The sequence below is a fragment of the Edaphosphingomonas laterariae genome (assembly GCF_900188165.1).
In the GTDB taxonomy this organism is placed as follows: domain Bacteria; phylum Pseudomonadota; class Alphaproteobacteria; order Sphingomonadales; family Sphingomonadaceae; genus Sphingomonas_E; species Sphingomonas_E laterariae.
Genome location: NZ_FZOS01000010.1, coordinates 53371 through 108552 on the forward strand (window position 1 = coordinate 53371; position 55182 = coordinate 108552).

Annotated in this window: 57 protein-coding genes and 1 tRNA gene (2 of these 58 cut by a window edge); 29 read left to right on the forward strand and 29 right to left on the reverse strand. The window is 66.9% G+C overall.

All coding sequences use genetic code 11. The features are described from left to right. Nucleotides 1-338, forward strand: partial view of a 2-hydroxyacid dehydrogenase gene (locus tag CHB74_RS10870; protein WP_245842831.1) — the 3' portion only. The gene continues 577 nt to the left of window position 1, outside the view; only the last 338 of its 915 coding nucleotides appear in the window; the start codon falls outside the window, past its left edge; its stop codon occupies nucleotides 336-338. Nucleotides 339-381: 43 nt separating this feature from the next. On the opposite strand, the gene CHB74_RS10875 is transcribed toward CHB74_RS10870, so the two are convergent. Beyond that, nucleotides 382-1050, reverse strand: coding sequence for a TetR/AcrR family transcriptional regulator (locus CHB74_RS10875; protein WP_089219667.1), 669 nt, complete (start codon nucleotides 1048-1050; stop codon nucleotides 382-384). A gap of 117 nt (nucleotides 1051-1167) precedes the next feature. Between CHB74_RS10875 and CHB74_RS10880 the strand changes: the two genes are divergently transcribed. Genes CHB74_RS10880 through CHB74_RS10895 form a run of 4 tightly spaced genes read left to right on the forward strand, consistent with a single transcriptional unit; the run spans nucleotide 1168 to nucleotide 4472 of the window. After that, the gene (locus tag CHB74_RS10880) at nucleotides 1168-2634 is read left to right on the forward strand and encodes an FAD-binding protein (RefSeq protein WP_089219668.1); all 1467 of its coding nucleotides are present in this window, start codon (nucleotides 1168-1170) and stop codon (nucleotides 2632-2634) included. An 11-nt stretch (nucleotides 2635-2645) separates the two neighbouring features. Beyond that, nucleotides 2646-3173: a VOC family protein gene (locus tag CHB74_RS10885; RefSeq protein ID WP_089219669.1), complete on the forward strand. Its 528-nt coding sequence runs from the start codon at nucleotides 2646-2648 to the stop codon at nucleotides 3171-3173. Nucleotides 3174-3183: 10 nt separating this feature from the next. Continuing rightward, on the forward strand, nucleotides 3184-4005 hold the full coding sequence (locus CHB74_RS10890) for an SDR family NAD(P)-dependent oxidoreductase (RefSeq protein WP_245842832.1): 822 nt from the start codon (nucleotides 3184-3186) through the stop codon (nucleotides 4003-4005). A 41-nt stretch (nucleotides 4006-4046) separates the two neighbouring features. Further along, nucleotides 4047-4472: a hypothetical protein gene (locus tag CHB74_RS10895; protein ID WP_089219670.1), complete on the forward strand. Its 426-nt coding sequence runs from the start codon at nucleotides 4047-4049 to the stop codon at nucleotides 4470-4472. Between the two features lie 46 nt (nucleotides 4473-4518). Here CHB74_RS10895 and CHB74_RS10900 read toward each other — a convergent pair whose 3' ends face one another. From CHB74_RS10900 to CHB74_RS10910, 3 genes are all read right to left on the reverse strand, one after another. Beyond that, nucleotides 4519-5223: a hypothetical protein gene (locus tag CHB74_RS10900; protein WP_089219671.1), complete on the reverse strand. Its 705-nt coding sequence runs from the start codon at nucleotides 5221-5223 to the stop codon at nucleotides 4519-4521. Continuing rightward, a complete protein-coding gene (locus tag CHB74_RS10905; RefSeq protein WP_179220804.1) occupies nucleotides 5220-6017 on the reverse strand; it encodes a DUF2092 domain-containing protein in 798 nt (265 codons plus the stop codon). Before CHB74_RS10905 ends, CHB74_RS10900 begins: the two co-directional genes overlap by 4 nt. Before the next feature lie 419 nt (nucleotides 6018-6436). Next, nucleotides 6437-7489, reverse strand: a complete 1053-nt coding sequence (locus tag CHB74_RS10910) for a methyl-accepting chemotaxis protein (RefSeq protein WP_089219673.1) — start codon at nucleotides 7487-7489, stop codon at nucleotides 6437-6439. 150 nt (nucleotides 7490-7639) lie between these two features. On the opposite strand from CHB74_RS10910, the gene CHB74_RS10915 reads away from it, so the two are divergent. Both CHB74_RS10915 and guaA read left to right on the forward strand, forming a co-directional pair. Then, nucleotides 7640-8203, forward strand: coding sequence for a hypothetical protein (locus CHB74_RS10915; protein WP_144033770.1), 564 nt, complete (start codon nucleotides 7640-7642; stop codon nucleotides 8201-8203). 124 nt (nucleotides 8204-8327) lie between these two features. Continuing rightward, nucleotides 8328-9890, forward strand: coding sequence for a glutamine-hydrolyzing GMP synthase (gene guaA, locus CHB74_RS10920; protein WP_089219675.1), 1563 nt, complete (start codon nucleotides 8328-8330; stop codon nucleotides 9888-9890). A 123-nt stretch (nucleotides 9891-10013) separates the two neighbouring features. Here the strand turns inward: guaA and ruvA are convergent, their stop codons facing one another. The 9 genes from ruvA to CHB74_RS10965 all read right to left on the reverse strand — a co-directional run bounded on the left by ruvA (nucleotide 10014) and on the right by CHB74_RS10965 (nucleotide 16121). Then, complete coding sequence (ruvA, locus tag CHB74_RS10925; protein ID WP_089219676.1) at nucleotides 10014-10613, reverse strand: Holliday junction branch migration protein RuvA; 600 nt, start codon at nucleotides 10611-10613, stop codon at nucleotides 10014-10016. Then, nucleotides 10610-11107, reverse strand: a complete 498-nt coding sequence (ruvC, locus tag CHB74_RS10930) for a crossover junction endodeoxyribonuclease RuvC (protein WP_089219748.1) — start codon at nucleotides 11105-11107, stop codon at nucleotides 10610-10612. The genes ruvA and ruvC overlap by 4 nt, the downstream gene beginning before the upstream one ends. Continuing rightward, nucleotides 11104-11847, reverse strand: a complete 744-nt coding sequence (locus CHB74_RS10935; RefSeq protein ID WP_089219677.1) for a YebC/PmpR family DNA-binding transcriptional regulator — start codon at nucleotides 11845-11847, stop codon at nucleotides 11104-11106. Before CHB74_RS10935 ends, ruvC begins: the two co-directional genes overlap by 4 nt. A gap of 45 nt (nucleotides 11848-11892) precedes the next feature. Further along, nucleotides 11893-12639 carry a hypothetical protein gene (locus CHB74_RS10940; RefSeq protein WP_089219678.1) on the reverse strand — a complete coding sequence of 249 codons (747 nt, stop codon included), beginning with the start codon at nucleotides 12637-12639 and terminating at the stop codon, nucleotides 11893-11895. Continuing rightward, nucleotides 12636-12953: a heavy metal-binding domain-containing protein gene (locus tag CHB74_RS10945; RefSeq protein ID WP_089219679.1), complete on the reverse strand. Its 318-nt coding sequence runs from the start codon at nucleotides 12951-12953 to the stop codon at nucleotides 12636-12638. Before CHB74_RS10945 ends, CHB74_RS10940 begins: the two co-directional genes overlap by 4 nt. A gap of 161 nt (nucleotides 12954-13114) precedes the next feature. Next, complete coding sequence (locus CHB74_RS10950; protein ID WP_089219680.1) at nucleotides 13115-13357, reverse strand: DUF2312 domain-containing protein; 243 nt, start codon at nucleotides 13355-13357, stop codon at nucleotides 13115-13117. 161 nt (nucleotides 13358-13518) lie between these two features. Further along, on the reverse strand, nucleotides 13519-14118 hold the full coding sequence (locus tag CHB74_RS10955) for a PEPxxWA-CTERM sorting domain-containing protein (protein WP_245842834.1): 600 nt from the start codon (nucleotides 14116-14118) through the stop codon (nucleotides 13519-13521). 176 nt (nucleotides 14119-14294) lie between these two features. Then, a complete protein-coding gene (locus CHB74_RS10960; RefSeq protein ID WP_089219681.1) occupies nucleotides 14295-15626 on the reverse strand; it encodes a metal-dependent hydrolase family protein in 1332 nt (443 codons plus the stop codon). 81 nt (nucleotides 15627-15707) lie between these two features. Next, nucleotides 15708-16121 carry a DUF1244 domain-containing protein gene (locus tag CHB74_RS10965; protein WP_089219682.1) on the reverse strand — a complete coding sequence of 138 codons (414 nt, stop codon included), beginning with the start codon at nucleotides 16119-16121 and terminating at the stop codon, nucleotides 15708-15710. Between the two features lie 78 nt (nucleotides 16122-16199). Here CHB74_RS10965 and pyk point away from each other — a divergent pair, with 78 nt between their 5' ends. After that, complete coding sequence (gene pyk / locus CHB74_RS10970; RefSeq protein ID WP_089219683.1) at nucleotides 16200-17663, forward strand: pyruvate kinase; 1464 nt, start codon at nucleotides 16200-16202, stop codon at nucleotides 17661-17663. A gap of 3 nt (nucleotides 17664-17666) precedes the next feature. Here the strand turns inward: pyk and msrA are convergent, their stop codons facing one another. From msrA to pabB, 3 genes are all read right to left on the reverse strand, one after another. Continuing rightward, complete coding sequence (msrA, locus tag CHB74_RS10975; RefSeq protein WP_089219750.1) at nucleotides 17667-18398, reverse strand: peptide-methionine (S)-S-oxide reductase MsrA; 732 nt, start codon at nucleotides 18396-18398, stop codon at nucleotides 17667-17669. Between the two features lie 57 nt (nucleotides 18399-18455). Beyond that, on the reverse strand, nucleotides 18456-19658 hold the full coding sequence (locus CHB74_RS10980) for a pyridoxal phosphate-dependent aminotransferase (RefSeq protein WP_089219684.1): 1203 nt from the start codon (nucleotides 19656-19658) through the stop codon (nucleotides 18456-18458). 170 nt (nucleotides 19659-19828) lie between these two features. After that, nucleotides 19829-21598, reverse strand: coding sequence for an aminodeoxychorismate synthase component I (pabB, locus tag CHB74_RS10985; protein WP_089219685.1), 1770 nt, complete (start codon nucleotides 21596-21598; stop codon nucleotides 19829-19831). 44 nt (nucleotides 21599-21642) lie between these two features. Between pabB and CHB74_RS10990 the strand changes: the two genes are divergently transcribed. Continuing rightward, on the forward strand, nucleotides 21643-22311 hold the full coding sequence (locus CHB74_RS10990; RefSeq protein ID WP_089219686.1) for an MBL fold metallo-hydrolase: 669 nt from the start codon (nucleotides 21643-21645) through the stop codon (nucleotides 22309-22311). 21 nt (nucleotides 22312-22332) lie between these two features. On the opposite strand, the gene CHB74_RS10995 is transcribed toward CHB74_RS10990, so the two are convergent. Further along, nucleotides 22333-22761, reverse strand: coding sequence for an MAPEG family protein (locus CHB74_RS10995; protein WP_089219687.1), 429 nt, complete (start codon nucleotides 22759-22761; stop codon nucleotides 22333-22335). A gap of 197 nt (nucleotides 22762-22958) precedes the next feature. On the opposite strand from CHB74_RS10995, the gene rpmF reads away from it, so the two are divergent. The 6 genes from rpmF to CHB74_RS11025 all read left to right on the forward strand — a co-directional run bounded on the left by rpmF (nucleotide 22959) and on the right by CHB74_RS11025 (nucleotide 26440). Continuing rightward, a complete protein-coding gene (gene rpmF, locus CHB74_RS11000; protein WP_089219688.1) occupies nucleotides 22959-23138 on the forward strand; it encodes a 50S ribosomal protein L32 in 180 nt (59 codons plus the stop codon). 26 nt (nucleotides 23139-23164) lie between these two features. Next, the gene (gene plsX / locus CHB74_RS11005) at nucleotides 23165-24202 is read left to right on the forward strand and encodes a phosphate acyltransferase PlsX (protein WP_089219689.1); all 1038 of its coding nucleotides are present in this window, start codon (nucleotides 23165-23167) and stop codon (nucleotides 24200-24202) included. Next, a complete protein-coding gene (locus tag CHB74_RS11010) occupies nucleotides 24199-25161 on the forward strand; it encodes a beta-ketoacyl-ACP synthase III (RefSeq protein ID WP_089219690.1) in 963 nt (320 codons plus the stop codon). Before plsX ends, CHB74_RS11010 begins: the two co-directional genes overlap by 4 nt. A gap of 87 nt (nucleotides 25162-25248) precedes the next feature. Then, the gene (locus tag CHB74_RS11015) at nucleotides 25249-25548 is read left to right on the forward strand and encodes an integration host factor subunit alpha (RefSeq protein WP_089219691.1); all 300 of its coding nucleotides are present in this window, start codon (nucleotides 25249-25251) and stop codon (nucleotides 25546-25548) included. 25 nt (nucleotides 25549-25573) lie between these two features. Further along, nucleotides 25574-25924 carry a MerR family transcriptional regulator gene (locus CHB74_RS11020; protein ID WP_089219692.1) on the forward strand — a complete coding sequence of 117 codons (351 nt, stop codon included), beginning with the start codon at nucleotides 25574-25576 and terminating at the stop codon, nucleotides 25922-25924. Nucleotides 25925-26020: 96 nt separating this feature from the next. Beyond that, nucleotides 26021-26440 (forward strand): VOC family protein, encoded by a 420-nt coding sequence (locus CHB74_RS11025; RefSeq protein WP_089219693.1) that lies wholly within the window; start codon nucleotides 26021-26023, stop codon nucleotides 26438-26440. Between the two features lie 180 nt (nucleotides 26441-26620). Here the strand turns inward: CHB74_RS11025 and CHB74_RS11030 are convergent, their stop codons facing one another. Next, the gene (locus CHB74_RS11030) at nucleotides 26621-28993 is read right to left on the reverse strand and encodes an arylsulfatase (protein WP_089219751.1); all 2373 of its coding nucleotides are present in this window, start codon (nucleotides 28991-28993) and stop codon (nucleotides 26621-26623) included. A gap of 228 nt (nucleotides 28994-29221) precedes the next feature. Here CHB74_RS11030 and fdhD point away from each other — a divergent pair, with 228 nt between their 5' ends. The 4 genes from fdhD to CHB74_RS11050 are packed head-to-tail and all read left to right on the forward strand — an operon-like array spanning nucleotide 29222 to nucleotide 32123. Next, the gene (gene fdhD, locus CHB74_RS11035) at nucleotides 29222-30010 is read left to right on the forward strand and encodes a formate dehydrogenase accessory sulfurtransferase FdhD (RefSeq protein ID WP_089219694.1); all 789 of its coding nucleotides are present in this window, start codon (nucleotides 29222-29224) and stop codon (nucleotides 30008-30010) included. A gap of 10 nt (nucleotides 30011-30020) precedes the next feature. Then, a complete protein-coding gene (hemB, locus tag CHB74_RS11040) occupies nucleotides 30021-31016 on the forward strand; it encodes a porphobilinogen synthase (protein WP_089219695.1) in 996 nt (331 codons plus the stop codon). A gap of 31 nt (nucleotides 31017-31047) precedes the next feature. Then, nucleotides 31048-31602 carry a GNAT family N-acetyltransferase gene (locus CHB74_RS11045; RefSeq protein ID WP_089219696.1) on the forward strand — a complete coding sequence of 185 codons (555 nt, stop codon included), beginning with the start codon at nucleotides 31048-31050 and terminating at the stop codon, nucleotides 31600-31602. Then, the gene (locus CHB74_RS11050) at nucleotides 31590-32123 is read left to right on the forward strand and encodes a gamma carbonic anhydrase family protein (RefSeq protein ID WP_089219697.1); all 534 of its coding nucleotides are present in this window, start codon (nucleotides 31590-31592) and stop codon (nucleotides 32121-32123) included. Before CHB74_RS11045 ends, CHB74_RS11050 begins: the two co-directional genes overlap by 13 nt. 15 nt (nucleotides 32124-32138) lie before the next feature. Here the strand turns inward: CHB74_RS11050 and CHB74_RS11055 are convergent, their stop codons facing one another. After that, nucleotides 32139-32651 (reverse strand): hypothetical protein, encoded by a 513-nt coding sequence (locus tag CHB74_RS11055; RefSeq protein WP_089219698.1) that lies wholly within the window; start codon nucleotides 32649-32651, stop codon nucleotides 32139-32141. Nucleotides 32652-32732: 81 nt separating this feature from the next. Here CHB74_RS11055 and CHB74_RS11060 point away from each other — a divergent pair. Then, nucleotides 32733-32809: transfer RNA gene (locus tag CHB74_RS11060), tRNA-Arg, on the forward strand. 264 nt (nucleotides 32810-33073) lie between these two features. Here CHB74_RS11060 and CHB74_RS11065 read toward each other — a convergent pair. From CHB74_RS11065 to CHB74_RS11080, 5 genes are all read right to left on the reverse strand, one after another. Beyond that, nucleotides 33074-33757: a tyrosine-protein phosphatase gene (locus CHB74_RS11065; protein ID WP_245842836.1), complete on the reverse strand. Its 684-nt coding sequence runs from the start codon at nucleotides 33755-33757 to the stop codon at nucleotides 33074-33076. After that, entirely contained in the window at nucleotides 33712-34134 is a 423-nt protein-coding gene (locus tag CHB74_RS22445; RefSeq protein WP_245842838.1) for a hypothetical protein, read from the reverse strand. Before CHB74_RS22445 ends, CHB74_RS11065 begins: the two co-directional genes overlap by 46 nt. Nucleotides 34135-34209: 75 nt before the next feature. Next, a complete protein-coding gene (locus CHB74_RS11070; protein WP_179220805.1) occupies nucleotides 34210-36747 on the reverse strand; it encodes a TonB-dependent receptor in 2538 nt (845 codons plus the stop codon). A gap of 55 nt (nucleotides 36748-36802) precedes the next feature. Beyond that, nucleotides 36803-37792 carry a FecR family protein gene (locus CHB74_RS11075; RefSeq protein ID WP_179220806.1) on the reverse strand — a complete coding sequence of 330 codons (990 nt, stop codon included), beginning with the start codon at nucleotides 37790-37792 and terminating at the stop codon, nucleotides 36803-36805. A 15-nt stretch (nucleotides 37793-37807) separates the two neighbouring features. Next, nucleotides 37808-38323 carry an RNA polymerase sigma factor gene (locus CHB74_RS11080; protein WP_218821419.1) on the reverse strand — a complete coding sequence of 172 codons (516 nt, stop codon included), beginning with the start codon at nucleotides 38321-38323 and terminating at the stop codon, nucleotides 37808-37810. 361 nt (nucleotides 38324-38684) lie between these two features. Here CHB74_RS11080 and CHB74_RS11085 point away from each other — a divergent pair, with 361 nt between their 5' ends. Genes CHB74_RS11085 through CHB74_RS11095 form a run of 3 tightly spaced genes read left to right on the forward strand, consistent with a single transcriptional unit; the run spans nucleotide 38685 to nucleotide 39960 of the window. Next, nucleotides 38685-38960 carry a hypothetical protein gene (locus CHB74_RS11085; protein WP_089219701.1) on the forward strand — a complete coding sequence of 92 codons (276 nt, stop codon included), beginning with the start codon at nucleotides 38685-38687 and terminating at the stop codon, nucleotides 38958-38960. Continuing rightward, nucleotides 38957-39400, forward strand: a complete 444-nt coding sequence (locus CHB74_RS11090; RefSeq protein ID WP_089219702.1) for a periplasmic heavy metal sensor — start codon at nucleotides 38957-38959, stop codon at nucleotides 39398-39400. The genes CHB74_RS11085 and CHB74_RS11090 overlap by 4 nt, the downstream gene beginning before the upstream one ends. Further along, nucleotides 39397-39960 (forward strand): RNA polymerase sigma factor, encoded by a 564-nt coding sequence (locus CHB74_RS11095; RefSeq protein ID WP_089219703.1) that lies wholly within the window; start codon nucleotides 39397-39399, stop codon nucleotides 39958-39960. Before CHB74_RS11090 ends, CHB74_RS11095 begins: the two co-directional genes overlap by 4 nt. A 34-nt stretch (nucleotides 39961-39994) precedes the next feature. On the opposite strand, the gene CHB74_RS11100 is transcribed toward CHB74_RS11095, so the two are convergent. From CHB74_RS11100 to CHB74_RS11110, 3 genes are read right to left on the reverse strand one after another with little or no spacing between them, the layout of a single operon-like run. Then, a complete protein-coding gene (locus tag CHB74_RS11100) occupies nucleotides 39995-43066 on the reverse strand; it encodes an efflux RND transporter permease subunit (RefSeq protein ID WP_089219704.1) in 3072 nt (1023 codons plus the stop codon). Further along, the gene (locus CHB74_RS11105) at nucleotides 43063-44151 is read right to left on the reverse strand and encodes an efflux RND transporter periplasmic adaptor subunit (protein WP_089219753.1); all 1089 of its coding nucleotides are present in this window, start codon (nucleotides 44149-44151) and stop codon (nucleotides 43063-43065) included. Before CHB74_RS11105 ends, CHB74_RS11100 begins: the two co-directional genes overlap by 4 nt. An 8-nt stretch (nucleotides 44152-44159) precedes the next feature. Further along, nucleotides 44160-45614: an efflux transporter outer membrane subunit gene (locus tag CHB74_RS11110; RefSeq protein ID WP_089219705.1), complete on the reverse strand. Its 1455-nt coding sequence runs from the start codon at nucleotides 45612-45614 to the stop codon at nucleotides 44160-44162. A 126-nt stretch (nucleotides 45615-45740) separates the two neighbouring features. Here CHB74_RS11110 and CHB74_RS11115 point away from each other — a divergent pair, with 126 nt between their 5' ends. Continuing rightward, nucleotides 45741-46385: a TetR/AcrR family transcriptional regulator gene (locus tag CHB74_RS11115; RefSeq protein WP_179220808.1), complete on the forward strand. Its 645-nt coding sequence runs from the start codon at nucleotides 45741-45743 to the stop codon at nucleotides 46383-46385. A gap of 21 nt (nucleotides 46386-46406) precedes the next feature. Here the strand turns inward: CHB74_RS11115 and CHB74_RS11120 are convergent, their stop codons facing one another. Next, nucleotides 46407-46577: a hypothetical protein gene (locus CHB74_RS11120; protein ID WP_179220809.1), complete on the reverse strand. Its 171-nt coding sequence runs from the start codon at nucleotides 46575-46577 to the stop codon at nucleotides 46407-46409. Here CHB74_RS11120 and CHB74_RS11125 point away from each other — a divergent pair. The 5 genes from CHB74_RS11125 to CHB74_RS11145 all read left to right on the forward strand — a co-directional run bounded on the left by CHB74_RS11125 (nucleotide 46568) and on the right by CHB74_RS11145 (nucleotide 53130). Then, nucleotides 46568-47002 (forward strand): TonB-dependent receptor, encoded by a 435-nt coding sequence (locus tag CHB74_RS11125; protein WP_245842840.1) that lies wholly within the window; start codon nucleotides 46568-46570, stop codon nucleotides 47000-47002. The two genes, CHB74_RS11120 and CHB74_RS11125, sit on opposite strands and share 10 nt — an antisense overlap. A gap of 89 nt (nucleotides 47003-47091) precedes the next feature. Beyond that, nucleotides 47092-47409, forward strand: a complete 318-nt coding sequence (locus CHB74_RS11130; RefSeq protein ID WP_144033772.1) for a hypothetical protein — start codon at nucleotides 47092-47094, stop codon at nucleotides 47407-47409. A gap of 68 nt (nucleotides 47410-47477) precedes the next feature. Beyond that, nucleotides 47478-48716 (forward strand): TolC family protein, encoded by a 1239-nt coding sequence (locus CHB74_RS11135; RefSeq protein WP_089219709.1) that lies wholly within the window; start codon nucleotides 47478-47480, stop codon nucleotides 48714-48716. Next, a complete protein-coding gene (locus tag CHB74_RS11140; protein WP_089219710.1) occupies nucleotides 48713-49966 on the forward strand; it encodes an efflux RND transporter periplasmic adaptor subunit in 1254 nt (417 codons plus the stop codon). The genes CHB74_RS11135 and CHB74_RS11140 overlap by 4 nt, the downstream gene beginning before the upstream one ends. A gap of 17 nt (nucleotides 49967-49983) precedes the next feature. Next, a complete protein-coding gene (locus CHB74_RS11145) occupies nucleotides 49984-53130 on the forward strand; it encodes an efflux RND transporter permease subunit (protein ID WP_089219711.1) in 3147 nt (1048 codons plus the stop codon). Between the two features lie 75 nt (nucleotides 53131-53205). Here CHB74_RS11145 and CHB74_RS11150 read toward each other — a convergent pair whose 3' ends face one another. After that, a protein-coding gene (locus CHB74_RS11150; protein WP_089219712.1) for a RelA/SpoT family protein crosses the window boundary here: on the reverse strand, nucleotides 53206-55182 show its 3' portion. Its footprint extends 120 nt past the window's final position; 1977 of the gene's 2097 nt are visible here — the last part of the coding sequence; the start codon falls outside the window, past its right edge; its stop codon occupies nucleotides 53206-53208.

Sequence of the window (55182 nt, forward strand, 5' to 3'; positions counted from 1 at the left end):
CCACCACGGGCGGGGCGGCGACCGCCGGGCTGGTCGACCGCGCCGTGCTCGATGCACTCGGCGCGCGCGGCACGCTGATCAACATCGCGCGCGGATCGGTGGTGGACGAGGGCGCACTGGTCGCCGCGCTGGCCGAGGGACGGCTGGGCGCCGCCGGACTCGACGTTTTTGCGAACGAACCGCATGTGCCCACAGCGCTTCTGGATATGGAGAATGTCGTGCTGCTGCCGCATCAGGGCAGCGCGACCGTGGAGACGCGCCGGGCGATGGCCGATCTCGCAATCGCCAATATCGAGGCGTTTTTCGCCAAGAAACCGTTGCTGTCGCCCGTGGCGTGAGGGGAAGCCCCCTGCCCCGACTTTCCCGTCTTTCGCCGGCGGTTCAGGCCCTGCCGGTAATGAAGCCGGCCATCTCCTTCACCAGCAGGTCGACATAGATCGCCGCCTCGGCGGTGGAGAGGGCGCCGTTCACCGATACATCGCCGCAGACCTGATCGATGCGGCGGAGCAGCAGGTGGGCACGGGCGCGCTCGATCTGCTGTGCCGGTGTTTCGCCGCGCGCCATGGCGAAGCCGCCGACGCCGGCCGCGCTCAACCGATCGATCAGCGCATCGCGATCATCGTGCAGGCGCTGGCGGAAGCTGGGCTCGAAGATTTCGAGCTGGCCGACCAGCGAGGTGACATAGCCATGATCGACATAGAGCGCGGCGAGAGTGCCGACCCACGCCTTGAGGCCGGACGCATCGCGGCCGTCGCCCGTGGCGAGTCGATCGAACAGGCCCTGCCAGTCGGCAGCGATCCCGTCATAGATGGCGAGCGCCAGCGCCAGCTTGGATTCGAAGTGCATGTAGAATGTGGCGCGGCTGATGCCGGCGGCGCGGATGATGTCGTCGATCGTGGCATAGACATAGGGCGTCGCCGAAAACACGTCGCCCGCCGCCGCCAGGATCGCCGCGCGCGTCTGCCGGCGCTTTTCTTCCTGAAAGGCGGTGCGCCCGCCGGGACGGCCCCGGCCGGGCAGCCGCTTGGCGGTGGGGGCGGGTGCGTTCATCTGCGATCCTTTTCCGATCGGCCGCTGTTGCCCGCTGCGGCCATGCTTTGCAATAGAACGTTTGACTGAACTATCAGTATGCCATAGCCCATCGGCCAAGACAAAAGAGGATGCGGCATGAGCGGTGATGCGGGTGAAGGCCTGCTGCTGGACGCAGCGGCGGTGGACGGCTGGGCGGCGGCGGCCGATGTGGTGATCGTCGGGTTCGGCATGGCGGGCGCCTGCGCCGCGATCGAGGCACGGGCAGCAGGCGCATCGGTGATCGTGATCGAACGGACAAGCGGCTGCACCGGCAGCACATCGGCCGCCGCGGGCCATTTCTATCTGGGTGGCGGCACCGCCGTGCAGCAGGCCTGCGGGTTCGAGGATAGCGCCGACGAGATGGCGCGCTATCTGGAGGCGGTGGCGCTCGACCCGGATCATGAGAAGATCCGCCTTTATGCCGATGGCAGCGTCGCCCATTTCGACTGGCTCGAAGCACAGGGCGTTCCGTTCGACCGCAGCTATTATCCGCAGAAGAATGTCGTCCAGCCGGGCCGTGAATGCCTGATCTGGACGGGCAATGAGCAGGTGTGGCCCTATCGCGAACAGGCGAAGCCGGCACCGCGCGGGCACAAGGTGGCGTTCGATGGCGAGGAAGGCGGCGGCGCGCTGGCGCTGCGGCTGCTTTCCGAACGCGCCGAAGCCGCCGGCGCCACGATCATGGCCGACACCAAGGTGGAAGCGCTGGTGCGCGACGGCGGCAGGATCGTCGGCGTGAAGGTGCGCCGTTTCGGCGAGACGAGCTTCGTGCGGGCGGGCAAGGCGGTGGTGCTGGCGGCCGGCGGCTTCGGCCAGAATGCCGAGATGGTGGCCGAACATGTGCCGATCCTGGCATCGGCCTATGTGCAGGGCAGCCCCCATGACGACGGGCTGGGCATCCGGCTGGGCGAGGCGGCGGGCGGCGTGGCGATCCACATGGACGAACCGTTCCTGACATCGCCTTTCTATCCGCCCGAAGATCTGCTGAAGGGCGTGCTGGTCAATCGCGATGGCGCGCGTTTCGTGGCGGAGGATTCCTATCACAGCCGTTCGGGCATCTTTTCGGCCCGCCAGCCCGATGGGATCGTCTATCTGATCGTCGATGCGGCGATTTTCGCTTATCCGCACTTCGCGTCACTGACCAACCAGAGCCTGATCGACGGGTTCGAGACGATCGCCGAGATGGAGACCGGGCTGGGGCTGCCCGCCGGATCGCTGCAGCGGACGATGGCGGATTACAACGCCCATGCCGCGAAGGGCGAGGATCCCGCCTTCCACAAATATCCCAAATGGCTGAAGCCGCTGGAGGAAGGGCCGTTCGCGGCGTTCGACCTGTCCTTCGGCCGCGCGGTCTATACCGGCTTCACGCTGGGCGGGTTGAAGGTCTCCGCCGATGGCGTGGTGCTGGATGCGGCGGGCGCGGCCGTGCCCGGCCTTTATGCCGCCGGCGCCTGCGCGTCGAACATCGCGCAGGACAGCAATGGCTATGCGTCGGGCACCTGCCTTGGCGAAGCATCCTTCTTCGGCCGGCGCGCCGGGCGCCACGCCGCCACCCTCGTTTGAAAGGACCGCCGATGACACAGGCAAAATACGGCCCGATCGATCAGATCGGCTATCTGGTGGACGATCTGGACGCGAGCATCGCGCGCTGGATCGATCTGATGGGCGTCGGCCCGTGGACGGTGTTCCGCAATGTCAGCCTGAACGGCAGCTATCGCGGGCAAGCGGGCACGGTGACGATGGATGTGGGCCTTGCCTATCAGGGCGACGTTCAGATCGAGCTGATCAAGATCACCAACGAAACGCCGTCGCCCTATCGCGACGCGGCGGGCCAGCCGATCCTGGGCGTCCACCATGTCGCCTGGGTGGTCGACGATCTGGAGGCGGTGGTGGCGCGCGCCAAGGCCGATGGGCTGAAGGTGGCGTTCGAGGCGACCAACCCCGGCACCCGCGTCGTTTATATGGAGGCGGATGGCGAACCCGGCGTCCTGTTCGAGTTCATCGAAAGCCCGGCGACACGCGACATGATCAATTCCGGCATCGTCGCCACCCGCAACTGGGACGGCAGCAACCCCGTCCACGTCATCGACTTCGCGGCATAGGGAGCGGACGATGGCGGAGCGGACGATGGCGGAGCGGACGATGGGCGAACGGCTGAAGGGGCGCAAGGCGCTGGTGCTGGGCGTGGCGCCCGGCAATGTCGGCGAAGCGATCGCGCGGCGCTATCTGGATGAAGGCGCTTCGGTGATGATCGCCGGCCGCCGCGCCGACGCGCTGGAGCAGGTGGCGGGCGCGATCGGCGCCGAATGGCAGGCGTGCGACATCACCGTGGAGGCGGACGCCACGCGGCTGGTGGCGGACGCGGCGACGCGGCTGGGCGGGCTGGATATCGGCGTCAACGCGACCGGATGGGGCTTGCTGAAGCCATTTCTGGAACATGATCGTGCCGATCTCGACCAGATGACGGCGGTTCAGTTCACGGGGCCGTTCCAGTTCTTCCAGGCGCTGCTGAAGGCGATGCCGAACGGCGGCGCGATCATCCAGATTTCATCGGTGACGGCGACGATCATGTTCGATCATCACGCCGCCTATATGGGCACCAAGGCGGGGCTGGACCATGTGATCCGCTGCATCGCCCATGAATTCGGCCATCAGGGCATTCGCGCCAATTCGATCGCGCCCGGCGGCATCGCCGATGCGCCGATGTCGGGCGGCGGGCTGGCCGTGCCGGCAATGGCCGCGCTCTACGCGCGCGAAATCCCGCTCGGCCGCAGCGGCGTGGCGGCGGACGTGGCCGACGCGGCGGTGTGGCTGGCCAGCGACGAGGCGAGCTTCGTCACCGGGCAGACCATCCATGTCAGCGGCGGGCAGACCCTGCGGCGCAACCCTTCGATCAACGAGGTGTTCGGCGTCTTTGCCCAGAGCGGTGCCTGACCAGGCCGGCACCTGACACGCCCGCTTATCCGGAGGTGACCATGACCCGATCGATCACCGCGCTGATCGTTGCCGCGCACAACCATGCCAGCGCCGAGGCGCTGGGCGATATCGACGCGATCCTCGCCACGATGGAGGGCGAGCCGGTCTATGATTTCTATCCCGTCGGCCGCCGGTTCAGCGGGATGGATCGCACGCGGCGCTATTATCGCCATTTCGTCGACAATGTGATGCCGCGGATCGCGGGCTATCAACTGCATCAGGAATGGCTGGGCGAAGGCGGCGTCGTTCAGGAATATTCGGTCGACGTGCGCGACGAGAGCGGCGACGGGCTGACCCGGCACCGCATCCTGGGCATCCTGACCTTTGGCGAGGCGCTGTTGTCCGGCGAACGGCTTTACGCCGACGAGGCGTTTTTCCGCATCCTGATCGGCCCGATCTGGGACGAGCTTGAACCGATCGCATGAAGGGGTGCGGACGGCGACGGCGTAGCCATCCGCACCCCAGCCCCCATTAACGCGGCGGGTTGACGACGACGTACTGGACGGTCGATCCCGAATATTGCGGCTGATACCAGACCGATCCGCATTGCTGGTAGGTGTAGTTGTTGACGACGGTTGCCGAACAGCCGCTCGGCAGAGCGGTGACGACCGATCCGGTGGTGACGACGGTGGTCGTGTTGTTCGACGACGAGGATGCGGCGGCGCCGACAATGGCGCCCGTCACCGCGCCGACCGCCAGCCCCACCCCGAAATTATCGTCATCATCATCCCAGTCGCCGCCATAATAGCAGCATCCGCCGCCATGATAGCCACCGCCGCCCTGAACGTTGACGTTGCGGTTCACATTGACGTTGTTGATGTTCGTGTTGTTGCGATTGGGCGGCCGGTGGTTAACGTTCTGGGGCGAGCTATGCCGCACCTGCATGTTGCCGGCATGGCCGCTGGCGGGGCGTGTCTGGTGCGGGCGCGAAGCATGGCCACCACCGCCACCGGGGCGGGATGCGTGGCCCCCGCTGGGACGGGATGGCGGCCGCGATGCACCGCTGGGCCGTTTGCCACGGGGCGGAGCGAGCATCGCCAGTTCGACCAGGGCTTCGTCCGAATGGGCGTATTCCGGCTGCGCACCGGCGGCGAGCGCCGTTCCGCCGGCCGGCACGATGGTGCCGCCGATCAGCGTGGCGATGGCGAATTTCGTGAAGATTGTGGTGCGGGTCATTTCGGCGCTCCCGTTGCGGCCGTGGCCACCTGGCCCACCTCGATGCGGCGGGCATCGGCGGGCGGCGTGAAGGTGAACTGGGAATCGGAAACCTGAACGTTGGGCGTCCATTGCAGCACGGCGATCGTCTGCGGCAGCGCCGGATCGACCGTATCGGTGATCACCAGCTTGCACGGCAGCGCCGACGCCTTGTCGATCCATAGCTGCCAGTCCGCCTCGTCCTGATGGAAGGCATAATGTTCGCAGGTCAGCCCGCCGATCAGATCGGATCCGGCATAAAGCGCACCCTTGATGCGTTCCACCGGGAAGGCGGTGGTGCCCCATTCAAAAAGGTCGGCGAGCGGCGTTTCCAGCCCGAAACGATCATTGGCGACCTTGATCATCCCTGCGATCGTCGGCGGCGCGGCGATGCTGCCATAATAGCCGTTCTTGGGGCCGAAGACGGTCAACTGCCTGCCATCATAGAAGATGCGCCGTTGCTTGTGCGGCGTATCGATGGTGATCGCCAGCCGATCGGGCCGGCGGACGAGGAAGCTCATCGGCGCCGAACTTTGCAGCTTCTGGCCGTTTTCCAGCACGTCCTCGGTCGTGACTTCGGCCTTGACCTGGAAGGAGGTGAGCGCGCGCAATGCCGTGCCCATGCGATCGAGCGCCTGGCGGATTTCGGCGGGGATGGGCTGGGCCGCGGTGGTGCTTGCGGCGGGCGCGGCCTGGGTTTGGGCCATTGCATAACCCTGGGGCGCGGCCACGGCCGCACAAAGGGCCAGGGTGAGCAGGCCGGTTCTGTGGCGCATCATCTTCCTCCTTCGCCGGGTGGCTGGGGCCGCCCACGCCCGCTTATTCAATGCCTGTCCGCCCGCCGGGGCCATCAGGGGGAATGCTTATGTCGCATGGGGAATTACCCCGAGAGCCGGCCGGCATAAGCGAGGCACGGCGCAATGCGACGCCGGCGGCGGAGCAGCCAAGCGCGGTGGCGGGCGCCGTCAGGTCGGATTGACCAAGGGGTTTCGCGACGGGCTGATCTTTGGAACGCGCGGCAGCTTTATGCCCAAAGCCCCGGCCCGCCGGGACAATCCCGGACGCCCCCCTGGGTTCATCCTGACCGGCAAGGCTTCGAATAACGGGGTGTTGGCGCGCGCGGCGCCGCCACTAACAGAGCGGCGTCCGTTTCCCGCGGCGGAACTACCGGACGTCGGCGATTAGCGGCCGCCGATCAGGCGGCGAAGCGATCGGGGGTGGCGATGGCGGCCTGGACTTCGGCCTCGGTCATCAATTTCTGTTCGATCACGCAGCTGAGGCCCAGGGCGTCGAAGCCGGCGAAGGGTTCGGCCTTGGCGTGCGCAAAGATCGCGTCCTCGCCGGGCGACAAGCCGATCGGCGTGCTGGTGTCGATCGCCATGGTTTCGCCGAAGCGCGCCCCCCAGGATGAGGCGACGATGCGGCCCTGGCCATCGACCAGGCTGACCCGGCGACGCCCGCGATCGGCATTGTCCATCGCCGCGATATGTTCGCCGATCTTCCGTTCCCAATCATATTCCAGATAGAGCACGCCGATCGCCGGGCCGTCGCGTTCGGGATCGGCGCGGATGCCGGCGGCGAAGATCAATACCGCATGATGATCCGACCACGGATTCTGCCAGACTTCATCGGTGAACCATTCATCCGAGCGGCGGCTGGCCATCGCCCGGTTATATTGCGGCGCATCGCGCACATCGGCGGCGAGCACACGGGCATTTTCGTCCGCCGACAGGAAGATGCGGCCATCGCCATTGGCGACGAAGGCGTTGAGATAATCGCGCGAGTGGCGGAGCATGGTGCGCAGGCGGGCCTGGGCCGCGGCGATGTTCTGGGCGCTCGGATCGGTCGCGGCGGCGATGATCGCGGGATCGGTGGCGAGCATGCGCAGTTCGACGCTGCGCGCGAACACCGCGCGGGTGACGTTGTAGACAATCGCTTCGGCGAGATCGACCAGGCGGGCGCCTTCGATTTCGGCGACCATCTCGTCGGCGATGCCGGCGGCCTTGGCCAGCCGATCGAGCACTTCCGCGCGGAAGGCGAGCGAACTGGCGCGGGCCTGATTGGCCAATGCCTTCACTTCCTGCGCGACCACCGAGAAGCCACGCCCCGCCTCGCCCGAGCGCGCCGCCTCGATCGTGGCGTTGAGCGCAAGCAGGTTGGTGCGGCCGGCAAGCCGGGCATTTTCCGTCGCGTAAAGCTGCACCTCATCGCGGAGCGAGGCGAGGAGCGAGCGGATCCTTCTGGGCATAAGCGCGATTCCGATATGTTATCGGCCATGGCTAGCGCGCGAGTGGTTAACAAAGCGTCGTGCAATGCGACGAACCGAGGCGATGCGGTTCATCGCGCCGACAGCGCGGCGGGTGTAGAAAGGCCGCCTGATCGGACGGGGATGACGGCGATGGGCGTGGCACTTGTGAAATGGATCGGGCTGGGCACGGCGGCGGCGCTGCTGGCGACATCGATGCCGGCCATGGCCCGCCCGCTTCATGGCTATCCGGGCTATGGCCAACCCGGCTACGGCCCTGGCTATCCCGGCTATGGTTATCGCCGCCATCGCGGCGATGGCTTTGATTTCGGGGATTTCCTGCTGGGCGCGGTGATCGCGGGCGGGATCGCCGCGGTGGCGACCGGGGCGATGAAGAATGCCACGCGGCCCGGCCGCGATGAGCGGACGGGCACCGGCAATGATCCGCGCCGCGACGGACGTGGCGCCACCGGCGAGCAGGACGAGGCGGCCGATGCCTGCGCGGCGGCGGCCGAACGGCAGGCGAGTCGCTATGCCAGCGATGCCCGCGTCACCGACATCAGCCGGGTCAGCCGCGACGGCGATGGCTGGCGCGTCGAGGGCGTGGTTTCGACCGGCGATGAGCGCAGCTATCGCGACCAGCGCAATTTCCAGTACGGCGTCCGCTACGGCGCGGTGGATTTCGTGCAGCTGGGCGACGAGCTGGCGATCCGCTGAGCGGTTGATTCGCAACGCGCTTCCGCGTGGGCCGCCGGGCCGTGGTTCGCCCAGCGGATGATTCCGGGACAGCCCTTGGCCGCAACGGCTGGACAGCAAGCGGCCCTTTCTTTATCGGGCCGCCATGACAGCCCATCCCAATGATTGCATCCTGATTGTCGATTTCGGCAGCCAGGTCACGCAGCTCATCGCCCGCCGCGTCCGCGAGGCCGGCGTCTATTCCGAGATCGCGCCGTTCAATGCGGCGGCCGAGGCCTTTGAACGGCTGAAGCCCCGGGGCATCATCCTGTCGGGTGGGCCGGCATCGGTGACGGACGCAGGCAGCCCCCGCGCACCCCAGCATTTCTTCGAGGCGGGGATTCCGATCCTCGGCATCTGTTACGGCCAGCAGACGATGTGCGCGCAGCTCGGCGGATCGGTGACGCCGTCGACCGACAATCGCGAATTCGGCCGCGCCTTCATCGAAGTGACGCGCGAATGCAGCCTGTTCCACGGGCTGTGGAAGGAAGGCGAACGCCACCAGGTGTGGATGAGCCATGGCGACAAGGTGGACGCGCTGCCCGCCGGCTTCCATCCGGTGGCGGCGTCGGAAGGCGCCCCCTTCGCGGTGACCGCCGATGAGAGCCGCCGCTTCTATGGCGTGCAGTTCCACCCGGAAGTCGTCCACACGCCCGACGGCGCCAAGCTGATCGCCAATTTCGCCCGCCATGTCTGCGGCCTTGCCGGCGACTGGTCGATGGCCGAATTCCGCGCCGCCAAGATCGCCGAGATCCGCGAGCAGGTGGGCGACGGCAAGGTGATCTGCGGGCTTTCCGGCGGCGTCGATTCGGCGGTGGCGGCGGTGCTGATCCACGAGGCGATCGGCGACCAGCTGACCTGCGTGTTCGTCGATCATGGCCTGATGCGGATGGGCGAGGCGGACCAGGTGGTCGGCCTGTTCCGTGAACATTATGGCATCCCGCTTGTCCATGTGAACGCCGAGACGCTGTTCCTGTCGGGCCTGAAGGGCGAGACCGACCCGGAAAAGAAGCGCAAGTTCATCGGCAAGACCTTCATCGACGTGTTCGAGGAAGAAGCCCGCAAGATCGGCGGCGCCGAATTCCTGGCGCAGGGCACGCTTTACCCCGACGTGATCGAAAGCGTGTCGTTCACCGGCGGGCCGAGCGTGACGATCAAGAGCCACCACAATGTCGGCGGCCTGCCCGAACGCATGAACATGAAGCTGGTCGAGCCGCTGCGGGAATTGTTCAAGGACGAGGTCCGCGCGCTGGGCCGCGAGCTTGGCCTGCCCGAGATCTTCGTCGGCCGGCACCCCTTCCCGGGGCCGGGCCTGGCGATCCGCATCCCCGGCGAAGTGACCAAGGAACGGTGCGACATCCTGCGCAAGGCCGACGCCATCTATCTCGAGGAAATCCGCAATGCGGGCCTCTATGATGCTATCTGGCAGGCCTTTGCCGTGCTGCTGCCGGTGAAGACCGTCGGCGTGATGGGCGACGGCCGCACCTATGATTCGGTCTGCGCGCTCCGCGCCGTCACCTCGACCGACGGCATGACCGCCGACATCTACCCCTTCGACGCGGCCTTCCTGAGCCGCGTGGCGACCCGCATCGTCAACGAGGTGCAGGGCATCAACCGCGTGACCTACGACTACACGTCCAAGCCGCCGGGCACGATCGAGTGGGAATGATTTGGCGTCCGATATAGGCTCGCACAAAGCACGAAAAAGCCCGCAGAAATGCGGGCTTTTTTTGTTATTCGGCCGGGTACTGGCTGGAAGTGCGCGGGAGAAATGGGGCGAAGGTTTGCCCGCCTATTTCGCGGCCTTCCTGAGCGCCAGCCGCACGAGTGCGTCGAGCGTTGCGCCCGGGCCGAGTTCATCTTCGGCGGCGGCGACGGCGGCGTTGGCGTCGGCGGGGCGGAAGCCGAGATTGGCGAGCGCCGAGAGTGCGTCGGCGGTGGCGCTGCCGGCCGCAGCGGCGGGCGTAGCGCCGCCGGCACCGAGTGCGATGCCGCCGGTCTTGTCCTTCAGTTCATTGGCGATGCGCATCGCCAGTTTCGGGCCGACACCATTGGCGCGCGCGATCATCGCCTTGTCGCCGCTGGCGATGGCGCGGCTGATCTCGTCCGGAGCGAGCACCGAGAGAATGGCGAGCGCGACGCGGCCGCCCACCCCCTGCACGCTGGTCAGCAGGCGAAACCAGTCCCGCTCGGCACCCGAGCCGAAGGCGTAGAGCGTGATCGCGTCCTCGCGCACCTGCATCTCGGTGAACAGCATCACCTGCCCGCCGACCGCGCCGATCGCGGCCAGCGTGCGGGCCGACGCCTGGACGAGATAGCCGACGCCGTTGACGTCGAGCACCGCATGATCGGCCGCCGTTTCGGCAAGCGTGCCGGTCAACCGTGCGATCATGCGATAATCCTTTTCAGGGCCTTGGCGCTGGCGAGATGGTGGGCATGGGTGATGGCGACGGCGAGCGCGTCGGCTGCGTCCGCCCCGGCGATCTTCACCCCCGGCAACAGGCGCGAGACCATGGCGTGGACCTGCGCCTTTTCCGCCGCGCCGGTGCCGACCACCGCCTTCTTGATCAGCCGCGCGGCATATTCGCCAACCGCCATCCCCTGCCGCGCGACGGTGAGCATCACGACGCCGCGCGCCTGCCCCAGCTTGAGCGTCGATTGCGGATTGGCGTTGACGAACACCTCCTCCACCGCCGCGCCATCGGGGCGGTGGCGAAGGAGGACGTCGGTCAACTGATCGTGCAGCGCCACCAGCCGTTCGGCGAGGGGCGCGTGCGTCTCGGTCTTCACCTGGCCGTTGGCGATGTGGGAGAGGCGATTGCCGTCCGCCGCGATCACGCCCCAGCCCGTGGTGCCAAGCCCCGGATCAAGCCCGATGAGGATCAGCCGAGCTTCTCCATCACCTCGTCGGAGATGTCGTAATTGCCCCACACGGTCTGCACGTCGTCATCATCGTCGAGCGTGTCGATCAGCTTGAGCAGGGTCGCCGCGTCCGCCTCGTTCACCGAAACCTGCGTCTGCGGGCGCCAGGCGAGCTTCACGCCTTCGGCATCGCCCAGCACGCCTTCCAGCGCCTTGGCGACTTCGTGGAGATTTTCCGTCGCGGTCCAGATTTCGTGGCCGTCCTCGCTCGACGTCACGTCTTCGGCACCGGCTTCCAGCGCGGCTTCGAACACCTTGTCGGCATCGCCCGCGGCGGCGGCATAGTTGATCAGGCCCATCCGGTCGAAACCATGGCTCACCGATCCACCGGCGCCCAGATTGCCGCCATTCTTGGAAACGGCGGTGCGGACGTTGGTGGCGGTGCGGTTGCGATTGTCGGTCAGCGTTTCGATGATGAGGGAGACGCCACCGGGGCCGAAGCCCTCATAGCGGACTTCCTCGTAATTCTCGCCGTCGCTGCCCGCGGCCTTGTTGATCGCGCGCTCGATATTGTCCTTGGGCATGCCGCCCGCGCGCGCGGCGAGCACGGCGGCGCGGAGCCGCGCGTTCATCGCCGGATCGGGAAGGCCCATTTTGGCCGCGACGGTGATTTCGCGGCTGAGCTTGGAAAAGAGCGCCGAACGCTTCTTATCCTGCGCACCCTTGCGGTGCATGATGTTCTTGAATTTGGAATGGCCGGCCATTGCCGTCGCGGTCCTGTGCTGATCTTTGAAAAAGGTGGCTGCTCTTTAGCGGGCAGCGCCCCCTTCGCGCAACGGCGACGCGATTTTCCACGCGACGACCACCAGCGCGCAGGTGGCGACCATTTCGATCGCCGAAACCGCGCCATCGACAAAGGCCAGCGCGGCAAGCGCCTTGGCCGGCAATGTCAGCTTCACCGCGATCAGCGTCAGCGCGAAATGGATGGCCGCGAACGGCAGCACCAGCGCGGCGAAGGCTAGCCATAACGGCGCCAGCCGCCCCTGCTGCCGGGCCAGCAACCCCTTGAACGAAAACGACCGGTCATCGATCGCCAGCGCCGCCTCCCACGCCAGCAGGCCGATGGTGAAGGCAGCCCAGATCGCTGTGGCGATGATGTGGGCGATCCAGGTATCGGCCAGTTCCGCCTCGCCCCCGGCGGCGACATCGGCAAGCCGCGAAAACAGCCCGAAGCCGGCCGCCAGCACCAGCATCAACCCGGCAAAGCGCAGCAGCGGCCAGCCGGGTGCGAACGGGCGCGGCACGCCGGCGATCCGCCGGATCAGCGCATAAGCCAGCCACAACACCGCAACGACGCGGACGACCGCCATCACGATGAAGCCGGCCGTCGGGCGCTCGCCCGCAGCAGGCACGGTCGCGAAAGTCAGCAAATTGGTGCCCGTCGTCACCGCCAGCGCGATCAGCCACATCTCGACCGGCACATAAGCCTGCCGGAGATGATCGATCACCGCACGGCGAACGCCGGCGACGCTGGGCTCGATCGCCGGGGCGGTCAAAGCTTCACTGCCGTGCCGCTGACCGACACCATCAGCATCGACCCATTCTGGCCGAGCACCTCATAATCGATGTCGATGCCGATCACGGCATCCGCGCCCAGATCGCGCGCCTCCGACGTCAGCTCCTCGAACGCCTGGGTGCGCGCGTCGCGCAGCGCGCCTTCATAGGCGCCGGAACGGCCGCCGACGATATCGCGCACCGACGCGAACAGATCCTTGAACAGGTTGGCGCCGACGATCACCTCGCCGGTAACGACGCCCAGATAATCGCGGACAGGCCGCCCTTCGATCGCCGTGGTTGTGGTGATGATCATGCAGGCTCCCTTTCGCGGCCGGGATCATTGCCCGATTCGAAACGGCAACGCCAGTATGCGGGGCACCGACGGCGAATGTGGCGACGGGAGCATAAGGGCCGGCGGACACGGCCAAGCCGGCGGGGCGGGCGGGTGGCGCATGGCCGACCCGCCCGGGACGATCAGCCGAGGCCGAGCGCCGCCTTGTAGGTTTCGAGAAGCGCTTCGGCTTCATCGCGGGCATGCTTTTCCATCTTCCGCAGCCGGACGATGGTGCGCATCGTCTTGGCGTCATAGCCCTGGCTCTTGGCTTCCAGATAGACGTCCTTGATGTCGTCCGAAATGCCCTTCTTCTCTTCTTCCAGCCGCTCGATGCGCTCGATGAACAGCCTCAGCTGATCGGCCGCGACATTGGGTTCGCTCATCCGGTCGTTCACTCCTGATTCGATGGAAGCGGAGGCTCTAAAGCGAATCGCGGCCGGATGGAATTATCGAGCGCATCGAAATCGCCTCGGCCCGCCGCAGCCGGACATGCAAACGCCGCCGGCCGCTAGGCCGACGGCGTCGCTCCCCCCAGAAAGAGAGATCAGGCGGCGAGCGCCGGGCGCCGCGCATTCATGCGCATCGCGCCGCCGACCATGCCGAAGCCGGCGATCAGCATCGCCCAGGTCGCCGGTTCCGGCACCGCGCCACCGACGCCGTCTTCGAGCAGCGTGACGGTCGCCGTGACCGTCGGGTTGTGGATCGAGAGACCGGCGAGATCGCTGAAATCGATCTTGTAGGTCACACCACCGACAGTGATCGGCGCGATGTCGTCCCACACCAGCGCACCGCCCGTCAGGACGACACCCTTGGCATACCAGCCGGCACCTTCACTGCTGCCCGCGCCGCCCGGATTCAGGAAAGCGAGCGAAGCTTCCAGCGTCGCGGTGCCGCCGCCGAAAACGCCACCGATGTTGAGGTTGGCGAAGTCGAAGGTGAAGCTGTCACCCTCTTCGAGCGAGAAGGCGCCGGGAAGTCCGGCGAGGCTCGCCGAAAAGGTGGTCCAGCCGAGCTGATCGAAATCGGTGACGACGACCGCGGTGTTGGCGGTGTCGATGTCGAAGGTGACGGCGGCTTCGGCCGGAACGGCGGCGGCCAGGCCGATGCTGACGACGGCGGCGGCTTTGAGGAACATGGACTTCATCTGGAACACTCCCACTGGACAGGTACGCGACCCGATTTTTTCATCGGCGAAGTATCCAGCAAGGACCGTGCCAAGCACGGTATATCTAGCGCTGCGCGTGTGTTAGTTAAGAGACTGTAAACGATTCCGACAGGGGAAGCGGGGCGGCCCCGGCCATCGGGCCGCCCCACCACCGATCATTCCGCCGGGAAGGCCTGGCGCTTACCGCCCAACTTGTGGACGACGCCGTGACGCATCACGAAGTCCACATTTTCCAGCTGCCGGACATCGTCCAGCGGGCTGCCGGCAACGGCGATGATATCGGCATCCTTGCCCGCTTCGATCGTGCCCAGCCGGTCCGACCGGCCGAGCAGATCGGCCGCATCGACGGTGGCGGCGCGGATCGCGGCGTCAGCCGTCATCCCGGCCTGCACCATCAGCGCGAATTCCTGCGCGTTGGTGCCGTGCTTGGACACGCCGGTATCGGTGCCGAAGGCGATCTTCACGCCCGAACGGATGGCGAGCGCATGGCTCTTGGCGGCGGCGGCGGCGGCCGATTCGGCCTTGGAGATCGACGCCGCCGGCAGCGCGCCCGCACGCGCGTTGCGCAGCGCGGTGACGGGGGCGATCATCGTTGGCACCAGATAGGCGCCCTTCGCCTTGAACAGCTTGATCGTATTGTCGTCGAGGAAGCTGCCATGCTCGATCGAATCGACGCCCGCCTCCAGCGCGGTTTCGATCCCTTCTTTGGCATGGGCGTGCGCGGTCGCCTTGCGGCCGAAGCTGTGCGCGGTCTCGACGATCGCCTTCATTTCGTCCGGCGTCATCTGCCGGCCAAGCCCGCCCGCGACGTTGGACAGCACGCCGCCGGTGGCCGCGAACTTGATCGTTTCCGCCCCATCGCGGATTTGCGCGCGCACCGCGCGGCGGCATTCGTCCGCGCCGTCGCAGACATTGGTCTGATGCTGGTGGACCGCCTCATAATAATCGCGGTTGAGGCCGTTGGCGTCGCCATGCCCGCCCGAGATCGAGATCATCCGTCCGGCCGGCACGATCGTCGGCCCCGGCAGATCGCCGGTGTTGATCGCATCGCGCAGCGACGCGATGCCGCGCGGCTCGCCGCCCAGATCGCGCACCGTGGTGAAGCCGGCTTCCAGCGTGATGCGGGCGTGGCGCGCGGCGAGGATCAGTTCGTCCTCATAATCGCGGCCGGGGCTTTCCAGCCGTTCCTTCAGCGGATCGCCATCGCTGTAGAAATGGACGTGCATGTCGATCAGCCCCGGCAGCACGAAGCGATCGCGGAGATCCACCAGTTCCGCCCCGGCTTCGGGCGCGACCAGCCCGTCGCGCACCTCGGCGACCTTGCCGTCGCGCACGATGATCGTCGCCGGCCCGCGCGGGCGGCTGCCCGGCTTGTCGAGCAAAGCGCCCGCCTGGATATAGGTGATGTGGGGCGTCGTCGGCGTCTGCGCCAGCGCGGTTCCGGTGAGCAGCGCGGCAGCGCAGAGCGCCAGCATGGTCTTTCGCATCTAGGGTGATTCCTCCTGTGAAGGCGCGCACCCTAATGCGGGATCGTTTAAGGTTGAAGCGGCTGTGTTGCCGCCCTGTTTTCAACGCGATGGATCGGTGATCGCGGGCGGATCGCTGGCCGGGAAACTGGCGTCGAGGGCATCGTCCAGCTCGGCCTCGATCGCATCGTCCGGCGCCGCCTTGTTTCGCGCGATGCTGGCCTCCATGCGGGCCAGCTGTTCCGGCGTGGCTTCGGCCTGGTGGCGCGTCTTCCATTCGCCATAAGGCATGCCATAGACCATGTACCGCGCGGTTTCACGGTCGAGCGCGCCGTCCGCCGCTTCCTGCACCCAATCGGCCAGACAGTTGCGGCAGAAGCCCGCCAGCCCCATCAGATCGACATTCTGCGCGTCGGTGCGGTGGCCCAGATGGCGGAGCAGCCGGCGGAACGCGGCCGCGGCCACCGCGTCGTCGATCGCATCTTCGGGGCGCGTGACCGTTTCTGTGGGCTTCATGGCGCAAACTCCAAACTTGATCTGTCGCAAATAGGCTCTAACCAGCCCGCTTCATCCTATAGGGAGTAGGTCGTCGTCATGGCCAACAAGTTCGTCCCCGCCGCCCGCGAGCGCAATGTCCGCGTGCTCGCCACGCTGGGGCCGGCCAGCGCGACGCCGGAGATGATCCACAAGCTCTATCTGGCGGGCGCCGACGCGTTCCGCATCAACATGAGCCATGGCGGACATGACGACAAGGCGGCGCTGGTCGCCGCCATCCGCCAGCTTGAGGCCGAGATCGATCGCCCGACGACGATCCTGTTCGACCTGCAGGGGCCGAAGCTGCGCATCGGCACCTTCGCCGGCGATCGGGTGGAACTGAAGACCGGCCAGCGCTTCGTGCTCGATCGCGATCCCGCGCCGGGCGACGCGACCCGCGTCCAGCTGCCCCATCGCGAGATTTTCGAGGCGCTGCGTCCCGGCGCCCGGCTGCTGCTGGACGATGGCAAGCTGGTGTTGCGCGTCACCGATATCGATGACGGCCGGGTGGAAACCACGGTCGAGGTCGGCGGGCCGCTGTCCAACCGCAAGGGCCTGAACGTGCCCGACGTGGTGGTGCCGATGGCCGCGATGACCGACAAGGACCGCAAGGATCTGGCCTTCGCGCTCAGCCAGGGTGCCGACTGGATCGCGCTCAGCTTCGTCCAGCGGCCGGAGGACGTGGCCGAAGCGCGGCGCCTGATCGGCGGCAAGGCCGCGCTGCTCGCCAAGATCGAAAAGCCCGCCGCGCTCGAGCGGCTCGACGAGATTCTCGAACAGGCCGATGCGGTGATGGTGGCGCGCGGCGATCTCGGCGTCGAGCTGCCGCCCGAACGCGTGCCGCCAGCGCAGAAACGCATCGTCGAAACCGCGCGTCGCATGGGCCGTCCGGTCGTGGTGGCCACGCAGATGCTCGAATCGATGATCCAGGCGCCGACGCCCACCCGCGCCGAAGTGTCCGACGTCGCGACCGCCATCTATGACGGCGCCGATGCGGTGATGCTTTCGGCCGAATCGGCGGCGGGCGCCTGGCCCACGGAATCGGTGGCGATGATGAATTCGATCGCCGTCTCGGTCGAAAGCGATCCCGGCTATTCCGCCCGGCTGCACTTCACCGAGACGCCCGCCGATCCCACCACGGCGGACGCGCTGGCCGAAGCCGCCGGCAATATCGCCCGCACGGTTTCCGCCGCCGCGATCATCTGCTTCACCACCTCGGGCTCGACCGCGCGGCGCATCTCGCGCGAGCGGCCGAACGTGCCGCTGCTGGTGCTAACCCCCAGCCTCGCCACCGCCCGCCGGCTCGGCCTGCTTTGGGGGGCGCACGCCGTGCACACCCGCGACGTCGACAGTTTCGAGGAGATGGTCGGCAAGGCCAAGCGCATGGCGCTGCGCCAGGGCATCGCCAAGGCTGGCGATCGCATCATCGTGATGGCGGGCGTGCCGTTCGGAACGCCGGGTTCGACCAATGTGCTCCACGTCGTGCGGCTAACCGGCCACGAACTGAAGGGCCGGGGCGAATAAACCTCACTTGCCAACCAGCACCGGCTTCGCGCGGTAGAGCGCCGGGAACTCCCGGCTCAACGCCGTGATCTTGGGCAGGTCGTTGACGCGGATGTAGAACTGGTCCGGGTGCCGGGTCAGATAATCCTGATGATAGGCCTCGGCCGGGTAGAAGCCCCGATCGGGCTCGATCCGCGTCACGATCGGCCGTGGCCAGGCCTTCGCCTTGCCGAGCTGGGCGATGTAGGCGGCGGCCACCTGCCGCTGCGCCGCCGTCACCGGCACGATCGCCGAACGATATTGCGTGCCGCGATCCGGCCCCTGCCGATTGAGCTGGGTGGGATCGTGGACCACCGAAAAATGGATGCGCAGCAGCGTGCCATAGCTGACGATGCGGGGATCGAACGTGATCCGCACCGCTTCGGCATGGCCCGTCGCCCCCGTGCTGACCCGATCGTAGCTGGCCGTGCCCTTCGTCCCGCCGGCATAGCCCGAAACGGCGGAGGTGACGCCCTTCACATGCTGGAAGACGCCCTGCACGCCCCAGAAGCAGCCACCGGCGAAGATCGCGATTTCGGATCGCGCGGGGGAGGCCGGATCAAGCGTGGGCGGCGGCAGGCGGACGGCGCTTTCCGCCGCGATCGCGGCTGCGGTGTCGGGCCGCGATATCGGCACCAGCACGGCCAGCGCCACGGCTGCGGCCAGGCCGGCGGCAGCAATCTGCACCTTCGGCAGACGGAAATGGGGGCCGGGCATCATTCCTCCTCGCGCAATGGCTGAGGAAGATACGCGCCCGGCCCCCGGAAAGTTACATCACTTGAGCGCGGCGCACGCCTCGGCCAGGCGGTCGCAGGCTTCGGTAAGCACGGTTTCCGACGTGGCATAGCTGACGCGGAAGGCCGGCGAGAGGCCGAAGGCGCCGCCATGGACGGCCGCGACGCGGCCTTCGTCGAGGAAATAGCCGATCAGCATCTCGTCATTCTCGATGACGAGGCCCGCCGGCGTCTTGCGGCCGATCAGGCCCGAAACGTCGGGATAGACGTAGAAGGCGCCTTCCGGGACCGGGCAGTTGATGCCGTCGATCGCGTTCAGCCGGCCGACGACGAGATCGCGGCGGACCTGGAAGGCGCGGGCACGATCCTTGAGGAAGCTCTGGTCGCCGGTCAGCGCCGCGGTCGCCGCCGCCTGCGCGATCGAACAGGGGTTCGACGTCGACTGCGACTGCAGCTTGGCCATCGCCTTGATCAGCCACAGCGGGCCGCCGGCGAAGCCGATGCGCCAGCCGGTCATCGAATAGGCCTTGGAACAGCCATTCACCGTCAGCGTGCGATCATAGAGATCGGGCGCCACCTGGGCGATCGTGGTGAAGTGGAAGTCGTCATAGACGATATGCTCGTACATATCGTCGGCCATCACCCACACATGCGGGTGGCGGCGCAGCACATCGGCCAGCGCCTTGAGCTCGGCTTCGGTGTAAGCCGCGCCCGACGGGTTGGACGGCGAATTGAGCAGCAGCCACTTGGTCTTGGGCGTGATCGCCGCGTCGAGCTGTTCGGGCGTGATCTTATAGGCCTGGGCGGCGCCCGCCTCGATCACCACCGGCACGCCGCCGGCGAAGTTCACGATATCGGGATAGCTCACCCAATAAGGCGCCGGGATGATCACCTCGTCGCCCGGATCGACCGTGGCGACCAGCGCGTTGAACAGGGTGTGCTTGCCGCCCACGTTCACGCTGATCTGGCCGGGTTCGTAGACGAGGCCGTTGTCGCGCTTGAACTTGGTGGCGATCGCCGCCTTCAGCTCGGCTGTGCCGTCGACATTGGTATATTTGGTCTTGCCGCTGTTGATCGCCTCGATCGCGGCGGCCTTCACGAAATCGGGGGTGTCGAAATCGGGCTCGCCGGCCGAAAGGCCAATCACGTCGATGCCCTTCGCCTTCTGCTCCAGAACGCGGCTGGTCATGGCGAGGGTGGCGGACGGCTTGATGCGGCCGAGCGCGGCGGACGTGAAGGTCATGGATCGTGTCCCCAGGATTGAAGGCGGGCGGGCTATACCCCCGCCCCCGCCCCCGCTCAACCGTTGCGGCGCAACATTGGCGAAGAAAATCCCTGCCCGCGTGAAGCCGCGTTTCGCGCGCGGCCCGTCCGGCGCCGGATTCAGTCTGGCGATTCAGTCAGGCAATTAGGTCAGGCGAGGCGCGCCGGGATCAGCCCGCGCAACGCATTGCCGATGAAAAAGCCCTGCGCCAGATCGGCTACGGCCAGATCGCCTTCCACCGCGCGCCCGTCGGCGATCAGCGTGTCGCGCAGCACGCCCGGAAGCAGCCCGCGCGCCAGCGGCGGGGTGACGAGCACGCCATCGCGCTCGACGAAGATGTTGGTGAAGCTGCCTTCGGTCAGCCGGCCGTCGCGATCGTGGAAGACGACCTCGAAACAGTCCGCCACACGGCGGACATCGTCGTAAAAGGCCCGGTCGCTGGTCTTGTGATGCAAGCGCACGTCCTCGGCCACGACCGGCCGGGGGGCGATCCGCACATCGGCGGTGGCGGGCGTGGCGGGCATCGGCCGCACCTCGACCGCGAGCGCGCCCGACGGCGACAGCATCAGCCGCACGCGACGCGCATCGCGCAGCCGGAAGGTGGCGGCCTGCAATTCGTTGCGCGCGCCATGGCGATCGAAGGCGAAATCCAGTGCTTCGGCCGAAGCCTTCATCCGCGAAAGATGGCGTTCCAGTTCGACAAGGCCGGCCATCGGATCGAACCGCATCGTCTCGATCAGGTCGAACGGGCGCGCAGCCGCCGTCACGAACGCGCCTTTCGCCAGGCATTCGCGCCATTCGCCATCCGCCGTCGAATCGGCGACGACGGCCGATCCAAGCCCCAGCTCCGCAACCTTGCTCCCCTGTTCCAGCGCCAGCGTGCGAATGGCGACGTTGAATGCCGCATTGCCCGCCGGATCGAGCCAGCCGATCGACCCTGTATAGGGCCCGCGCGCGTCCGCCTCTACCCCGGCGATGATTTCCATCGCCCGGATTTTGGGCGCGCCGGTTACCGAACCGCAGGGGAAGATCGCCTCGACGACATCCACCGCATCGCGATCCGGCGCCAGCCGCGCGGTGACGGTGGAGGTGAGGGTATGGATGGTCGGATAGGTTTCGACCGTGAACAGTGCCGGCACCGCCACGCTGCCTGCCGCCGCCACGCGCGACAGATCGTTGCGCAGCAGATCGACGATCATCAGATTTTCGGCGCGTTCCTTGGGATCGGCGGCCAGCGCCCCGGCAATCGCCGCATCCGCCATGGCATCGCGTCCGCGCGGCGCGGTGCCCTTCATCGGGCGCGCGACGAGCATGCCATCGTCGAGTTCGAAGAACAGTTCGGGCGAACAGGACAGGAGCCAGTGCCGCCCGGTGAAAACCACCCCGCCCCAGCCGCCATGGCTCGCGCCACGCATCGCCGCGTAGAGCGCCAGCGGATGGCCGGCGAAGGGCACGTCCGCCCGGAAGCTGAGATTCGCCTGATAGATGTCGCCCGCGGCGATATAGTCGCGCACCAGCCCAAAGGCCGCCGCATGATCGGCGCGCGATATGCGCGGGCGGGGGCGCCCCGCCCAGCTTCCCGCCGGATCGGGCAGCAGGCCGGCCACCTCGTCCTGCCGCAATGCCGCGAACCGATCGAACAGGCCGAACCACAACAGCGGCCCGCCGCCAGCACCGGCCGACGCCGGCAGCGCGCCCAGCCGCCCTTCGAGCGCGAGCCCGGCCTCATAAGCGATGAACCCGGCCGCGTGCAGGCCGCGCGCCCGCGCCTGGCGGAGCGCCACCAATGCCGGGCCGACCTCGTCGAGCGTGGCGGCCGCGATCACCTCCACCGGATCGGCATAGAGCCGCGACGGGCCGGCGCCGACGGCACGGGCGTCGTCGAGCAGGATGAAAGGGCGGGCAAGGTCGATCGTCACGCCGCCTGTTGCCGCGCCGGGAGGGCTTTCGTAAACCCCCTGCGATGACCGAAGCCCTGCCCCCGCTCCGCGCCGCGATCGTGCCCGTCACGCCTTTGCAGCAGAATTGCACCCTGATCTGGTGCACGGCCACGATGCGCGGCGCCTTCATCGACGCCGGCGGCGATCTGCCCCGGCTGCAGGCAGCGGCGGAGAAAGCCGGCGTGACGATCGAAAAGCTGCTCGTCACCCACGGCCATATCGATCATTGCGGCGGCACCGGCATTCTGGCCGAACAATTGGGCGTGCCGATCGAAGGCCCGCACGAGGCCGATCGCTTCTGGATCGCGCGGCTGGACGAGGACGGCCGCAATTATGGCATCGAAGGCCGCGTGTTCGAACCGAATCGCTGGCTGGGCGATGGCGACACGGTGACGGTGGGCAATCTCGTGCTCGACGTCATCCATTGCCCGGGCCACACGCCCGGCCATGTCGTCTTCCACCATGCGCCGTCGCAGCTCGCCATCGTCGGCGACGTGCTGTTCCAGGGATCGATCGGTCGCACCGATTTCCCGATGGGCAATCACGCCGATCTGATCGACGCGATCACCCGCAAATTATGGCCGCTGGGCGGCGAGACCGCCTTCGTCTGCGGCCATGGCCCGATGTCGACCTTCGCCCACGAACGGCGCAGCAATCCGTTCGTGGCCGATTCGGTGCTGGCGCGCGGCTGATTCGAATCAGCCGCCGTCGTTTCAGCCAATCACCGTGCTGGTCGCCGCCGCGCCGGGCAGCGCATAGACGATCACCAGCGCATAGATGGCGAGGCCGAGGAGGACGAGCCAGGTCAGGATGATGCCGATCATCCGCGTTTTCGCGGGCTTTTCCAGGCTGTCCATGCCGAAGGCGTGCAGCACGCGCGCGATGACGAAGGCGATGCCGACCAGCCACAGCCACAGCGCCTGCCCCTTGGCCAGTTCGACAAGGCCCAGCAGAATCAGGAAGAAAGGCGCGTTTTCGACATAATTGGCCTGCGCCCGCATCCGCGCCACCAGCAGCGGATGCCCGCCATCGCCGGTCAGCACCTTCGCCGTCGTGCGGACACGGCCGACGCGCATGCCGAGCCAGATATTGATGAACGCCGCAGCCGCGGCGATGGTGAGCGTGATCGGCAGGACGGCCATGCGCCTCTCTTCCCCTGATTTTTGACGGCCGTGTGACTCGCATGGTGCGCGGCGGGTTGCAACATGGGGCGAAATCGCTATAGGGCAGGCCGTTCGCGACGAGCCCGGCCGCTCGGTCCCCACTCACAAGGTGATGGATCGCTGGCGGCGAAACTCGTCGCTTATTTCTTTTTTGCATAGATGGAACAGGTGCCGAGATGGCCGTCCCCAAGAGAAAAACTTCGCCGTCGAAGCGCAACATGCGCCGCAGCCACGATGCGCTTTCGGTCGAATCCTTCCAGGAATGCCCGAACTGCGGCGAACTGAAGCGTCCGCACAACCTGTGCAACGCTTGCGGCCACTATAACGGTCGCGAAGTCATCTCGGTCGAGGCCTGAGCCTAATAGGCTAGGAAGAGGGGGTCATGGCAGGATCGCCGCGAATCGCCATCGACGCGATGGGCGGCGATGGTGGCCCCGCGACCATGGTCGAAGGTGCGAGCATTGCGGCGGCGCGAGACGCGTCGCTGCGCTTCGTGCTGTTCGGCGATGAAACCGCGATTCGCGAACAGCTCTCCCGCCATCCGGCACTCGCCGGGCGGGCAGAGGTGGCGCACGCCCCCGAGGCGATCAGTGGCGAGGACAAGCCTAGCCAGGCGATCCGTCGCGCCAAGACAACGTCGATGGGCCTCGCCATCGCGGCGGTGAAGGCGCATGCCGCCGATGCGGCGGTTTCCGCCGGCAATACCGGCGCGCTGATGGCGATGTCCAAGCTCGCCTTGCGCACGATGAAGGGCATCGACCGGCCGGCGCTGGCCGCCTTGCTGCCCACCGTCGGCGATACCGATCTCGTCATGCTCGATCTCGGCGCCAATACCGAGTGCGACGCCCGCAACCTCGTCGAGTTCGCGGTGATGGGCGCGGCCTATTCGCGCTGCGCGCTCGGCATCGAGCGGCCCCGCGTGCGCCTGCTCAACATCGGCACCGAAGAGTTGAAAGGCACCGACGAGCTGCGCGATGCCGCCGCTCGCCTGCGCGCCGAGGATCACCTCCATCTCCGCTTCGAAGGCTTTATCGAAAGCGATCGGCTGGGCCGCGGCGAAACCGATGTCGTCGTCACCGACGGCTTTTCGGGCAATATCGCGCTCAAGACGATGGAAGGCACCGCGCGCTTCGTCACCGACCTCTTGCGCCGCGCCTTCACCAGCTCGCTGCGTTCGAAAATCGGTTTCCTGATCTCGCGCCCGGCAACCGAATTGCTGCGCCACCATCTCGATCCCAACAATCATAATGGCGCAGTGTTTCTGGGCCTCAACGGCGTGGTTGTAAAAAGCCATGGCGGAGCCAATGTACAAGGTGTGGCGAATGCAATCGGCGTGGCGGCAAGTCTCGTGAAGAACGATCTCGGTCGCAGGATTGCAGAGGATCTCGATCAGATCCGCGCCCATGAGGCAGCGGCATGACCCGACGGGCGATCATTGCAGGCAGCGGTTCGGCGCTCCCGCAGCGTCGCGTTTCCAACGCCGAGCTGGCGGAAACCGTCGACACTTCGGACGCGTGGATCGTCGAGCGGACGGGCATCCGCTTCCGCCACATCGCGGGTGAAGGCGAAACCACGGCGACGCTGGCGACCGATGCATCGCGGCGCGCGCTGGAGGCCGCCGGCATGGCCGCCACCGATATCGACCTGATCGTGCTCGCCACCGCGACGCCGGATCAGACCTTCCCCGCCACCGCGACCAAGGTTCAGGCCGCGCTCGGCATCAATGATTGCGTCGCCTTCGACGTGCAGGCGGTCTGCTCGGGCTTCCTCTACGCGCTGTCGGTGGCCGACAGCATGATCCGCGCGGGCGGCGCCCGCAACGCGCTGGTGATCGGCGCGGAAACCTTCAGCCGCATCCTCGACTGGGAAGACCGCACCACCTGCGTGCTCTTTGGCGACGGCGCCGGCGCCGTGGTGCTGAAGGCCCAGGACGACAGCGAATCGGGCATCCTCTCGGTCCAGCTGCACGCCGACGGCCGGCACAACCAGCTCCTCTATGTCGATGGCGGCCCGTCGACCACGCAGACCGTGGGCAAGGTGCGGATGAAGGGGCCGGAGGTGTTCAAGCACGCCGTCGTCAACCTCGCCTCCGTGCTCGGCGAAGCATTGGCCAAGGCCGGCCTTTCGGTCGCCGATGTCGACTGGGTGGTGCCGCACCAGGCCAACCGCCGCATCCTCGACGCCACCGCCCGCAAGCTCGGCCTTTCGCCCGACAAGGTGGTGATGACGGTCGATCAGCACGCCAACACTTCCGCCGCATCGGTGCCGCTGGCACTCGACACCGCGATCCGCGACGGCCGCATCAAGCGCGGCGATCTGCTGATCCTGGAAGCGATGGGCGGCGGCTTCACCTGGGGGGCCGCGGCGGTCCGTTACTGACGGCCGGCGCGCCGCAAAATCAGGTCTTTGCGCATAAAGCCGCGAGGAGTATGGTTAAGTCCCACGGACTTAACGAAGGGGACGTTGATGACCGAGGCAGCGACGCTGACCAGAGCGGACCTGGCTGAAGCCGTTCACCGCAACATCGGCCTTTCCCGGGCCGAGTCGGCGGGGATGGTGGAACAGATACTCGACCGGATGAGCCAGGCGCTCGAACGTGGCGAGAACGTGAAAATCTCCGGCTTCGGCAGCTTCGTGCTGCGCGATAAGGGCCAGCGCATGGGGCGCAACCCCAAGACCGGCGTCGAAGTGCCGATCGCACCTCGCCGCGTGCTGACCTTCCGTGCCAGCCAGATGATGCGTGATCGCATCGTCAAGGCCGGCTGACGGACGGAACGATAAAGGCGATCGCGTGGCCAAGGCGGACAATGCCTTCCGCACGATCGGCGAAGTGGCGGACGAGCTGGGCATAGCGCAGCATGTGCTGCGCTATTGGGAAACGCGTTTCCCCCAGCTTCGTCCGCTGCAGCGCGCCGGCAACCGGCGCTATTACCGCCCGGCCGATGTGGCGCTCGTCCGCCGCATCCACACGCTGCTGAACAGCGAAGGCTATACGATCCGCGGCGTCCAGCAATTGCTGCGCAGCGGCGATGCGGAAACCCCGCAACAGGCGAGCCCCGTGCCGCCGCCACCTGCGGCCGATCTGATCCCGGCCCTCGAAGCGATCCGCGACGAACTCCACGCGGCCCTCGCCGCGCAATAAGGCTCTGCGTCGCGGCTCACCAGCGACCTGAACGCTTGCTCCGCTACCCACCCTGCTCGATACCGGATGCACAATCACGGGTTGGCGGGACCGGCGATGAAGGTGGGCATAAGCGGACTGAATCATGTCACGATCGCCGTTGCCGATCTCGATCGATCGCTGCATTTCTATCGCGACATTCTCGGCTGCACCGTGCGCGCCCTGTGGGCTGACGGCGCGTATCTTGAAGCAGGGTCGCTCTGGCTCTGCCTGTCCCGCGACGATGATGCGCGATCATCCCCGCACGCGGATTATACCCATATTGCCTTCAGTGTATCGGAAGCCGACTACGGCCCTCTGAGCGCGCGGCTGGCCGCCGAATGCGTGATCTGGAAGGACAATAAGAGCGAAGGCGCCTCCACCTATTTCCTCGATCCCGATGGGCATAAGCTCGAAATCCATCGTGGATCGCTGGAAACGAGGCTGTCTTATTATCGCGACAACCCGGCCAAGGGCGTGCGAGTTTTCGACATCTGACGCGGGTCGGCACAAGTCTCCGCCGATCAAGGCGTCTCTGTCCGGCACGCGCGCCTTTTTCATGTCGGACGAGGCCGTCGGTGTCAGCCCCCTCCCACCCGATATCACGCCAGCCTGCCCCGCCCATCGCGCTATCGGGCCCGGCGGCAAAACACCGCCGGGCCCGTCATCGCCATCGCCTTATTGCCGTGCCATGGCGGATTTCAGATAGGCTTGGATGAGCTCGTCCTTGTCCTCCAGCGGTTCGCCGGTCACGTCGACCAGCGCCTTGTGGATCGTGCCGGTGAAGGCGAAGGGCGGCTTATATTCGTCCGCCAGCATCACCGGCGAACCATTGTCGCTGCCCACGCACACGCCGGCACCCAGACCCAGTTGGATCGGGATCGTGACCGGCATGTCGCCCTGCCCGACCTGCTTGCCATCGACCAGCAGCTTCACCGTCGCCGGCGTGCCCTTGCCCTTGGCCAGATCGGGTTTGCCGGTGGGGGTGAATTCGAAGCTCAGCACATGGTCGCCAGCCGGCACGTCGCTGTCGGAGACCACCTTGAAACGCTGGTCCGCGACATAATTATAGCCGTAGATGAGTTTGCCGCCCTTTACATAGAGCACGAAGCCGCCGTCATTTCCGCCCATGGTGAACACGGCGCCCTCGGCCCCGTCCTTGGGCATGGTGACATGCACCGACACCGAATGGGCGACATTCAGCACGCGCGGCGCGGCGTTGCCCGGCACGACCTGGGTTCCCGGATAATAGATATATTTGGTGCGGCCGACCGCGATCTGCGGGCGCGGTTCGCCCAGCCGCAACGTGCCGCGGCTGTCGATCGGCAGCACATTATATTTGCCGGCCTCGGCATACCACATGCCGATCATCTCGATCAGGCGGGCGCGTTCCTTGTCCGCCAGATTGCTGGTTTCGGCCGGATCCTTGGCGAGGTTGTAAAGCTCCCACCCTTCGGCATCGAGCTTGGTGAGCATGTCATGATCGAGCGGATCGCCAAAGCTGCGCCCGCTTTCGACGAAGGATATGCCCGGCCACGGGCACACCGCGCGCCAGCCGTCATGGTAGAGCGACCGGTGCCCGAACATCTCGAAATATTGGGTCTTGTGCAGCCCTTCGGCCTTGGCGTCGTCGAAGGTGTTTTTCAGGCTGAACCCTTCGATCGGGGCCTGGGTGACGCCACGGATCGCGGCCGGCGGCTCCACCCCGCAGCAATCGAGCGCGGTCGGCACCAGATCGATCGCATGGCAGAATTGCGTGCGGATCTCGCCCTTGGCCTTGATGCCCTTTGGCCAGCTGACGATGAACGGATCGGATACGCCGCCGCGATAGGTTTCGCGTTTCCAGCGGCGGAAGGGCGTGTTGCCCGCGTGGGTCCAGCCCCAGGGGAAGTGGTTGAAATATTTCGGGCCGCCAATGTCGTCGATCGCCGCCAGATTCTGCTCCAGATCGTCCGGCACATTGTTGAAGAACTTGTTCTCGTTCACCGAACCGGAAGGCCCACCCTCGGCGCTCGACCCATTGTCGGAAACCAGCATGATCAGCGTGTTGTCATATTCGCCGATCTCCTTCAGGAACGCGATCAGCTCGCCGATATAATGGTCGGTATGTTCCAGGAAGCCGGCGAACACCTCCATCATCCGGGCATATAGCCTGCGTTCATTTTCGGGCAGCTTGCCCCAGTCCTGCACGTCGGGATCGTGGCGGGAAAGCTCGGCATCCTTGGTCACCAGCCCCATCTTCTTCTGCCGGGCAAATGTCTCCTCGCGATAGGCATCCCAGCCGCCGTCGAACTTGCCCTTATATTTGTCGGCCCATTCCTTGGGCACATGGTGCGGTGCGTGCTGCGCGCCGGTGCAGAAATACATGTAGAAGGGCTTTTGCGGCGCGACCTGCTTGGCATCGGCGATCATCGCCTTGGCCTGCGCCACCAGATCGGGGGTCAGGTGATAGCCTTCCTCCGGCGTCTTTTCGGGCTCGGTCTGCGTGTTGTCGCGCACCAGTTCGGGATAATATTGGTGCGTGTCGCCCCCCAGGAAGCCGTAATAGCGTTCGAACCCGCGCCCCAGCGGCCAGCGATTATAGGGCCCGGCGGCGGACGTCTGCTCGGTCGGCGTCAGGTGCCACTTGCCGATGGCATAGGTGTTATAGCCCTGTTCCAGCAGGATTTCGGAGATGAAGCCGTTTTCGAACGGGATGATGCCGTTGCCGCCGGGAAAGCCGGTCGATCCTTCGGTGATGCACGACATGCCGTTCGAATGATGGTTGCGCCCGGTGATGAAGCAGGAGCGCGAGGGCGAACAGAGCGCCGTCGTGTGCATATTGGCGTAACGCAGCCCATCGGCGGCGAGCGCGTCGATATTGGGCGTGTGGATCGGGCTGCCATAACAGCCGAGATGGCCGAAGCCGGTATCGTCGAGGATGATGAACAGCACGTTCGGCATGCCTTCCTTCGCGCGCAGCGGCGCGGGCCAGGACGGCTCCGAAACATCGAAGGTTCGGCCGATCACACCGTTAAATGCCTGTCCGGCCGAATATTCCTTGAGCGCCATGATCATCCTCCGCATCAAAAAGATCGGATCGGCGAACCGCCACACGTCGGTTGGGATGCGCAACGACTCGACGCTGCCCCGCACGGCCGATCGGCGGGGCACGCTAACCCGCGTGCCAAGGCCGCGCCCATCGGTGACAACCCTGACCGCGCCTGAGGGCGGTCGATCACGCGCGGCCGCCGATGCCCTTGGCTGGGGTGGCCGGGGATTGTGGGCTATAGCGCGGCCATGGAACCCTTTGTTTCGCGCGCCTTCACCCGCCTCGCCCCCGATGGCCGTCGCGAGCCCGCCACGCGCCGGATCGCGCTCGAAACCCCGATCGCGATCGAGGTGAACGGCCTCGGCTATGCCGTGATGATGGCGAGCCCCGTCGACCTCGCCGATTTCGCCTTCGGCTTCTGCCATGCCGAACGGCTGATCGACACCGCCGCCGATATCGTCGACATCGCCACCCACGCGCATGATCGCGGCGTCATCCTGCGCGTCACGCTGATCCCCGAACGCGCGGACCGCGTGGTCGATCGCGTCCGCCACCGCGTCTCCGAATCCTCCTGCGGGCTGTGCGGCCTGGAAAATCTGGAACAGGCGCTGCGCCCGCTGCCGCGCGTCACCGCGATATCCAGCATCGGCGAACCCGCCCTGTTCGCCGCCCTTGCCGAACTGGGCGCCAATCAGCCGATCAACCGGGCCACCAACGCCACCCACGCCGCGGCCCTGCTTTCGGCCGATGGCGCGATCCGCCTGGTGCGCGAGGATGTCGGCCGTCACAACGCCTTCGACAAGCTGATCGGCGCGATGCTGGCCGGGGGGCTGGACTGGGCTGGCGGCGCCGCGCTGCTCACCGCGCGCTGTTCGTTCGAACTGGTCGAAAAAGCCGTGCTCGCCAACTGCCCGCTGCTCGTCACCATCTCCGCGCCGACCAGCCTCGCGCTCGATCGCGCGGAGGCCGCGGGCCTCAGGCTCATCACCCTCGCCCGGCCGGATGCCGCGCTGGAAGCGGGGGCGGCGACGGGCTAGAAGCCGGGGCATGACTCACGCCAGCTTCCCCGCCCTCCGCCTCCGCCGCACCCGTGCCACCGCCTGGAGCCGCGCGCTCGTCGCCGAGACGCACCTGTCGCCCGCGCACCTGATCTGGCCGCTGTTCGTGACCGAAGGCACGGGCGTCACCGATCCGGTGAGCACGCTGCCCGGCGTGTCGCGCCATTCGGTCGATCGCATCGGCGCGGTAGCGAAGGAAGCGAAGGCGCTCGGCATCGGCTGCATCGCCTTGTTCCCCAACACGCCGCGCGAGCTGCGCACCGATGACGGGCGCGAGGCGCTGAACCCCGACAATCTGATGTGCCGCGCAATCCGGGCGATCAAGGATGCGGTGCCCGATATCGGCGTGCTGACCGATGTCGCGCTCGACCCTTATACCGCGCACGGGCATGACGGGCTGGTCGACGCGACCGGCTATGTGCTGAACGACGAAACGAGCGAACTGCTCGTCGCGCAGGCGATCGTCCAGGCGGAAGCGGGGGCGGATATCGTGGCCCCGTCCGACATGATGGACGGGCGCGTCGGCGCGATCCGGCAGGCGCTGGAACGCGAAGGCCATCGCAACGTCCAGATCATGGCCTATTCGGCCAAATATGCGAGCGCCTTCTATGGCCCGTTCCGCGATGCAGTCGGTTCCGGCGGGCTGCTGAAGGGCGACAAGCGCGCTTACCAGATGGATTATGCCAATGCGGAAGAAGCGCTGCGCGAAGTGGCGCTCGATCTGGCCGAAGGCGCCGACAGCGTGATGGTGAAGCCCGGCCTGCCCTATCTGGACATCGTGCGCCGCGTGAAGGAGCGGTTCGAGGTGCCTGTCTTCGCCTATCAGGTGTCCGGCGAATATGCGATGATCGAGGCCGCCGTCGCTGCCGGCGCGGGCGACCGCGACGCGCTGGTGATCGAAACGCTGACGGCCTTCCGCCGCGCCGGCTGTTCGGGCGTGCTGACCTACCACGCCCACCACGCCGCGCGCCTGCTTGGCGCCTGATCCCAATCGCACACGCCCCTTGGAGACAGCGATGATCGAAACCGCACGGCTTGTGCTGAAGCCGATAACCGAGGCCGACAAGGGCTGGGTGGCCGCGCAGGCGGCGGACCCGCAGGTGATGACCTATCTGGGCGGGCCGATGGCGCGGACGATGAGCGACGAGAAGGTGGACAAGATGATCCGCCTGCAGGCCGATCGCGGTTTCAGCTTCTTCGGCCTGTTCCGCAAGGATCATGGCCGCCCGATCGGCCTGTGCGGCCTGAAGCTGTTCGACGCGGAAGGCGCGACGCTGCCGGGCGAACTGGAGATCGGCTGGCGCATCGACGCCGATTGCTGGGGACAGGGCTATGCGCGCGAGGCGGCATCGGTCAGCCTGGATTATGCCTTCGGCGTCGTGAAGGGCGAACGGGTGATCGCGATCACCAGCCCACGCAACCGGGGCAGCTGGGGCCTGATGGAACGGCTGGGCATGACCCGGCGGCCCGACCTCGATTTCAACGACGTCCGCGTGCCGCCGGAGGACAACCCCACCATCCTTTACATGATCGAGGCCAAGGACTGGGAGGTCGGCGCATGGAAGGCGTGACGATCCTGCCCTTCGAAGGCGCGGCGCCGGATGTCGCCCGTGCCGGCTTCATTGCGCCCGGCGCGCGGATCATCGGTAGCGTCAGCCTGGGGGAAGGTGCCAGCATCTGGTATAATTGCGTGCTGCGCGGCGATGTCGCCCCGATCGCGGTGGGCGCGCGCACCAATATCCAGGACGGCACGATCGTCCACGTCACCACCAAGCTGCACGACACGGTGATCGGCGCCGATTGCCTGATCGGCCACACCGCGATCATCCATGGCTGCCGGCTCCACGACCGGGCCTTTGTGGGCCTGGGCGCGATCGTGATGGACGGTTGCGAGATCGAAAGCGATGCGATGCTGGCGGCGGGCGCAATGCTGACGCCGGGCAAGCGGATCCCGAGCGGACAGATGTGGGCCGGCCGCCCGGCCAAATATGTTCGCGATCTGACGCCGGACGAGCTGGCCGCCCACCAGAAGGGCGTGGCCGGCTATGTCGCGCTGGCCCGCCGCCACGCGGCGGCGATCGCGACTGCCTGACCCGATCAGGTTAGATCAGGGCTGGGCGAGCTTCGCCGCGAGTTCATTGAAGGTCGTGCGCTGGGTATCGTCCAGCGCCGAAACCTTGCCCCACGCTTCGGCCAGCGCGGGCGAAGGCACGCCGCCCGAGGCCACCATCATCGCATCGAGCGTCGCCAGCGCGGAGGAGACCGGGCCGCGCGTCTCATCGAGCCGGGTCAGCGCCTGCTGCGCGGCGATCCACGCCTCGCTGCCCGCCGCCTGACCACCGGCGGCCGCAACCGCACGGCGCGACGGCGCCAGTTCGCGCTCGAACCGCGCCCGCGACGCATCGGCGGCCGCCACCTCCGCCGCGATCCGGCCGTCGCTGGCAGAATCGATCGGGACGGGATTCGCCGCCGTTGATTCGGCCTCCGGTTCCTCGATCGGCAATTTTTCCACCGCGCGCGGCGCCAGCGACGGATAGGAGGTGCGCGATTCGGCACAACCGGCGAGCAGCCCAAGGGCTAGAAGCGGCGCAGACAGCGCGATCTTGGGGTTCAAATGCATGCCATGGCTTTACGTGTGCAAATTATCTGCGGCAACGGGGTTGCGCTCCCGAAAATGTGCGGCTAACAGCGCCACTCCAACGCGCCCGTAGCTCAGCTGGATAGAGCATCAGACTACGAATCTGAGGGTCGGACGTTCGAATCGTTCCGGGCGCGCCAACATCCCCCGCCACAGTCAAATGACTTGGCGGGGGTTTGTTTTTCCGGCACCTGCCGCGTTCTCCCATTCGCATTTGAGATCGGACGCCCAGCCGCCCGGCCGCCGTTCCGTTGGTTCAAGGTGAGGGTTCACAAGCCCGTCGCCCCAGCGATGATCGCGACGGTCAGTCGCAGCCGCCAGCCGCAGCCGCCAGTCTCCAGACGCGACGCGGGGGCAGCCGGTAGCCCGGCCACCCCCTTGCCCCCCTTTAACGCTGGCTGCGCCTATTGCAGCATGATCGTCCGCAGCCGGTTCAGATCATCGTCGGTGAAGCCGAGCTTCGCCTTCAGATAGCCGGCGGAACCGCCATAGGTCGCATCCAGATGGTCGAAGAACTGGGCGAGGTGCGATTTGCCCGCCGACGTGTAGAGCGGCTCGGCCTTGGCCGGCCCCTTGGCGCGGCTCGCCAGATAATATTTGACCATCGGGTTGTTCGGATATTGGCCGGCGGCGATCGGCGGCATCTCATTTTCCACGCGCCGCAATTCGGTCGACAGGTGATAATCCTTGAGGATCGTTTCACGATCGACGCCGAGCGCGTCGTAGATCAGCGCCGTGGCGACGCCGGTGCGATCCTGGCCCGCGGAGCAATGATAGACGACCGCCCCGTCGCCGGCGAGCAGCCGCTTGAACAGCGAACGAAGCTGGGGCGCGATGGTGAGTTCGATGCCGCTATAGATATTGTCGCGCTCGCCCGCGCTCATCTTCGCGAACATCGGCACGATCGAATAATCGTTGGAGATGAACAGCGCGCCCATCCGGTCATCGAGCAGATCGGGCGCGACTTCGCGTTCCTCGAGCGTGCGGAAATCGACGACGGTGCCGATATCGAGCTGGCCGAGCAGGGTATAATCGCCCTCCGTCAGCATCGGCATCGCACCCGAACGGAACGCCTTGCCCCACCGCACAACCTTGCCGTCGCGCGTCTTGTAGCCGCCGAGATCGCGGAAGTTGCTGCCCTTTCCAGCGGCAGCACGCGTTCGGCCGCCACCAGCGGCGCGCCATCGCCGCGCTGCATGATGACGAACAGGCGCTCACCCGCCGGCACGCTGGCGGTCAGCCGCCGTGCCGTGCTGGCGCGCGCGACCGCGCTGTCGCCGTCATCCAGCTGCGTATCCTTGCTGAGCCAGAAGCTTGCCGCCGCCGCATCGTCGCGCTCGATCACCACCGTCTGCGCATCCTGACGCTGCACGCGCAGCGGCTCGGCCGCCATTGCCGTGCCCGAAAGCCACAGGGCCACCATCGCCACCCCGCCGATCTTCGCCACCATTCCCATCAGCTCCATCCTCCTCCTTATTTCAGAGAGACGGCCGATCCCGCCCTGCCGGATCGGCCGCCCCGCTTTTGCCAGCCCGCTGGACTAGAAGTTCACCTTCGCTTCGACGCCATAGGTGCGCGGTTCATTCCAGACCGCCGTCGACAGATTGGCAAGGCCCGGGCCGGCGATATTGAAGCTGAACAGCTTCCAGCGCGCATTGGTGAGGTTCTTGCCCCACAGCGAGAAAGCGAGCTTCGCGCCGCCATCGCGCATTTCCAGATCGCCCAGCGTCACGCGGGCGTTGAGCATCGCGTAAGAGCCGGTCTTGGGCTGATCGGCGCCACCGGTGAAGAAGCTGCTGGAATAGACGGCGTCGACATGGGTGGTGAACGTCGCATCGTCGAGCACCGACATCTCATGATCCAGCCCCAGCACCGCCGAATGCTTCGGCGTGTATAGCACCGCGCCTTCCTGAAGCTGATCGGTGAACGGGTTGCGATCCACCGCCGCTTCCGCATCGGTGAAGGCATAGCCGCCCGTCAGGGTGAGCCCCGGCGCCAGCCGTGCGGTGAGGTCGAATTCCATACCCTTGATCGTGGTCGATCCCGGCGCGTTCAGCGTTTCCAGATTGGACGGGCTGGCCGGATTGACGAAATCCACCTGCCGGTTCTTGTAGGTGGTGTGGAAAGCGGCGAGGTTGAAACGCACGCGGCGATCGAACAATTCGGTCTTGGCGCCGATTTCCCAGGTCGACACTTCTTCGTCGTCGAACGGGCGATAGGTCAACGAACGCGAATTGGCGCCACCGGCGCGATAGGCCTGCCCCCAGCGGACATAGGTGTTGACGTCGTCCGTCCAGTTGTAATCGACCGTGAAGGCGGGATCGAGCCGATCGGACGAGAATTTGAACGGAATGTCGATCACCGCGCCACGGCTGCGGGTCAGCGCCCCCTTCTTGCGATCGCTGGTCCAGCGCAGGCCGCCGGTCAGGTGCAGGCGTTCATCCAGAATGCCGGGCGTATAGGTCGCCTGCCCGAACAGGGCGGTCGACCGGGCGTTGATGTCGCTGCCGCGATCCGGGAAGCGCGGGCTGTTGAAATCGATCGGCAGCAGGCGATAGCCCGTGCCATCGCTGTTGAACATCGCCGAGAAAGGCGTGAACGCCAGATCGGTCGCGTCCTCCTCGAAGTAAAAGGCGCCGGCGACGAATTCGAGATTATCGAAATTGCCGAGCAGCTGGACTTCCTGGCTGAACTGATCCTGATGGACGTCGGCATAGCTGACGCGCCCGAACACGCCATTGGGAGTGTAAGGCGTAAGCAGACCGCCGCTATTGGTATATTGCGCCTGTTCGATCTTGCGATAAGCGGTGATCGACCGGACCGTCAGATCATCCGAAAGATCCCAGGTGGCGTTCAGGCTGTGGCCTTGCACCTTGCCGAGGCTCGGTTCCAGCGGCACGCCGACGCGGCCGCGCTTCACCCGCTTCGGCTCGTCATAGAAGATCGCCGGGAAAGGCGGCGCGCCCGGAAGGCGAACGCTCTGCTGATAACCTGCCGTCGAAGCGTCGCGGGAGATATCGAACGAATAGAGGAATTCGAGATTGTCGGCCGGTTCCCACAGCACGCTGATCCGCCCGCCCCGGCGATCGACCGCCGCCCAGTCGGACGCATCGGCCAGCGGATTTTCCACCCAGCCGTCACGCTTGGTCCACACGCCATCCAATTTGATGCTGAAGCCGGCGAATTCGGGCAGGTTGAGATGCGCCTTCACCGTCCGCCAGTCGAAATTGCCGACGCCTGCGGTGATATCGCCGCTGAAGGTGCCGGTGGGCCGTTTCGAAACCATGCTGATCGCACCGCCCACGGCGTTGCGGCCGAACAGGGTGCCCTGCGGCCCGCGCAGGATTTCCATGCGCTGGAGATCGTACATTTCGGAGCCGAGGCCCTGCGCGCGGCCGAGATAGACGCCGTCGAGATAGACGCCGACCGCCTGATCGCGGCTCACCTGCGAAGGATCGCCGGGGTTGATGCCGCGCATCGTGATGTTGAGCGTCGAGGGGCGCCCCTGCTGCGGGATGACGCGCAGCGACGGCACCGCGCCCGAGGCGAAATCGGCCAGCGCGGTCAGCCCGCGCGCCTTGAGTTCGTCGCCGCCCAGCACCGCGATCGAAATCGGCGTGTCCTGCAGCGATTCTTCGCGCTTCTGCGCGGTGACGATGATCTCGTCGAGCTGGTTGCTCGGCGCCGGGGCTTCCTCGGCCACGGCAATGTCGGATGCGAGCGGGGCCTGCGCGGCCATCGCCGGCGCCGCATCGGCGCGCATGCTGATCCGCGTCGGCTTGTCGACCAGGATGACGTTCCGGTCCTGCCGGTGCTGCAACCCGCTATGTTCAAGCAGCCTGTCGAGCGCGGCATCCACCGTCATCGAACCGCGCACCGCGGGCGCGGTCCGCCCGGCCACCACCTCGGGACGAAACAGGATCTGGCTGCGCCCCTGAATGGCCATCTGGTTGAGCGCGCTGCCCAGCGGCTGCGGTGCGATGTCGATCTGCACCGCCTGCGCATAAGCCGGGCCGGCCACGCTGCAGATCAGCGCCGCGCTGGCCGCCATCAGGTTCGTCTTGTGACTAAGAAACATCCATCCCCTCCTGCTTGTCAGGGGATAAGATGCAAACGGGGCCCGGCCCCTCACCCTATGGCTGCGATTTATTTTCGATCGGCATGGCGAGGACGATCTTCTGCTGATCCTCGCTCTCGATCCGCGCGATGCCATAGCTCTGCAAGGCGCGGGAAAAATCGCCGGCGCGGCCCGAGCGGAAGGTGCCGCTGATCCGTTGGCCGTCCAGCCCCGGTTCGATCTCGATCGCGCGGCGCGACGATGCGTTGAACTCGGCCACCGCGTCGCGCAACGGCGTGTCATCGAAGACGATATAGCCTTCGATCCAGGCCAGCGCATGATCGGCGGGCTTGGGACGGACCGACCAGCCGCGCGCATTGGCGGCCAGCTCCGTCCCCTCCACCATGTCGATCGGTCGCCCGGCCGCCGCCGGCCCCGATTTGTCGAGCCGCACGCGGACCTTGCCTTCGGTCAGCAGGATTTTGATGCCATCGCGCCGGCCATCCACCGAAAAGGCGGTGCCGAGCGCACGGACCGAGCCCATGGCGGTGGTGACGATGAAGGGCCGGGTGCGATCCTTCGCCACCTCGAAAAAGGCGCGGCCACCGCGCAGGAAGATCTGCCGTTCGGTCGGTCCGTAACGCACCGCCACTTGCGAATTGGCGTCGAGCACGATGCGCGACCCGTCTTCAAGCGTGATCTGCTTGCGCTGATTGTCCACCGTCGCCCAAAGCTGTTCGCTGGGCGGCGCATCGCCACCCACGAAACCGGGCATGGCGAACAGCAGCAACGCCGCCAGCATCGCCGCCACGACACCCGCCGCCATCGGCATGAACTGGCGCTGGCGCGGAGCCTTGGCGCGCTGCAACGCCGCTTCCCGCGCCGCGCGGATCGCCGGATCTTCGGCGATGTCGTCGAGCCGGCCGAAGGCCGCGTTGAGCGCATCGAAATCGGCGCGGTGGGCGGGATCGTCCAGCCATTGCGCAAAGCGCCGCTGCTCGGCCGCCGTCATCCGGCCCGAACGCCATTTGGCCAGCCAGGCCGATGAATCCCGATCTCCGCTCACGTCCAAGTCCACCATTCAGCGGGCATTTGCAGCATGTGACAGGCGACGCAGCGCCTTTATCATATGCTTTTCCACCGCACTCAACGAAATGTCGAAATGCCCCGCAATCTCGGCATAGGTAAAATCTTCAAATCGATGGAGAAGGAACACATCGCGCGTCCGTTCGGGCAGCGCCATGATGTCGTGCATCACCGATCGCAATTCCTGCTTCGAGGCGAGCACGCGATCGGGTGGGAAGGCCCGATCGTCGGCCAGTTCACCCGATGCTTCGCCGACGGGCGCGTACCAGGCCGGCCGCCGGCCGCGCGCCAGCACCAGATTGGACGCGATCCTGAAAACATAGGCCGAAAGATTGCCGATCGAATATTGCGGCTCCGCCTTGGCAAGGTTGAGGAACACGTCCTGCAACACATCGTCGACATCACCCGCCGGCACCCGGCGCGCGACATAGCGCTTGAGTGCGGCGCGCAGCCGGATGGCTTCGCCCCCGCGCTCCCCGACCTCGTCGATCGGCCTGTCCCTCACGGACATTTCACTTGCCGGATGGCACGGGCGATCAGCGCCGAAACGCGCAGTTAGGCTGTGCTGAAACGCTGATTCCGGCCATGGCATTCCTCCCTCTGCACGGCCCGTTGAGCGCCCATTTTCTGTCGGCGCTTCGTTTTCATCGGGTCCGCAAGGACGATCCATGGCGTTCGGGCAGCGGCGATGTCAACGCCGCGCCATTCTCCAAAAGCCCCGTGCCGGCGATTTGCGCGCGCCCGATTCCCCTGTATCTCCTTGCGTTGCGAGATATTCGGCAGGCCGGCCCTGCCCCACGAGATAATTTGCCGCGCCGGCCGAGGGGTGATCGGCGCAGCTGCGTATAGCCTATGATGCGGGAGAAGGACCGATGACCGACATTGACGCCATGCTGGCGCAACTGGCGCGAGACCCGGTCCACCCCGGCCTCGCGACGATCGACGCCGCCGTGCTCGACGAAATCGCCGCGCGGGCGGCCGCGCCGGCCACTCCCGGCCTTGCCGGCGTCGGCCTTGCCGCGCTGATCGCGCTCGTCATCGGGGTCGCCGGCTCCGCACTGCCCGGCACGCCCGCGCGCGCCGCATCGATCTCGCCACTGGGCACCCCGGCGGTGCTGGCGCCCTCCACCCTGCTGGGCGCCGAATGACCGGGGGCCGCCGTTACGTCCTGCTGATCGCCCTGATCGCCTTTGTCGCGGCGATCGTCGGCGTCGTCGTCGGCCGCGAGATCGTGGTGCCCGAACGGCCGGTCGAGAACGAGCTGCACGACCTGTTGCACCAGCAGTTGAAGCTCGACGACGCCCAGCACCGGCAGATCGAACAGATCGAAAAGGATTTCGCCCTGCGCAAGCACGCGCTGGAGGCGGAATTGCGCGCCGATAATGCGCGGCTGGCCGAAGCGATCGAGGCCGAGCACGGCTATGGCCCCAAGGTCGCCGCCGCCGTCGATCGCTCCCATGCCGCGATGGGCCAGCTTCAGAAGGAAACGCTGGAGCATATTTTCGCCATGCGCGGCGTGCTCCGGCCCGATCAGGCCGCCCGTTTCGACGAGGCCGTGGTAAGAGCGCTGACGGCCAAGGATCCGTGACACCCGACCTTGCCGATTGTTCCGACGGCGAGTTGGCGGCGCTCGCGCTGGGCGGTCGGCAGGCGGCCTATGGCGAACTGATGCGCCGCCATCGCGACGCGGTCTATCGGCTGGTCCGGGGCAATATCGGCGATGCCGACGAAGCGCTGGACGTGACGCAGAACAGCTTCGTCGCGGCATTTTCGGCGCTGGCGCGCTATGATCGGTCGCGCCCGTTCCGGCTGTGGATCGCGCGCATCGCGCTCAACAAATGCCATGATTGGGCGCGGCGGCGGATCGTCCGCAAATTCCTCACCTTCGCGGCCCCGATCAGCAGCGCCGAACAGATCGCCGACACCGCGGTCCCGATCGACGTCGCTCTCGCCGACCGGGCCGAACTGGCCCGTGCCGCGCGCGCGATCGCCCAATTGCCCGCATCGCTGAAGGAGCCGCTGATTCTGCGCACCATCGAGGGCCTGTCGCAGGCCGAAACGGCGGACGTGCTTCGGATCAGCGAAAAGGCGGTCGAAACCCGCCTCTATCGCGCGCGCAAGAAGCTGGAAGAGATTTTGAGGGATTGAGCGGTCGGTGACGGCCAGCCTTTGCCAATAGCGATCAGGATGCGCTCGGCGCTTCTTCGGCCGGCCGCTGCGTGACCAGACGGGCGAGCTTGGGCGTCGCCCAGCGTTCGAACTGATCGACGATTTCATAGATCACCGGCACCAGCATCAGCGACAGCATCGTCGAAGTGATCAGACCGCCGATCACCGCCAGCGCCATCGGCTGGCGGAATTCCGCGCCTTCGCCCAGGCCGATGGCCGCCGGCATCATGCCCGCCGCCATCGCCACCGTGGTCATGATGATCGGCCGCACGCGTTCGCGACACGCCTCGCGCAGCGCATCGCCCACAGCCATGCCGCCGCGCTCCAGCTCGATCGCGAATTCGACGAGCAGGATCGAATTCTTCGCGCACAGCCCCATCAGCATCAGCAGGCCGATGGTCGACGGCAGATCGAGCGGCTTGTTGAACAGGTGCAGCGAAGCGAAGGCGCCGAGCAGCGAGAGCGGCAGCGCCGTCATCGTCACGACCGGCTTGAAGAAGCCCTTGAACAGCAGCACCAGCACGCCGAACGTCAGGAACACGCCCGCGAACACGGCGATGACGAACCCGCTCATCAGTTCGGCCAGCCCTTCCGCCTCGCCCTGGCTCGCGATGTGGATGCCTTCCGGCAGGTTGCGGATCAGCGGCAGGCCCTGAATCTCCTCGAGCGCCTGGCCCAATGTCGCGTCGGGCGCGAGATCCGCCTCGACCGCCACCTGCCGTTCGCGATCGTAGCGCAGGATCTTCGCCGGCCCGGCGCGGAACTCGATATCGGCGACCGACGACAATGGCGTGGTGTTGCCGTCCATCGTCGGCACGCGCAGCTGGGCGATGACGTCGAGCTGCCCGCGCGCGCTTTCGGGTAGGCGGACGCGGATCGGCAGCCGGTTTTCCCCTTCCGAATATTTGGCGACATTGGCGTCGATATCGCCGATCGTGGCGACGCGGATCGCCTGGGCGAGCGTGCGGCTGTCGACGTTCAGCCGCGCGGCTTCGGCCGGGCGCGGGATGATCACCAGTTCGGGGCCGGAAGGCGGCGGGCTCGGCCGCGGATCGGACAGCGTCTTCAGCGCGCGCATATCGCGCAGCAGCTGCATCTGCACGCGTTCCAGCGCCTCGCCATCATCGCCCGCCAGCACCACCGAGGCAGGCGCCATGCCAAAGCTGCCCTGATTGGAAATCCGCATGTCGGGCACATCGCGCATCAGCGGCGCGATATGATGCTTGAAGCTCTGCGTATCCATTTCGCGATCGTGGCGCAGGATCACCGTGATCGTGCCGGTGCGCAGATCGGCGGAGGCGCCGGTGCCGCCGATATTGGCGAACACGGTTTCCACATCGGGCTGCGCCTGCAGGATATCGGTCGCCTGCCGCACGGCGCGATCCATGTCGTCGCGGCTCGCCCCCGGCGGCCCCTGCACCGCCAGATAGAGTTCGCCCAGATCCTCCTTGGGCTGGAAACCGACCGGCAGGAAGGCGGCAAGCACCAGCGCGATCGCGAAGACGAAACCGCCAATCCCGGCCGAACGCCAGCGATGGGCGAGCGCCCAGTTGAGCACGCGGGCGTAAAGCGGGTGGAGCGGCTGCTCCTCGCGCTGGTGGGCCTTGTCGAGCGGCTTCAGGAAATAGGCCGCCATCAGCGGGGTCAACAGCCGGGCCACGACCAGCGAGAACAGCACCGCCACCGAAACCGTGAGGCCGAATTCGCGGAAGAACTGGCCGGTCTGCCCCGGCATCATCGACACCGGCGCAAACACCGCGACGATGGTGAAGGTGGTGGCGACGACCGCAAGGCCGATGGCGTCCGCGCCGACCAGTGCGGCGTGATAGGGCGATGCACCCGCCTCCACCCGTTTCTCGATATTCTCGATCTCCACGATGGCGTCGTCGACAAGGATGCCGATCACCAGCGTCAGCGCCAGCAGCGTGATCGAATTGAGGCTGAAACCCAACGCCGACATCACGACGAAGGTGGGGATCAGCGAAAGCGGCATCGCGGCGGCCGCGATCATCGTCGCGCGCCAGTTGCGCAGGAACAGCCACACCACGACGACGGCGAGGATGATGCCTTCGATCAGCACATGCTTGGTCGAAGCGAAGGTTCGCCGCGTGCCATCGACGGTGGAAAAGACGCGTTCGATCCGCACGTCGGGATGCGCGGCCTGTAGCCGGGCGACCGCCGCGGCCACGCGGTCCTCGACGCTGATCTCGCTGGCGTCGGCGGTCTTGTTGACCTGGACGGCGGTGACGGGCCGGCCGTTCAGGCGGGCAAAGCCACGCACCTCGGCCTCGCCATCGCCCACTTCGGCAATGTCGCCCAGCCGGACATAGCGGCCGGCGACCGGGATGGTCATGTCGCGAATCTGATCGACCGTCTGGCCGGAACCGAGCACGCGGATCGTCTGCTCGACATCGCCCACCGTCGCCCGGCCGCCGGGGTCGTCGCTGTTGAAGGCGAGCAGCGCATTATTGACCTGCGCGGCCGTGACGCCCAGCGCCGCCATCCGCTCGACATCGAGGATGACGTTGATCTCGCGCTCGGCCCCGCCGACGCGCTGCACCTGCGCCACGCCGCCCTGCGCCTGCAGCGCGCGCGTCACCACCTTGTCGACGAAGAAGGACAATTCCGTCCCGCTCATCTTCTCCGAACTGACGGCATAAGTGAGGATCGGGGCATTATCGATGTCGAAGCGCTGCACGGTCGGCGGGTCGATCCCCGGCGGCAACAGGATGCGCGTGCGCTCGACAGCGGTGCGCACATCGTCGATCGCCTTCTGCATGTCGGCATGCAGTTCGAACTCGACGATGGTGTTGGAAACGCCCAGCGTCACGGTCGAGCTGATATGCTTGACCCCGGCCACCCCGCTCAGCGCATTTTCGATCGGCCGGGTGATCTGGTTTTCCACCTCGGCCGGCGCCGCGCCGTTCTGCGTCACGTTCACCGTCACGACCGGGAAGGCGACATTGGGGATGCGCTTCACCGGCAACTGAACATAAGCGACGATACCCGCCAGCGTCAGCGCGATGAACAGGCAGACGACGGGGATCGGGTTGCGGATCGCCCAGGCCGAGATCTGGAAATTCACCGCGCGGCTCCGGGCGCGACGCGCACCTTATCGCCTTCCAGCAGGAAGGCGCTGCCGCCGAGCACCACGCGGGCGCCATCGGGCGGCCCCGCCAGCAATTCCGCCATGCCGCCCGCACGCCGCCCGGTGCGCACGCCGACGCGGCGGACCCGCTGGTCGGCGCCGACCACCAGCACGGACGCGCCATCCGCATCGAATTTGATCGCGCGCTCGGGCACCACCCGCGCCGGCGCGCCGGTGCCCTTGAACGCCGCCTTGGCGAAGCCGCCGGCGCGAAGCGCGCGATTGACCGGGAGGGCCACGCGCACGATCACCAGCCCGGTGCGGTTATCGACCCGCGCGCCGCGCAGCCGCACCTTGCCGTCCAGCGCCTCGCCCGATGCCAGCGTCACGCGCACCGGATCGCCCACCGCGATCTTGCCGACCGAGGCTTCGGGCACTTCGGCATAAAGTTCGATCAGATCGTCGCGCGCGATGGTGAACAACATGGTGCCCGCCGACGAGGTATCGCCCGGCCGCGCCGCGCGTTCGAGCACGCGGCCGGCGCGCGGCGCGCGGATCGCCAGCCGGCGATCGCGGATCAGCAGGTCGTTGAGCTGGGCCTCCGCCACCTCCACCGATGCGACGGCGGACCGCGCGGCCAGCCGCCGCTGCATGATCGCTTCCTGCGAAAGCACGCCCTGATTGTCGAGCCCGGCGACGCGCCTGGCTTCCTCGCGCGAGCGTTCCGCCGCCACCTGCTGCTGGGCGAGCGTCGCCCGCGCCTGCGTTATCTGCGAACGGAGCAAGGTATCGTCGAGCTCGGCGAGCAATTCGCCCTGCCGGACGACGGCATCCTCCTCCACCAGCACGCGCGCGATGCGATAGCCGGCAAGTTCGCTCGCCACCGCCACCTCCTCGCGCGGGATCAGCCGGCCCGATGCCGAAAGATCACCGGTCATGCCGATCGTCCGCACCGTCGCCACCGAAACCAGCGGATCGGGCAGCGCCGCCCGTTCCTCGCCCCGATCGCAGGCGGCGAGCAGCGGCAGCAGCGCGGCCAGCAGGATCAGGGAGGCAGATCGACGGAAAAGGGGCTGGGCCACGGGCAACTCTATCGCGCAACAGGAAGGTGAAGGGGCGTCTGCCCCGGAATGAAGGCGGGCGTTTCGGTCGACCAGCCGCCGCCAAGCGCGCGGAACGCGCTCACCGTATCGGTCAGCGCCTGCGCCTTGGCAGCGGTGTAGCTGGTGCGGGTGGCAAGCCAGGCGCGTTCGGACTGGAGCAGGGTCGTCAGGTCGGTCAGGCCAAGGCCATAGCCCTTGCGCGCGGCATCGAAGGCATAGCGCGCGCGATCGGTCGCCCGGTCCAGATCCACCAGCCGGGCGCGGTTGGCGGCGGTGGCGGTCAACGCATTCTCCGCCTCGCGAAACGCCGTCTGCACCGCGCTTTCATAGCTGACGACCGCCTGGTTGCCGCGCGCCTCGGACATGCGCAGCTGGGCCATCAACCGTGGCCGATCGAGCACCGGCATCGCCAGCCCGGCGCCGAGCGACCAGAAGCCGACATCGACGCCGAACGGGCCGGTGGTGCGGCTGAGGCCGCCGCTAGCGTTCAGCGTCAGCCGGGGAAAAAGGTTGAGCCGGTCCACCTCGACACCGGCCGCCGCCGCTTCCAGCCGCGCTTGCGCCGCGCGAACATCGGGGCGCCGGATCAGCAGTTCGCCCGGCGCGGCCGCCGGAATGGCCGGCGGCGGTGCCAGAACGGCCTCGATCGGCAGGCTGTCGGTCGGCTCATCCGGCCGGCCGACGAGCACGAGCAGCGACCGCTTGGTCGCGCGCAGGCTTGCCTCCAGCCGCGTCACCTCTGCCCGCGCATTGCCGACATCGCTTTCCAGCCGGGCGGCATCGCCACCCGCCACCAGCCCATGGGCGAGCCCGAGCTGGGCGGACGCGGCGAGATCCTCGGCGATGCGCAGCGTCTCGCGCGCATCGGCCAGTTGCACGGCAATGGCGCGCGCCTGAAACAATGTCGTGCCGACATCCGCCGCCAGCACCATCAGGCTGGCATGATAATCGAAGGCCGCCGCCTCATAATCGAACGCCGCGCCCTCGCGGACATTCGCCAGCCGGCCGAACAGGTCGAGCTCCCAGCTCGGGCTGAAGCTCGCGGCATAGCTGTTCGAGCGGCCACCCTGCCCGGTGACGTCGCGGCCCGACAATATGTTGTTGTCCTGCGCGGTGGCGGAGGCGGCGATATTGCCGGTCGGCCAGGTCGACGCGACCGACTGATCGTAGATCGCGCGTGCCTCGCGGATACGGAAATATGCACTCCGGGCGCTCGTGCTGCGGGCCAGCGCGGTTTCGATCAGTCCGTCGAGCTGGGCATCGCCGAACAGCAGCCACCAGCGATCGATGGCCTGCGCCGGCACGGCCGGGGCTGCCCGATCCTGGCTTTCGAAGCGCGCGGGCAGCGGCGTGGCGGGGGGCGGCAGATCGATCGCGGGCGCGCAACCGGCCAGCCCGGCGAGCAGGCAGAATAGGGACAAGGGCCGGTTGGAACTGAACATGATGGCGGCGTTGGCCCCACTGGACTCGACTGGTGATTCCCGATAGCGGAAAGCGCATAAAGGAAACAATAGTGTTTCTTTTTGATGAAATCTTCATCCCACGCGATATTTGTGGGAAAGGCGGGCATGACGCAGGACGAGGCATCGGGCGAACGCCGGATTGGGCGCCCCAGCCGCCAGCAGGCGGAAGCGATCGAGCAAAGGATCCTGGAAACCGCGCTTACGGTATTCCTGCGCCACGGCCCGGCCGTGCCGATGAAGGCGATCGTCGAGGCGAGCGGCCTTTCCAGCAAGACGATCTATGCCCGCTATCCCAACAAGGATGCGCTGTTCATCGCCGCGCTCCGCCATTTGCTGCGCAGCGGCGCGCCGGGCGACGAACTGAACTTTTCGGAAACGGGCGACGTGCACGCGACGTTGAAGGAATTCGTGCTGCGCTCGCTGGAAATCGCCTATCAGCCGGATAGCATGGCCCTGCAGCGCCTGCTCACCATCGATCCCGATTTCGCCCGCCAGCTGGCGGCGGATATTTTCAGCGCGGTCGACCGGGTGTTCATGGACCCGCTTGCCGCCTTCCTCACGCGCTGCCGCGATGCCGGCAGGATCCGCGCGATCGATATCGGCGAAACCGCGCGCGCCATCACCACCCTGATCCTCAGCGACCCCGCCGCGCGCTATGGCGACGGTCGCGACCCGCCCGACGCCGCCGAAATGGCCGAACGTGCCGGCTTCGTCGCCGATCTGCTGTTCAACGGCATGGCGCCGCGCTGATCACGGCGGAGCCGCGCCCGATCAGGGGAGCCGCGTAACCATCAACGCGATGGCCGGCGAAGCGCTGCCCGCGATCTGCAGGACGTGACGGCCCGCCTTCAGGCGAAAATCGACCATCTTGCGCACCCCGGAACAGGCTGGGCCATGGGCGGTGGCAATCTGCTGACCGATCCGCAATGCGAGTGCGGTCAACGGCCAGGGGCAAATCGTCTGGACGCCAGCATCTCATCGCGCGGATCGGCGACACGCTCAACCTTGGCGCCAACGATACCTACACGCATCGCGATCTCGACGACCCCGGCAACGCCGCCTTCCAGCCGACCGGCGTGCCGACGCACAAGGGCTTCGCATATGCCGACTGGTCGCCGATCGAACGGCTGCACGTCGTGCCCAATATCGACATCGCGTCGGACCGCTGGACGGTGAACACGGCCGGCACCCGTTATTATCGCACCGGCAGCTATGTGCTTGCCAATCTGCGGATCGATTATGAGCTGATCGACGGGCTGGTCGTCGGCGTCGGCGGTCGCAACCTCTTCAACGATACATACCAGCTTGCCGACGGCTTCCCTGAGCCGGGGCGCAGCTTCTTCCTGAGCGTGAAGGCGCAATATTGAGGGGGCCGCGGCCGGGTCTTCGCGGCCACCAAAGGTGCACGCTACCGTTCATCACCATTTGCTGCTAGGGAGCCGCCATGCATGGGGTGATGATCCGGCTGCTGATGATCGTGGGGGTAGTGCTTTGCAGCATGCACCTCGCCGAACCGGCGTCGGCGCATGCCGTGGGCCACGCCGTCGACAGCGCGGCCGCCTTCCACCTCGATTCCGGCACGTGCGACGATCACCGGCAGGAACCGGCGAAGAGCGCGTATGGCGGGCATCATCATTGCCCGGTCGCGCCCGATCTGCGGCAGATGCCGGCCGACGCCTCCGCGCTGCTGGCGCGCGGCCTCCTGTTCGCCGCGCCGGCATTGCCGCTCGCCTCGCGCGCGCCGCCACCCCTGCTCTCCCCTCCGCTCGCCTGAACCGCTGACGCTTGTCGCGCGGGCGCCATCGCGTCCGCGCCAGACGTGATCGGTTCAGGAGACTATCCATGCAATTTCCGATGCGCGCCGCCCTGCTGGCCGGGGCCGCGCTGCTGATGGCGCCGCCCGCCGGGGCCGCGCCCGTGACGCTGGGCGAGGCCGTCCAACGCGCGCTGGCCGCCGCGCCCGACCTGCAGGCGAGCAGTGCCGGCATCGACGCCGCCCGCGCCGAGCAGACCCAGGCCCGGGTCCGCCCCAACCCCGCATTGTCGGTGGAAGCCGAAAATATCGCGGGGACCGGCAATTTCAGCCTGTTCGAACAATCCGAGACGACGGTCAGCTACGCGCAGCCGATCGAACGCGGCGGCAAGCGCGAGGCGCGCATGGCCTATGCCGCGCGCGGCGTGGCGCTGGCCGAGGCGCAGGCCCGCGTGACCCGGCTCGATCTTGCCCAGCAGGTGCAACGCGCGTTCATCGACGTGCAGATCGCCGACCAGCTTCTGTGGATCGCCGAACAGCGGCTGACACGGGAGCGCGCGATGCAGAAGGAGGCCGTGCGCCGCGTGCGGGGTTACAAGGATCCCCTGTTCGTCGAAACACGCGCCAATGCCCGCATCGTCGAGGCCGAACTCGCGCTGCAGGAAGCCCAGGCGAAACGCGCGGCGGCCCGTGCCCTGCTCGCCTCCTTCTGGGCCGGCAGCCCGGACGATCTGGAGATCGACGAGGGCATCGAACAGCCGGCGCCCAACGGCGCATCGCTCGCGGCGGCGGACGCCGCCGTCTATGGCGCGGCGGTGGAACGCGCCCGCGCGCAGGTTGTCGTCGAACAGTCGCGCGGCGTGCAGGACTATACGGTTAGCGGCGGCGCGCGCTTCCTGCGTGAAACCAACGACGTCGCCCTCGTCGCCGGCGTCTCGATCCCGCTGGGCCGGTTCGATCGCAATCAGGGCAATATCGAACGCGCACGGGCCGAACGGCAACGGATCGAACATCAGGCGGAGGCCGACCGGCTCGCCCGGCTGCGCCGCCTTGCCGCGCTACGCGCCGATGCGTCGGCCGCACAGGCCCGCGCCGATGGCATCATGGCGCAGGTCTATCCCAAGGCCGTGCAGGCGCTCGCGCAGGTGCGCGAGGGCTATAATCGCGGCGGCTTCCGCTTCAGCGACGTGCAGGACGCCGCCGACGCCATCATCGCCACCCAGGACCAATGGGCCGACGCGATGACGCGCTATCGCGACGCCCAATCCGAAATCGACCGCCTGACCGGCCGCTTCGACGCGGTTCCCGCTGCGGAGACACAGCCATGAACATGAATTTCCCCTTTCGCGCGGCGCTCGCCGCACTCTTCCTCGCCGCCCCGCTGGCGGCATGCACCGGCGGCAGCGAAGCGACGCAGGCCGAAGCCGAGGGCAACGACCATGCCGAGGAAGCGGCCAAGGGCCCGCATGGCGGCCGCCTGCTCACCGATGGCGACTTCGCCGTCGAAATCACGATCTTCGAGCAAGGCGAACCGCCGCGCTTCCGCGTCTATGTGACGCGCGGGGGCGAACCCGTCGATCCCGCGACGATCAGGCTCGCCATCACGCTGACGCGCCTGGGCGGCGAGATCGACCGCATCGCCTTCGTCCCGCAAGGCCCCTTTCTGGCCAGCCGCAGCGTGATCGAGGAACCGCACAGCTTCGATGTCGAGGTCGTCGCGCTCGACGGCGCGAAACGCCACGCCTGGAAATATGAAAGCCCCGAAGGCCGCACGCGCATCGCCGCCGCCGCCGCGCGCGCGGGCGGCATCGAAACCGCGATCGCCGGCCCGGCGACCATCGGCGAGGAACGCGCGCTTTTCGGCACGGTCGAGCTCGATCCTTCGGCACGCTCGGAAATTCGCGGCCAGTTCCCCGGCCGCGTGGTCAGCGTGACCCGCAAGGTCGGTGATCGGGTGGCACGCGGCCAGTTGCTCGCGCGGATCGAATCGAGCGAGAGCCTGCAGGTCTATCCGGTTTACGCCACTACCAGCGGCGTGGTCGCCGAACGCAATGCCAATCCCGGCGACGTGACCGGCGATCGCGCGCTTTATGTGGTGACCAACCCCGACGCCACGACGGTGGTGTTCAACATCTTCCCCCGCGATCTCGGCACGATCCGGCCGGGCATGCAAGTCGCCGTCGAAACGCAGGACGGCCAGCCGATCGCCGGGACGGTGCTGGGCGACTATCTGCCGGAGGGTAACAAGGAAGCGGGCACGGCGCTGGTGCGCGCGGCGATCCCCAACCATGGCGGTGCGCTGCGCCCCGGCATGGCGCTGCGCGGGCGCGTCACCGTCAACGCCGTCACCGTGCCGCTGGCGGTGCGGACCGAGGCGATCCAGCCCTTTCGCGACTTCAAGGTCGTCTTCGCCAATCATGGCCAGGACTATGAGGTGCGGATGCTCGAACTGGGGCGCGCATCGGGTGGATGGACCGAAGTCCTTTCAGGCCTGAAACCCGGCACGCCTTATGTCGCCAAGGGCAGTTTCCTCGTGCGCGCGGACATCGAAAAGTCCGGCGCGAGCCACGACCATTGATCGGGAGAGACAGACCCATGCTCGCCCGCATCATCGGCTTTTCCATCCGCCAGCGCTGGTTCGTCCTCGCCGCCGTCGCGTTGCTGTGCGCCATCGGCGTGTGGAGCGCGTTACGCCTGCCCATCGACGCCGTGCCGGACATCACCAACGTCCAGGTCCAGATCAACACCCAGGCGGAAGGCTATTCACCGCTCGAATCCGAACAACGCATCACCTATCCGATCGAAACCGCGATCGCCGGCATACCCGGCCTTGCCTATACGCGCTCGCTATCGCGTTACGGGCTGAGCCAGGTGACGGTGGTGTTCGACGACGGCACCGACATCTATTTCGCGCGCCAGCAGGTCGCCGAGCGCATCCAGTCGGTGAAGGCGCAGCTGCCGCCCGGCCTCGAACCGCAAATGGGCCCGATTTCGACCGGCCTCGGCGAAATCTTCATGTTCGCGATTGAACCAAGCCCCGGCGCGCGCAAGCCCGATGGCAGCGAATGGACGGCGGAGGATCTGCGCACCCTGTCCGACTGGGTGGTGCGGCCGCAGATGCGGACCATCCCCGGCGTCGCCGAGGTGAACACGATCGGCGGCTATGAGCGCCAATATCATGTGACGCCCAACCCCACCCACCTCGCCTCGCTCGGCCTGACGCTGGGCGACGTGGTCGACGCGCTGAATAAGAATAACGCTAGTCGCGGCGCCGGCTATGTCGAACGCGGCGGCGAACAGATCCTGATCCGCGTGCCCGGCCAGGCGGCGGGCGAGCAGGACCTGTCGCAGATCATCGTCGCGACACGCGGCGGCGTGCCGATCCGCATCGGCGATGTCGCCGACGTCGCCATCGGATCGGAGTTGCGGACGGGTGCCGCCACCGAAAACGGCAAGGAGATCGTGCTCGGCACAATCTTCATGCGGATCGGCGAAAATCCCCGCGTCGTCGCCCAGGCGGCGGCGGAAAAGCTGAAGCAGGCGACGGCATCGCTGCCTGCCGGCGTCCAGGCCCATCCGCTCTATGATCGCACCGCGCTGGTCGACCGGACGATCCGCACGGTCGAGAAGAACCTGGCCGAAGGCGCGCTGCTCGTCATCGTCGTCCTGTTCCTGCTGCTCGGCAACATCCGCGCCGCGCTGATCACGGCGGCCGTCATCCCCGTCGCGATGCTGATGACGCTGACCGGCATGCTCCAGACGCGCACCTCGGCCAATCTGATGAGCCTTGGCGCGCTGGATTTCGGCCTGATCGTCGACGGCGCGGTGATCATCGTCGAAAACTGCCTCCGCCGCCTTGGCGAACAGCAGCATCGGCTGGGCCGCCTGCTCGACCGCGACGAACGCTTCAGCCTCGTCGCGTCGGCCAGCGCGGAGGTGATCCGGCCGAGCATCTTCGGCATCATCATCATCACCGCGGTCTATCTGCCGATCTTCGCGCTCGAAGGGATTGAGGGCAAGACCTTCCACCCGATGGCGATCGCCGTCGTACTCGCGCTCACCGCCGCGCTGATCCTGTCGCTCACGCTCGTTCCGGCGGCGGTCGCGCTCTTCGTCACCGGCAAGGTCGAGGAAAAGGAAAACGGGCTGATGCGCAGGCTGGGCAACGCCTATCGCCCGCTGCTCGATCGGGCGCTCGCCCGGCCGAAACTGGCGGTCGGCATCGCGATGCTGCTGGTCGCCATCACCGGGCTTGGCGCCACACGGCTCGGCAGCGAGTTCATCCCGGACCTCGACGAAGGCGACGTCACCATGCACGCCATGCGCATTCCGGGCACCGGCCTCAACCAGGCCGTGGACATGCAGGTGCAGATCGAAAGGCGTCTCGGCCAGATTCCGGAGGTCGAGCGCGTTTTCTCCAAGATCGGCACGGCGGAGATCGCCAATGATCCGATGCCGCCTTCGGTTGCCGACACCTATATCATGCTGAAGGACCGCAAGGACTGGCCCGATCCGCGCAAGCCCACCAACGCGCTGGTCGCAGAGCTGAACGCGGCGGCCGACGAACTTCCCGGCAATAATTACGAATTCACCCAGCCCGTGAAGATGCGGATGAACGAGCTGATCGCCGGCGTGCGCGCCGACGTGGCGATCAAGCTGTTCGGCGACGACCTCGACCAGCTGATCGCGTCCGGCGGCGCGATCGAGAAGGTCGCCGGATCGATCACGGGTGCCGAGGATGTGAAGCTGGAACAGGTGACCGGCCTGCCGATGCTGTCGGTCACCCCGCGACGCGAGATGCTGGCGCGCTACGGCGTCAGCATGGCCGATGTTCAGGATTCCGTCGCCACCGCGACCGGCGGGCGGCAGGCGGGCGAACTGTTCGATGGCGACCGGCGCTTCGCGGTGGACGTGCGGTTGCCGGAAGCCTTGCGGACCGATCTCGATGCGCTGGGCACGCTGCCCATCGCCTTGCCGGGTGGCGGATCGGTGCCGCTCGCCGAGGTGGCGGACATCGCGCTCGCCGCCGGGCCCAACCAGATCAGCCGCGAAAACGGCAAGCGGCGGGCCGTCATCACCGCCAATGTTCGCGGCCGCGATCTCGGCTCGTTCGTCGATGAACTGCAACAGAAGGTGGCGGCCGAGGTCGATCTGCCCGACGGCTATTATGTCGAATATGGCGGCACGTTCGAACAGCTCCAATCGGCGGCGACGCGGCTTCAGATCGTCGTGCCGCTGGTGCTGCTGCTGATCTTCGGCCTGCTCTTCACCTTGTTCGGCAGCGCCAAAGACGCGGCGATCGTCTTTTCGGGCGTGCCGCTCGCGCTGACCGGCGGCGTGGCGGCGCTCGCGCTGCGCGGCATCCCGATGTCGATTTCGGCCGGCGTCGGCTTCATCGCGCTGTCGGGCGTCGCGGTGCTCAATGGCGTGGTGATGCTGTCGTTCATCCGCGACCTCAGGGAACGCGGCGAGCCGTTGATGCAGGCGGTTCGCGAAGGCGCGCTCACCCGGCTCCGGCCGGTGATGATGACCGCATTGGTGGCATCGCTCGGCTTCGTGCCGATGGCGCTCAATGTCGGCACGGGATCGGAAGTGCAGCGGCCGCTCGCCACCGTGGTGATCGGCGGCATCCTTTCATCCACCATCCTTACCCTGCTGGTGCTGCCCGCGCTTTACGCGCTGGTCCACCGGCGCACGGCCGCGGGAGACGTGACGCCCGCACCAGCCCCGGCGACGGCCTGAACGGGGAGAGGCAGATGGCGGCGGAAAACAGCCACTTTCCGCCCCGTCCATGCATCTCCCAACAGGCCGATCCCGTCAGATCCGCTCCGCCGACGAGATCGCGTCAGCGGCGCGGAGCGCCGCGATGATCCGCATCAGGTGGGTCACATCGCGCACCTCGATCGCGAGGTGGAAGGTGTGGAAGCTCGCGTCGCGGTGGACGAGCGCGAGATTGACGATGTTCGCCTGCTGCGCACCGAGGATGCTGGCCATCACGCCCAGCGAGCCCGGCTCGTTCTTGACGATGATCGCCAGCCGCGCGGTGCCGCCGTCGCTGCCGTCGCCCCAGGCGAGATCGACCCAATCGGCATCCACACCATCGGCCAGCCTTGGGCAATCGATGGCATGGACCTCGACCGCCTCGTCGGGGCGGCGCAGGCCGACGATGCGGTCCCCCGGCACCGGGTTGCAGCAGGTGGCAAGCGTGAAGGCCACGCCCGGCGTGAGTCCCTTGATCGAAATCGCCTCGCGCTGCTGCGGCACCGGCCGCGCGCCGGCGACGTCGCCGCCGGCCGAACCCGGCATCAGCGCCTCCATCACCTCGGCATCGTTGATCGTGCCGCGCGCGATCGCTTCCATCAGCACGTCCTGATCGGCCATGTTGAGCCGCTTGAGCGCGGCGGCCAGCGCCTCCTGGCCAAGCTGCGCCGGCAGGCGGCGGACGATTTCGTCATAGAATTTGCGGCCGAGCGCGATCATCTCATCGCGTTCCTTGTGCCGCACGAAGCGGCGGATGGCGGCGCGCGCCTTGCCGGTGACGATGAAGTTCAGCCAGCCCGGCTGCGGCTCCTGCGCCTTGGAACGCAGGATCTGCACCTGATCGCCATTGGCGATCGGCGTGCGCAGCGGCACCACGCGACCATTGACCTTGGCACCCACCGTCTGGTCGCCGAGATCGGTGTGGACGGCATAAGCGAAGTCGACCGGCGTCGCCCCCTTGGGCAGCTGGATCAGCTCACCCGTCGGCGTGAAGGCGAAGATGCGATCCTGATACATCGCCATGCGGGTATGTTCGAGGATCTCCTCCGCCGATTCCGCATGTTCGAGGATTTCCAGCAGGTCGCGAATCCAGTTGGCCTGCGCGTCGGGCGCGCCATTGCCCTGCTTGTAGGCCCAGTGCGCGGCGAGGCCATATTCGGCCTGCGCGTGCATCTCCGCCGATCGGATCTGGATTTCGATGCGCGCCTTTTCGCCGTGGATCACCGACGTGTGGAGCGAGCGATAGCCGTTGCGCTTGGGCGTCGAGATATAATCCTTGAAGCGGCCGGGAACCATCGGCCACTTCTGGTGGATGATGCCAAGCGCGCGATAGCATTCGGCCTCGTCCGCCACGATGACGCGGAACGCCATGATATCGGACAATTGTTCGAAGCTGATGTGCCGCTCGGCCATCTTGCGCCAGATCGAATAGGGATGCTTTTCACGCCCGGTGACATCCGCCTGCACGCCCGTCCGGCCAAGCAGCATGCGGATGCCCGATCCGATGCGCGAGATACGATCGCCACCGCCATCCTGCAGCTGGGCGAGCCGCTTGGTGATCGATTCATAGGCTTCGGGTTCGAGTTCGCGGAAGGCGAGCGTCTGCATCTCCTTCATGAACTCGTACATGCCGATCCGCTCGGCGAGCGGGGCATAGATATCCATCGTCTCGCGCGCGATGCGGCGCCGCTTATCCGGGTTGGGGATATGGTGCAGCGTGCGCATATTGTGCAGCCGGTCCGCCAGCTTGACCAGCAGGACGCGAATGTCATCGGACATCGCCAGCAGGAACTTGCGCAGATTTTCGGCCGCGCGCTCATTCTCGGTCTGCGCCTCGATCTTGCTGAGCTTGGTCACGCCGTCGACCAGCCGGGCGACACTCGGCCCGAAGGTCTTTTCGATCTGCTCGGGCGTGGCGACCGAATCCTCGATCGTATCGTGGAGGATCGCGGTCGCGATCGTCTCGTCGTCGAGGTGGAGGTCGGTCAAAATGCCGGCCACCTCGATCGGATGACTGAAATAGGGGTCACCCGA

Excerpts from the sequence above, each read along its gene's own strand:
- CHB74_RS10875 (WP_089219667.1), bottom strand. The coding sequence starts at position 1,050 with ATGAACGCACCCGCCCCCACCGCCAAGCGGCTGCCCGGCCGGGGCCGT.
- CHB74_RS10880 (WP_089219668.1), top strand. The coding sequence starts at position 1,168 with ATGAGCGGTGATGCGGGTGAAGGCCTGCTGCTGGACGCAGCGGCGGTG.
- CHB74_RS10885 (WP_089219669.1), top strand. The coding sequence starts at position 2,646 with ATGACACAGGCAAAATACGGCCCGATCGATCAGATCGGCTATCTGGTG.
- CHB74_RS10890 (WP_245842832.1), top strand. The coding sequence starts at position 3,184 with ATGGCGGAGCGGACGATGGCGGAGCGGACGATGGGCGAACGGCTGAAG.
- CHB74_RS10895 (WP_089219670.1), top strand. The coding sequence starts at position 4,047 with ATGACCCGATCGATCACCGCGCTGATCGTTGCCGCGCACAACCATGCC.
- CHB74_RS10900 (WP_089219671.1), bottom strand. The coding sequence starts at position 5,223 with ATGACCCGCACCACAATCTTCACGAAATTCGCCATCGCCACGCTGATC.
- CHB74_RS10905 (WP_179220804.1), bottom strand. The coding sequence starts at position 6,017 with ATGCGCCACAGAACCGGCCTGCTCACCCTGGCCCTTTGTGCGGCCGTG.
- CHB74_RS10910 (WP_089219673.1), bottom strand. The coding sequence starts at position 7,489 with ATGCCCAGAAGGATCCGCTCGCTCCTCGCCTCGCTCCGCGATGAGGTG.
- CHB74_RS10915 (WP_144033770.1), top strand. The coding sequence starts at position 7,640 with ATGGGCGTGGCACTTGTGAAATGGATCGGGCTGGGCACGGCGGCGGCG.
- guaA (WP_089219675.1), top strand. The coding sequence starts at position 8,328 with ATGACAGCCCATCCCAATGATTGCATCCTGATTGTCGATTTCGGCAGC.
- ruvA (WP_089219676.1), bottom strand. The coding sequence starts at position 10,613 with ATGATCGCACGGTTGACCGGCACGCTTGCCGAAACGGCGGCCGATCAT.
- CHB74_RS10935 (WP_089219677.1), bottom strand. The coding sequence starts at position 11,847 with ATGGCCGGCCATTCCAAATTCAAGAACATCATGCACCGCAAGGGTGCG.
- CHB74_RS10945 (WP_089219679.1), bottom strand. The coding sequence starts at position 12,953 with ATGATCATCACCACAACCACGGCGATCGAAGGGCGGCCTGTCCGCGAT.
- CHB74_RS10950 (WP_089219680.1), bottom strand. The coding sequence starts at position 13,357 with ATGAGCGAACCCAATGTCGCGGCCGATCAGCTGAGGCTGTTCATCGAG.
- CHB74_RS10955 (WP_245842834.1), bottom strand. The coding sequence starts at position 14,118 with ATGAAGTCCATGTTCCTCAAAGCCGCCGCCGTCGTCAGCATCGGCCTG.
- CHB74_RS10960 (WP_089219681.1), bottom strand. The coding sequence starts at position 15,626 with ATGCGAAAGACCATGCTGGCGCTCTGCGCTGCCGCGCTGCTCACCGGA.
- CHB74_RS10965 (WP_089219682.1), bottom strand. The coding sequence starts at position 16,121 with ATGAAGCCCACAGAAACGGTCACGCGCCCCGAAGATGCGATCGACGAC.
- pyk (WP_089219683.1), top strand. The coding sequence starts at position 16,200 with ATGGCCAACAAGTTCGTCCCCGCCGCCCGCGAGCGCAATGTCCGCGTG.
- msrA (WP_089219750.1), bottom strand. The coding sequence starts at position 18,398 with ATGCCCGGCCCCCATTTCCGTCTGCCGAAGGTGCAGATTGCTGCCGCC.
- CHB74_RS10980 (WP_089219684.1), bottom strand. The coding sequence starts at position 19,658 with ATGACCTTCACGTCCGCCGCGCTCGGCCGCATCAAGCCGTCCGCCACC.
- CHB74_RS10990 (WP_089219686.1), top strand. The coding sequence starts at position 21,643 with ATGACCGAAGCCCTGCCCCCGCTCCGCGCCGCGATCGTGCCCGTCACG.
- CHB74_RS10995 (WP_089219687.1), bottom strand. The coding sequence starts at position 22,761 with ATGGCCGTCCTGCCGATCACGCTCACCATCGCCGCGGCTGCGGCGTTC.
- rpmF (WP_089219688.1), top strand. The coding sequence starts at position 22,959 with ATGGCCGTCCCCAAGAGAAAAACTTCGCCGTCGAAGCGCAACATGCGC.
- plsX (WP_089219689.1), top strand. The coding sequence starts at position 23,165 with ATGGCAGGATCGCCGCGAATCGCCATCGACGCGATGGGCGGCGATGGT.
- CHB74_RS11010 (WP_089219690.1), top strand. The coding sequence starts at position 24,199 with ATGACCCGACGGGCGATCATTGCAGGCAGCGGTTCGGCGCTCCCGCAG.
- CHB74_RS11015 (WP_089219691.1), top strand. The coding sequence starts at position 25,249 with ATGACCGAGGCAGCGACGCTGACCAGAGCGGACCTGGCTGAAGCCGTT.
- CHB74_RS11025 (WP_089219693.1), top strand. The coding sequence starts at position 26,021 with ATGAAGGTGGGCATAAGCGGACTGAATCATGTCACGATCGCCGTTGCC.
- CHB74_RS11030 (WP_089219751.1), bottom strand. The coding sequence starts at position 28,993 with ATGGCGCTCAAGGAATATTCGGCCGGACAGGCATTTAACGGTGTGATC.
- fdhD (WP_089219694.1), top strand. The coding sequence starts at position 29,222 with ATGGAACCCTTTGTTTCGCGCGCCTTCACCCGCCTCGCCCCCGATGGC.
- hemB (WP_089219695.1), top strand. The coding sequence starts at position 30,021 with ATGACTCACGCCAGCTTCCCCGCCCTCCGCCTCCGCCGCACCCGTGCC.
- CHB74_RS11045 (WP_089219696.1), top strand. The coding sequence starts at position 31,048 with ATGATCGAAACCGCACGGCTTGTGCTGAAGCCGATAACCGAGGCCGAC.
- CHB74_RS11050 (WP_089219697.1), top strand. The coding sequence starts at position 31,590 with ATGGAAGGCGTGACGATCCTGCCCTTCGAAGGCGCGGCGCCGGATGTC.
- CHB74_RS11055 (WP_089219698.1), bottom strand. The coding sequence starts at position 32,651 with ATGCATTTGAACCCCAAGATCGCGCTGTCTGCGCCGCTTCTAGCCCTT.
- CHB74_RS22445 (WP_245842838.1), bottom strand. The coding sequence starts at position 34,134 with ATGGAGCTGATGGGAATGGTGGCGAAGATCGGCGGGGTGGCGATGGTG.
- CHB74_RS11070 (WP_179220805.1), bottom strand. The coding sequence starts at position 36,747 with ATGTTTCTTAGTCACAAGACGAACCTGATGGCGGCCAGCGCGGCGCTG.
- CHB74_RS11080 (WP_218821419.1), bottom strand. The coding sequence starts at position 38,323 with ATGTCCGTGAGGGACAGGCCGATCGACGAGGTCGGGGAGCGCGGGGGC.
- CHB74_RS11085 (WP_089219701.1), top strand. The coding sequence starts at position 38,685 with ATGACCGACATTGACGCCATGCTGGCGCAACTGGCGCGAGACCCGGTC.
- CHB74_RS11090 (WP_089219702.1), top strand. The coding sequence starts at position 38,957 with ATGACCGGGGGCCGCCGTTACGTCCTGCTGATCGCCCTGATCGCCTTT.
- CHB74_RS11110 (WP_089219705.1), bottom strand. The coding sequence starts at position 45,614 with ATGTTCAGTTCCAACCGGCCCTTGTCCCTATTCTGCCTGCTCGCCGGG.
- CHB74_RS11115 (WP_179220808.1), top strand. The coding sequence starts at position 45,741 with ATGACGCAGGACGAGGCATCGGGCGAACGCCGGATTGGGCGCCCCAGC.
- CHB74_RS11130 (WP_144033772.1), top strand. The coding sequence starts at position 47,092 with ATGATCCGGCTGCTGATGATCGTGGGGGTAGTGCTTTGCAGCATGCAC.
- CHB74_RS11135 (WP_089219709.1), top strand. The coding sequence starts at position 47,478 with ATGCAATTTCCGATGCGCGCCGCCCTGCTGGCCGGGGCCGCGCTGCTG.
- CHB74_RS11140 (WP_089219710.1), top strand. The coding sequence starts at position 48,713 with ATGAACATGAATTTCCCCTTTCGCGCGGCGCTCGCCGCACTCTTCCTC.
- CHB74_RS11145 (WP_089219711.1), top strand. The coding sequence starts at position 49,984 with ATGCTCGCCCGCATCATCGGCTTTTCCATCCGCCAGCGCTGGTTCGTC.